We start from the raw sequence: 56,702 nt of genomic DNA, 5'->3' as shown, positions 1-56,702 counted from the left end.
CGGCGACGTCCTGAAGCGCGCCAATGGCCGACCACTCGGTGATACGGCCGACATGTCGCTCGTGTACAGTCAGTTCAGTCAAACCAGCCAGGTCACGCTCGAAGTCATGCGCAACGGTGGCCTGGTCGTCCTGCAATATCAAATCCAACCATGAACGGTACGCCATGATCCGCCTGCGCCCGCTCGTGCTCGCCCTAGCTTTGTTCGCCGCTGGCCCCGTGCTGGCTGCGGATGACGAGGTGACGCTCAATTTCGTCAACGCCGATCTCGAATCGACCATCAAGGCCGTCGGGATGATCACCGGCCGCAATTTCGTGCTGGACCCGCGCGTGAAAGGAACGGTGAACATCGTTTCCACGCTGCCGGTAAAGAAAAGCCAGGTCTATCCCATCCTGCTCTCGGCGTTGCGCCAGCAGGGCTTCGCCACGGTGGAGGCCGGCGGCGTGGTGAAGGTGGTGCCCGAGGCCGACGCCAAGCAGAACTACAGCGTCACCACCAAACCGGGGTCCAAGGTGGCGGGCGACCGCATCGTGACGCAGGTCTATCCACTGAAGTACGAGTCGGCCAGCCAACTGGTGCCGATCCTGCGTCCGTTGATCACACCGAATAACGCGATTGCGGCATATCCGGCCGGCAATACGCTGGTGATCACCGACTATGCCGACAATATCCAGCGCCTGAACCGGGTGATCGAAAGCATCGACCAAGCCCCCAGCCTGGATGTGTTCCCGGTGACGCTGAAGTATGCGTCCGCCGTGGATGTGGCGCAGACGCTGGCGCGATTGCTGCCGGAGGTCAACGTACAGGGCGTCACCCCGCCGGTGGCCGTGCCCGAAGGGGTACGGCGTAGCGCGGTGGTGCCGGACGTGCGCAGCAATGCCTTGCTGATCCGAGCCGAAACAGCCGTGCACGCGCAGCAGATCCGCCGCCTGGTGGAAACGCTGGATCAGCCGGGCGCGGCGGGCGGCAATATCCACGTGATCTACCTGCGCAATGCCGAGGCGGTGAAGCTGGCCGGTACGCTCAAGGGCATTCTCACCGGCCAGGACAGCGGTAACAACGCATCGAGCGGCGGTTTGTCGGCGAACACTTCTTCTTCGATGAGTTCGTCGCTCAGCGGCACCACCACCGGCAGTACCGGCAGCGCCTCGATGAACACCGGCGGTGGCGGTACCAGCGGCGGCACGCCGCAGGCGGCAGCCACCAGCGTGCAGATGGGTGGCACCACGGTGATGATCCAGGCCGACCCGATGACCAACTCGCTGATCATCACCGCGCCGGACAATATCTATAACAATCTGCGGTCGGTGGTGGACAAGCTCGACGTACGCCGCGCGCAGGTCTACATCGAGGCGATGATCGCCGAGGTGAATGTATCGAAGACCGGCGATTTCGGTATCCAGTGGGTACTGGGCGCCGGGGGCAATATCGTCGGGGTCGGCATGTCGGCGCTGGCGCCGGCCTCCGCGGCCAACAACCTGGCCAACATCGCCAACAGCATCATTGCCGGAACGCCCAGTGTTCCGTCCGGCTTCAACATCGGCGTGCTGAACGCCAACCCGCTGAAGGGCGAAACGCCCAGCCTGGGCGTACTGGCCACCGCGTTGCAGCGCAGCGGCAACGCCAACATCCTGTCCACGCCCAACCTGATCACGCTGGACAACGAAGAAGCCAGAATCATGGTGGGGCAGAACATCCCCATCATCACCGGCACGCAGTCCTCGACCGGCAGCAACCCCAACCCCTTCACCACGGTGGAGCGGGAGGACATCGGCATCACGCTGAAGGTGAAACCGCAGGTGTCCGAGGGCGGCAGCATTACGTTGAGCGTTTATCAGGAAGTCTCGAATATCGACAACGACATACAGACCGACGGCGCCGGTATCGCCACCAGCAAGCGTTCCATCGAATCGCGCGTGCTGGTCGATGACGGGCAGGTCCTGGTACTGGGCGGGCTGATCGAGGATCGCCTTTCCAACGGGCAATCCCGCGTGCCGGGCCTGGGCGATATTCCCGGCTTCGGACAACTGTTCCGCTATGAATCCCGCGAGTGGCGCAAGACCAACCTGATGATTTTCCTGCGCCCCTATATCCTGCGCGATGGCAAGGCCAGCGAGGCGTTGTCCAATTCGCGCTACCAGTACCTGAAGAGCCAGCAGGAAAGCTTCGATATCCCGAATCACCTGTTGCTGCCTGATCTGCCCAAGGTGCGTCTGCCCGATACACTGCCGTCACCGGCGCCGTTCCCGGTCGATCCGGACGCGCCCAAGCCTCATGTGCCCGGTGAGAACGTCCCGGAGGGGGCGCCCGCGAAATGAGGCGCCTGGTTCCCTACCATTTCGCCCGCGACCGGGGCGTGGTGGACCTTGCGATCGGCGAGGGCGCGGTCGATGTGCTGATGAAGCGCGGCGGTGACCTAGCCGCGTTGTCGGAACTGCGCCGCGCGGCTGGCTTGCCACTGAATGTGGTCGTGCTGGAGCCGGCCGAGTACGACGCGCGGGTCATGTCGCTGTTCAGCGATGGCGAGCGTGGTAGCGCCACCGTGGTGGATGACCTCGAAGGCGATCTCGATCTTTCGCGGCTGGCGCAGGATATTCCGGAGGTGGAAGACCTGATGGAGGCGGCCGACGACGCCCCCATCATCCGCCTGATCAACGCGCTGTTGACCGAGGCATTGCGCGAAAACGCGTCGGACTTGCATATCGAGCCGTTCGAAACGCGCTCGGTGGTGCGTTTTCGGGTGGATGGGCAACTGCGCGACGTGATCGAGCCCAAGCGCGCGCTGCACGCGGCGCTGGTGTCGCGGATCAAGGTCATGGCCGGCCTGGACATCGCCGAAAAGCGCTTGCCGCAGGATGGCCGCATCACCTTGCGCGTTGCCGGCCGCCCGGTGGACGTGCGGGTCTCCACCTTGCCCACCGGGCACGGCGAACGGGCGGTGCTACGCCTGCTCGACAAATCGGCAGGTCGGTTGAATCTGGAAAAGCTGGGGATGCCGGCTGACACGCTGGTCCGGCTGGAGGAACTGCTGGCTCAGCCACACGGCATCATCCTCGTCACCGGCCCGACCGGCTCGGGCAAGACCACCACGCTCTACGCGGCCCTGTCGCGGATGGATGCCACCACCAGCAACATCATGACGGTGGAAGACCCGATCGAGTACGACCTCGACGGCGTCGGGCAGACCCAGGTCAATCCGCGGATCGACATGAGCTTTTCCCGTGCGCTGCGGGCCATTTTGCGGCAGGACCCGGACATCATCATGATCGGTGAAATCCGCGACCTGGAAACCGCGCAGATCGCGGTGCAGGCATCGTTGACCGGCCACCTGGTGCTGGCCACGCTGCACACCAACGACGCGGCCAGCGCGGTAACGCGCCTGACCGACATGGGCATCGAGCCGTTCTTGCTGGCATCGTCGCTGCTGGGCGTGCTGGCGCAGCGCCTTGGGCGGCAACTGTGCTTCGATTGTCGCGCGCCGTACCCGGCCGATGCCTCGGAGCGCGAGGCCATGGGGGTTGCGCAACCGGCCACCCTTTATCGTGCGGTGGGGTGCCCCGTCTGTCATGGCAACGGCTATCGCGGCAGAACCGGCGTTTACGAGTTGTTGATGGTCGACGAAACGCTGCGCGGCATGATCCATAATCAGGCGGCGGAGCAGGATATCAAGCGCTACGCCCTGGCGCACGGCATGCTCAGCCTGCGGCAGGATGGCGTACGCCGGGTACTGGCCGGCGATACCACGCTCGAGGAAATCTGGCGCGTAACGCGCGATGCGTAGCCGTCATCGGCTGGTGTAGGGGTTGGTCCCCACGTGCATCCCGTGTCGATCGGTGCGATGATCGACGCAGTCGTGCGTTGTGCCCGCGCGTCCAGGCCGACTTGATCCAGTCGCAATGGCGTGGCAGCGGCCAGCGCTAGACTATGTCCCTTTCACTTGGTCGGTTGGCTCCATGGCCCTTCCTTCTTCACGCGAACAACGCAGCGCGCATCGTGTACCGATGAATTGCAAGGTCAAGATCCGCACGCTCGATTTCAGCCCGCCCTATTACGGCGAATGTACTGATCTGAGCGTGACCGGCATGACGATACGCACGTCCTTCGTGCCGCGTCCCGACGAGGAATTCGAAGTATTCGTGATGCCGCCGGTAAGCGGAATCGGGCCGCGCGATCCGCTTTCCGCCCGGGTGCGCGTGGTGCGTTGCCACGAAGTGGAGCGCGGCAAGCTCTATGAGCTGGGTCTGGCCATCGTGCAGATCCTCGCCTGAAAACGAAAAAGGCCGTCCTCTGGACGGCCTTTTGTCGCGGTACGAACCGGTTACTTGGGTTGCTGCCGGATCACGGATGTCGCGGTGGCGACCAGCGTCGCGATATCGGCGGCATTGGTCGGCAGCAACATCGTATTGCCTTCCTTGGCCAGATTGCTGAAAGCCGCGACGTATTGCTCGGCGATCTTCAGGTTCACCGCCTCGATCCCCCCGTCGTGCTCGATGGCCTGGCCGACCGCGGCAATCGCCTCGGCGTTGGCGCGCGCGACGAGCCGCAGCGCTTCGGCCTCGCCGGTGGCGCGGTTGATGGCGGCCTGCTTCTGGCCTTCCGATTCGTTGATGGCGGCCTGCATCTCGCCTTGCGAGCGCTGGATGGAGGCTTCGCGATCGCCGCTGGCGATGTTGATCTGTTCCTGGCGCAGGCCTTCGGATTGGGCAATCCGGGCACGCTTTTCCCGTTCGGCGGTGATCTGGGCCTGCATTGCACGCAGGATTTCCGCCGGCGGCGTCAGATCCTTGATTTCGTAGCGCAGCACCTTCACGCCCCAGCTTGCCGCGGCGTCATCCAGTGCGGAAACCACCGCACGGTTGATTTCCTCCCGTTCCTCGAAGGTCTTGTCCAGCTCCAGCTTGCCGACGACCGAGCGCAGCGTGGTCTGGGCCAGTTGGGTGATGGCGAGCACGTAGTCGCTGGAACCGTACGATGCCAGCTTCGGATCGACGACCTGGAAGTAAAGGATGCCGTCCACCTGCAATTGCGTGTTGTCGCGCGTGATGCAGACCTGGCTCGGGACGTCGAGCGGGATTTCCTTCAGGTTGTGCCGGTAGGCCACGCGGTCGACGAAGGGCACCACCACGCGCAGGCCGGGCTCCAGTACGTCGTGGAAGCGGCCGAGGCGTTCGCGAACCCAGGCATTCTGCTGCGGAACGATCTTCAAGGTCTTGGCGATGAAGATCACGACGATGATGAAGAGAACGATGGGGAAACCGAGGCTCATGGTGCGGGCGACTCCTGTTGTTGGGATTCGGAACGGGGGTAGGCAAGATCCAGGATCAGAGTGGCGCCGCGTTGCGCCACGATGCGCAGCTCGGCATCGACGGGGCCGGTCAGCGGCGGGCGCAGTTCGGCATCCCACTGCGTGCCACGGTGCCGTACCCGCGCGCGCGTGGCATCGAGCCAGTTTTCCACGAGGACGATATGACCGATATCGAGCGACTGCTCCGGCGGTAGCGTGGCCGCGGTCTTGCGTTTCCAGTGCTTCAATCCCCCCAGCGCGATCAGGCTGAACAGGGCGGCGATGGCGATCTGGCCAGCGGGTGGAATACCGGTCAGCGCGGCCAGCGCGCCGAAGGCCGCACCCGCGGCAATGGCCAGCAGATAGAAGGTGCCGGTCAGCATTTCCATGCCGGCAAGAGCGAGAGCGGCGATCAGCCACCAGGTTACCGCGGACATACGGCGAGGACCTCACTGGATGGGAATGCTTTGATATACCTGATCGGGGATGACAAGCCAATAAAAAACGCGCCCGCTGAGGGCGCGCTTTTCCGTGGGGCTGATCCAGATCAGGCTTGCAGAAGTTTGACGCCGCCCATGTACGGTACCAGGACATCGGGGACGGTCACGCTGCCGTCGGCGTTCTGATAGTTCTCCAGTACCGCCACCAGCGTGCGGCCCACCGCGAGCCCGGATCCGTTCAAGGTGTGGACCAGTTCGTTCTTGCCGGCCTCGTTCTTGAAGCGGGCCTGCATGCGGCGTGACTGGAAGGATTCGCAGTTCGAACAACTGGAAATCTCGCGATAGGTATCCTGGGCGGGCAGCCAGACTTCCAGGTCGTAGGTCCTGGCGGCGGAAAACCCCATGTCGCCGGTGCACAGCGATACCACCCGGTAGGGCAGGCCGAGCTTTTGCAGAATGGCTTCGGCATGGCCGACCATCTCTTCCAGCGCGGCATACGATTGCTCGGGATGCGTGATCTGCACCATTTCGACTTTGTCGAACTGGTGCTGGCGGATCATGCCGCGCACGTCGCGCCCATAGGACCCGGCTTCGGAACGGAAGCAGGGCGAATGCGCGGTCAGCTTCACCGGCAATTCGTCGGCCTTGAGAATCGAATCGCGTACCGTATTGGTCAGCGAGATTTCCGAAGTCGAAATCAGGTATTGGGTATTGCCGTCTTCGCCGCCGCGTTCCACCCGGAACATATCCTCGGCGAATTTGGGCAACTGGCCCGTGCCATACAGCACTTCGGGATTGACGATATATGGCGTATAGGTCTCGCTATAGCCGTGTTCGTCGGTCTGGGTGTTGATCATGAATTGCGCCAGTGCGCGATGCAGCCGCGCAATCTGGCCGCGCAACAGCGTAAAACGTGCGCCGGACAGTTTGGCGCCCGTTTCGAAATCGAGCCCCAGCGGCGTGCCGACATCGACATGATCGCGAACCGCGAAGTCGAACGCGCGGGGCGTACCCCAGCGCCGCACTTCGACGTTATCGCGCTCGTCGGCCCCGGTGGGCACGCTTTCGTGCGGCAGGTTGGGCACGCGTAGCAGCAGGTCGTTGAGTTTGTCCTGGAGAAGACCGAGCGCGGCTTCGTTGGCGGACAGCTCGCCCTTCAGGTTTTCCACTTCCGCCAGGATGGGCGCCACATCCTCGCCGCGCGCCTTGGCCTGGCCGATCTGCTTGGACACGCTGTTGCGTTTGGCCTGGAGGTCCTGCGTGGCGGTCTGGAGCGTTTTGCGCTCGGCTTCGAGGGCCTTGAAATCGTCGGCAGGGAAGGCAAACCCGCGTGTGGCCAGGCGGGCGACGACGCCATCTAGATCATTGCGAAGCTGGTTGATATCGAGCATGGGCGGAATCGGTGCGTTGGGATCGTCGGATTTTACACGGGGTGCAAAAGTGGCGCGAACCGAGATGCGCGCCTGTTCTGCGCGCGGAGTCAGTCTTTCTTGCGTTGTGCGTGCCAGGCGGCGTCGAGTTCGCGCAAGTGGCGCAGTTTCTCCGCGATCTTTCCTTCCAGGCCGCGCGGCGTGGGTTGGTAGAAGACCGTATCCTCCAGCCCTTCCGGCAGATAGCTTTCCCCTGCGGCGTAGGCTTCCGGTTCGTCATGCGCGTAGCGGTAGGCGTGGCCATAACCCAGCTCCTTCATGAGCTTGGTGGGCGCGTTGCGCAGATGGATCGGCACTTCGCGGCTTTTATCGCGGCCGATGAAGGCGCGGGCGGCATTGTAGGCCATGTACCCGGCGTTGGATTTGGGGGCGATGGCAAGGTAGATCACAGCCTGGGCCAGTGCGAGTTCGCCTTCCGGGCTGCCCAGTCGTTCGTAGGTTTCGGCGGCATCGTTGCAAATCTGCATGGCACGGGGGTCGGCCAGTCCGATGTCCTCCCAGGCCATGCGGACGATGCGCCGCGCGAGGTAGCGGGCGTCGGCGCCACCGTCGAGCATGCGGGTCAGCCAGTACAGCGCGCCATCGGGGCTGGAGCCGCGTACCGACTTGTGCAATGCGGAGATCTGGTCGTAAAACGCGTCGCCGCCCTTGTCGAAGCGGCGGCTGTTCAAGGTAAGCGCCGTTTCGAGAAAGGCGGAGTCCAGTGTCGTACGCGCCTCGGCCTGCGCGGCGTTGGCGGCCTGTTCCACCAGATTGAGCAGGCGGCGCGCATCGCCATCGGCGTAGCCGATCAGGACATCGATGGCGCTGGATTCGAAGGTCAGCGCGGGATAACAGCGTTCGTGTGCGCGGGTCACCAACACGCCGAGGTCTTCGGCCGACAATGGTTTGAGTACATAGACCTGCGCACGCGAGAGCAGGGCGGCGTTCACTTCGAACGAAGGGTTCTCGGTGGTGGCGCCAATGAAGGTGACGAGGCCCGATTCCACGAACGGCAGGAAGGCATCCTGCTGGCTTTTGTTGAAACGATGGACTTCGTCGACAAAGAGGATGGTGCGCCGACCCATGCCACGGGTGGCCTGGGCTTGCTCCATGGCCGCGCGGATGTCTTTCACGCCGGAAAAAACAGCCGAGAGCGCGATGAAGTCGGCCTCGAAAGCGCCGGTGAGCAATCGCGCCAGTGTGGTCTTGCCCACACCGGGCGGCCCCCACAGGATCATCGAGTGCGGCTGGCCGGAGGCGATGGCGAGCGTGAGCGGCTTGGCCGGCCCCAGAAGATGCTGTTGCCCGACAACCTCGGCGACGGTTTTCGGGCGAAGGCGCTCCGCCAGCGGCTCGTGCTGCTCGGTGCTGAACAGGTCATTCCCGGACGACATCTACATCCTTTGGCGGGGTGAAACGGAACAGGGTGGGGTCCAGCCTGGTATTGCGCTTCACGTTGTCGAAACGGATGCGCGTGAGTTGCTCGAAGCGGTCAATCAGCTCCATTTCGACGATCTGACCATTCTTGAGGCCAAGGCGAATACTGGAGAAGCCGGCATCTTCCTGGCGGGGCCTGGCATCGAACCAGTCGATCCCGTTCCGGGAGGCCAGCGGCTTGAGCTGATAGTTCTTCTCCAGCGCATTATCGCCGGCCAGCAAGGCGGCGGGGCTGGATTCCAGGGCATTGCCCATCGATTTGACGGTGGCCTGTCGCAGATCGGGATCGTACAACCACACCTCGGCCCCATCACCCACGATCAGTTGCTCGTAAGGCGCGCTGTACGACCAGCGGAATTTGCCGGGCCGCTGGATCGCGAAGTCGCCCGCGCTCTGCTGCGGCTTGCCATTCTGCTGGACTACGGTCTGGGTGAAACGACCCTGCAACGTGGTCGTGCCGGACAGGGAGGATTTCAACGTGGCCAAGGCATCCGCTTGCGCGGGAATGGCGTGGAGCAACAGCGGCAGTGCGAGGGTAAAAGCCATCGATTTCAAGAGCGGTGTCCTCCAGAAAGTAAAAAGCCCCGCCTGGGCGGGGCTTTCAGACCCAAAACCGATTACTTGGTTTCGGTGACTTCGCGGGTGCCGCGCACTTCGATTTCAACGCGACGATCCGGAGCCAGGCATTCGATCAGCTTGGCGCGCGGCTTCACCTTGTCGCAAGTGTCGCCGGTCACCGGTTCGCTCTTGCCGCGGGTTTCAGCGGAGATGCGATCGGCCGGTGCGCCCTTGGAGATCAGGTAGTCCTGAACAGCCTTGGCACGGCGATAGCCCAGTTCCTCATTGTACTTTTCGGAACCGATGCGGTCGGTGTGACCCACGACAACGGCGGCGCCTTCCTTCGGATCCAGGTTGGCGACTTCGTTGTACAGCTGATCCAGCGCATCCTTGCCGGACGGCTTCAGCACGGACTTGTTGAAGTCGAACAGCACTTCGGCTTGCAGGGTGAACTTCTTGGTGCTGACGGCCGGTGCCGGAACGACAGCAGCCGGGGCCGGTGCGGGGGCCGGAGCGGCCGCAGCAACGGGTTCAACATAGCCCGGGCAACCCTTGACGGCCTTGTCCTTGGACCAGCTGCTGGTCTGCCAGCATTCGCCGATGCTGTTCTTCACCACGCCTTCAGGATTGGCGGGGCTGACGGTGGTGGAGTTGGTCAGGTAAGCATCGGTTGCAGCGAAAGCGGGGGCTGCTGCACCAAGGGTGGCGGCTACGGCCAGAGACGTCAGAGTTTGTTTGAGCGACAGCATAGTTTTTTCTCCTAGTAGGTTTCGTTGTGAGCCCGGGAAACAGCAACCCATTACTTCGTGAATTGATTGTGTGGTTGGATAGTAAGTTCCATCCAATCAATCAGTAACGTTGCATATTCTAGTGTCTTAACTTTCGCGTATGCAAATGAAGCCACCGTGAATTTTCCGACGCCCCCACGCAAAATTGGAGTGGTACAGGGTGCGTGTTAAACTCATTACCTTATTAGCAGATAGTCCTCCTTGTTGCACGTTCCTGTGCCGAGGTGCCGTCCCAGCTTCTCCGAACGAGCTTCCGCTCGTTCTCAATGGTCCTGGAAGATGTCCGAACAAAGCAGCTTCGCCAAAGAAACGATCCCAGTCAGCCTCGAAGAGGAAATGCGCCGTTCCTATCTCGACTACGCCATGAGCGTTATCGTAGGACGGGCGTTGCCGGATGTACGTGACGGCTTGAAACCGGTTCATCGTCGCATCCTTTTTGCCATGCACGAGAGTAACAACGTCTGGAACCGGCCGTATGTGAAATGTGCCCGGGTCATCGGCGATGTGTTGGGTAAATACCACCCCCACGGGGATGCTGCGGCCTACGAGGCGCTGGTACGGATGGCACAGGATTTTTCGCTGCGCTACACCCTGATCGACGGGCAGGGCAACTTCGGCTCCATCGATGGCGACTCTCCGGCGGCCTACCGTTATACGGAATGCCGCCTGGCGCGGGTATCGAGCGAACTGCTTGCCGACATCGACAAGGAAACCGTCGATTTCTCGCCGAACTACGACGAGAAGGAACTCGAGCCCACCGTCCTGCCCACGCGGATTCCCAATCTGCTGATCAATGGGTCGTCCGGCATCGCGGTCGGCATGGCCACCAATATCCCCCCGCACAACCTGTCCGAGGTCATCGACGGCAGCCTGGCGCTGCTGGCGAACCCCGACATGGGTGTGGACGAGCTGATCGATCTGATCCCCGCGCCGGACTTCCCCACCGCCGGCATCATCTATGGCATCCATGGTGTGCGGGAGGGCTACCGGACCGGGCGTGGGCGCGTGGTGATGCGCGCGCGTTGCCATTTCGAAGACATTCCCAAGAGCAACGACCGCCAGATGATCGTGGTCGATGAGCTGCCGTATCAGGTCAACAAGGCGAAGTTGCTGGAGCGCATCGGCGAGCTGGTGCGCGAAAAGATCCTGGAAGGCGTTTCGGAGATCCGCGATGAATCCGACCGTTCCGGGATGCGCGTCGTCATCGAGTTGAAGCGCGGCGAAATGCCGGACGTGGTGCTGAACAATCTATATAAGCACACGCAGATGCAGGACAGCTTCGGCATCAACATGGTGGCGCTGGTCGATGGCCAGCCGCGCCTGCTCAATCTGAAGCAGGTGCTGGAGTGCTTCCTGCGCCATCGTCGCGAAGTCATCAACCGCCGTACCGTGTTCGAACTGCGCAAGGCGCGCGAGCGGGGCCATATCCTGGAAGGCCTGGCCGTCGCGCTATCCAACGTCGACGAGATCATCGCCCTGATCAAGGCCGCGGCAACGCCGCCGGAAGCCAAGGCCGGGCTGATGGGCCGGACCTGGCGCTCGGCGCTGGTCGAAGACATGCTGGCCCGTATCGACCTTTCCGCGTCGCGCCCCGATGGGGTGGGCGAGGACTTCGGCCTGACCGGCGACGGCTATCGGCTTTCCGAGGCGCAGGCACAGGCGATCCTCGAATTGCGCCTGCAACGCCTGACCGGCCTCGAGCAGGACAAGATCGTCGCGGAATACCGCGAGATCATGGAGAAAATCCTCGACTTGCTCGATATCCTGGCCAAGCCGGAGCGTGTCACCCAGTTGATCGTCGATGAACTGAACCAGGTGAAGGAGCAGTACGGCGACGTGCGTCGTTCCGAGATCATCGCCCACGGCGAGGACCTGTGCATCGAAGACCTGATCACGCCGCAGGACATGGTCGTGACGCTGACCCACGGCGGCTACATGAAGACCACGCCGGTGGACGAATACGGGGCGCAGCGTCGTGGCGGGCGTGGCAAGCAGGCGGCGGCCACCAAGGACGATGACTTCATCGACCAGTTGTTCGTGGCCAATACGCATAACTACATCCTGTGTTTCTCCTCGTTCGGCCGGGTGTACTGGCTGAAGGTGTATGAACTGCCGCAGGGTGGACGCACCAGCCGTGGCAAACCCATCGTCAACCTGCTGCCATTGCAGGAGGGCGAAAAGATCAGCGCCGTGCTGCCGGTGAAGGAGTTCCGCGAGGACCAGTGCGTGTTCATGGCCACAGCGCGCGGCACCGTCAAGAAAACGTCGCTGGTCGATTATTCGCGCCCGATGAAGAAGGGCATCATCGCCATCAATATCGAGGATGGCGATGACCTGATCGGCGTGGCGCTGACGCAGCAGGGCGACCAGGTGATGTTGTTCTCCAACGCAGGCAAGTCGGTCCGCTTCATCGAAACCGATGTGCGCGCCATGGGGCGTGCCGCGACCGGCGTGCGCGGCATGCAATTGCAGGAAGGCCAGCGTGTCATCTCCTTGCTGGTGGCGGCGGACGAGCAACAGCAGGTCCTGACCGCGACCGAGAACGGCTATGGCAAGCGTACGCCGATCAGCGACTATCGCCTGACCAGCCGTGGCACGCAGGGTGTGATCGCGATCGATACCGGCGAGCGCAACGGTCCGTTGGTGGCGGCCACGCTGGTGGAGGAAAGCGACCATCTGATGCTGATCACCACGGGTGGCGTGCTGATCCGCACCCGCGTATCCGAAATCCGGGAAACCGGCCGCGCCGCCCAAGGGGTGCGCCTGATCAACCTGGATGATGGCGAAAAGCTTTCCGGGCTGGAGAAGGTGGCCGAGAGCGACGAGGACGAAGATGCCTCCACCGCCGGTATCGAAGACGAGCAGGGCGGCGGTACGGCGGCGGACGACACGCCGGCAGAATGATTCACCCAGGGACCTGACATGGCTGTCATCAATCCGAAGATGTTCGAACCATTGTGGCGCTGGTTCATGGACTTGCCGCACTGCAAGGTCCTGGGTATCGAGTATGTCGGCGCCGAAGAGGGCGTGGTGGAGTTGCGACTGCCGTATTCCGAGGCCATCGTCGGCAATCCGGAAACGGGCGTGGTGCACGGCGGCGCGGTGACCACGCTGATCGATACCGCCAGCGGCACCTGCATCTATACCTTGCTGGAAGAAACCGAGGCGGTTGCCACGCTGGATCTGCGTATCGACTACCTGCGTCCGGCATTGCCGGGTGAGGCCATCATCTGCCGCGCCGAGTGCTATCGGTTGACGGAGCAGATCGCCTTCACCCGCGCCGTGGCCTATCAGAGCGAACGTGAAATCGCGCATGGCGTCGGTACCTTCATGCGGACCCGGGTCGGGAGCGGAGCATGACACATGCTGAAATGAAGCGCTGCTGGGAAGAAGCGCGCGCCAGCGGCGACTACCACGCGCTGATGCGGGCGATTCCCTACGCCCGCACCATTGGCATGGTGATGAGCGAGACCGATGGCGAATTGCGGTTCACCCTGCCGTTCCGGCAATCGAACATCGGCAACGTGTTGCTGCCGGCATTGCATGGCGGCGTGATCGGCGGCTTCCTGGAAAACGTGGCGATCTTTACGCTGCTGGCGTCCACCGAGACCCGTAGCGTGCCCAAGGTGGTCGATTTCTCGATCGATTACCTGCGTAGCGGCCGGGCGCTGGATCTGTACGGCCGTTGCGACATCGTGCGCCAGGGCAAACGGGTGGCGAACGTGCAATTGGTGGCCTGGCAGGACGATGCCGCCAAGCCCGTCGCCTCCGCCCGCGCCCACTTCCTGCTGGGGTGATGGCCGCTCCGGTGAAGGCCGGCGATGCCGGAGTTTCAAGGATTCAGCCCGCTACCGTGGGTGGCGAGGCAAGACGAAAGGACAGACGATGACCCAGGTATACAACTTCAGTTCAGGCCCCGCGGTGCTGCCGCGTGAAGTGATGCTGGCCGCACAGGCCGAGTTCACCGACTGGCATGGGTCTGGCATGAGCGTGATGGAAATGAGCCATCGCGGTCGCGAGTTCACCCAGATCATCACCGAGGCCGAGGCCGATCTGCGCAAGCTCCTGGGCGTACCGTCCGGCTACAAGATCCTGTTCATGCAAGGGGGCGCGCATTTCCAGTTCGCCATGTTGCCGCTGAACCTCACGCAGCCGGACGATACGATCGATTTCGTCGATACCGGGCACTGGTCCAGGATCGCGATCAAGGAAGCCAGACGCTACGCCAAGGTTCATCTCGCCGCCGTGGGCGATGGCTCGGGCATTCCGGCGGAGGCCGACTGGCAGCGCAGCAAGGGCGCGGCCTACCTGCACTATTGCTCGAACGAAACCATCGGCGGCGTCGAGTTTCCGTTCATTCCGCAATCGGATGTGCCGCTGGTTTGCGACATGTCGTCGAATATCCTGTCGCGCCCGCTGGACGTATCCAGATTTGGCCTGATCTATGGTGGCGCACAGAAGAACATTGGCCCTTCGGGACTGACGCTGGTGATCGTGCGCGATGATCTGCTGGGTCACGCCCGCTCCGAAACGCCGACCATGCTCGACTACCAGATCCATGCCGCGGCGGATTCGCTCTACAACACGCCGCCCACCTACGCGATCTATATCGCCGGGCTGGTGTTCAAGTGGCTGCTGGATCGGGGCGGCCTGGTCGCGATGGAGCAGCAGAATATCGAGAAGGCATCGATGCTGTACGAAACGCTGGATGCATCGGGCTTTTATTCGTGCCCGGTGGAGCGGCCGTATCGCTCGCGCATGAACGTGCCCTTCCGCCTGGCCGACGAGCGCCTGGACGATGCCTTCCTGGAAGGTGCCAAGGCGCGGGGCCTGTTGCAATTGAAAGGACATCGCTCGGTGGGGGGCATGCGTGCCTCGATCTATAACGCGATGCCGGTCGAGGGCGTGAAAGCCCTGTGTGACTACCTGCGCGATTTCGTCAGGACGCACGGCTGAGCACTCCCACGGTTGCCGCCGCTGGCGGCGGCAATGAACGGATTCCAAGGAGCAAGGCATGGCAGGACGGGGTTCGGGCGGCAATGTACTCGCCGCGCTGGCGAGTTTTTCCACCCCGGGGCCGGGGCAATTGCTGCAAGGTCGGCCGCTGATCGTGCTTGCCGCCGTGCTGTGGCTTATCCTGCTGGGCTGGGCCATCCATCTGTGGTCGATCATCGACGCCGCGCGTTTCGCGCCCAACAAATAGAGCAACATGTCAGAAGAACAACTCAAACAGCACCGCGATGCCATCGACAGCATCGACGCCCGCGTGCTCGAACTGCTGAACGACCGCGCCCGTCATGCGCGCACCATCGGTGAAATCAAGGGCGGGGGCGTGGTTTATCGCCCGGAGCGCGAAGCGCAGGTGCTGGCGCGTATCAAATCGCTGAACGCCGGCCCCTTGTCCGATGAAACGGTCGCCAAGCTGTTCCGCGAAATCATGTCGGCTTGCCTGGCGCTGGAACGTCCGTTGACGATTGCGTTCCTCGGGCCGGAAGGCACGTTCAGCCAGGCCGCCGCCACCAAGCATTTCGGCCATGCCGCCGCAACGCAGGCCTGTATTTCCATCGACGAGGCATTTCGCTGTGTCGAAGCGGGCGCCGCGGACTACGTGGTCGCGCCGGTGGAGAACTCCACCGAGGGCGCCGTCGGCCGCACGCTGGATTTGATGGTCAATACCCCGCTGCATATCTGTGGCGAAGTGGTGCTGCGCATTCATCATCATCTGCTACGCAAGGGCGAGCACAAGGACGGCATCAAGCGCGTGTATTCCCACGCGCAAAGCCTGGGCCAGTGCCATGAGTGGCTGAACCGCAACCTGCCCGCCGAGGTGGAGCGCGTATCCGTCGCCAGCAACGCCGAAGCCGCGCGGCTGGCCAGCCTCGACCCCAGCGCCGCCGCCATTGCCGGCGATGCCGCCGCCGAGAAGTTCGGCCTGACCAAGCTGGCACAGAATATCGAGGACGAGCCCAACAACACCACGCGTTTCCTGGTGCTGGGACGCGAGGAAACCGCCGCGTCGGGGCACGACCGTACTTCGCTGGTGATCTCCGCGCCCAATCGCCCCGGTGCCCTGCATGCGCTGGTGGAGCCGCTGGCACGCCATCATGTGTCGATGACCAAGTTCGAGTCGCGCCCCAGTCGCACCGGCCTCTGGGAATACCTGTTCTTCGTGGATGTCGAGGGCCATGCCAGCGAGCCCAGGCTGCAAGGCGCGCTGGATGAACTGAGACGCGATGCCGCCTTCGTCAAAGTGCTGGGCAGCTACCCGCAGGCGGTTCTCTAGTCGATCCGCCCCTGGGTCATCGCCGTGAATACGGCGACAATGCGGCAATGATCGGTGGGCAGCGCAGGCTGCCCACATCTTTTGGGAGTTCGCAACGATGCAGAAAGTAGTGGTGTTCTGCGGTGCCCGCCACGGCACCGACCCCATCCATACCCATGCGGCACGCGCCATGGGCGCCGCGCTGGCGGCCAGCGGCAGGGCGCTGGTCTACGGTGGTGGCCACGTGGGCCTGATGGGCGAGCTGGCCGACGGTGTTCTGGATGCCGGCGGCCAGGCCATCGGCGTGATCCCCCACTTCATGGTCGAGCGTGAACTGGCGCATGGCGGGCTGACGGAATTGGTGGTGGTCGATTCCATGCATACGCGCAAGGCGCGCATGGCCGAGCTGGGCGATGCGTTCATCGCCATGCCCGGTGGCTTCGGCACGCTGGACGAACTGTTCGAGATACTGACCTGGGCGCAGATTGGCTTGCACGGCAAACCGGTGGGGTTGCTCAATACCGCGGGCTATTTCGACACGCTGCTTGCCTTCATGCGCAACGCGGCGAACCTGGGCTTCGTCAACCCGGTGGAGGTGGAGCGACTGGTGCTGGCGAGCGACCCGGCCCGGTTGCTGGACGCGCTGGCGGCGATTCCTGTGTCCGACGCGCATTGGCGTCGTGGCGAGTTGTTCGAACGGGGTTGAGCGCGCGGCGACGGCATTGCTTTCCGCCGCGCCTTTCCTTACCGTTCGTTTCTTTGCTTTCCGCCTTTTACTGGAACACCGCCATGTCCCTGCAAGACCTTGCCCCGGCCTATGTCCGCGCCATTGCTCCCTACCAACCCGGCAAGCCGATTTCCGAGCTGGCCCGCGAGATGAAGCTGGACCCGGACCAGATCGTCAAACTGGCCTCCAACGAGAACCCGCTGGGCATGAGCCCGATGGCGCGTGCCGCCATCGAGCGTACCCTGCCTGAGCTGGCGCGCTACCCGGACGGCAACGGCTTCGAATTGAAGGCCAAGATCTCGCAGCGCTTCGGCGTGCAGGGCGACAGCATCGTGCTGGGCAATGGCTCCAACGATATCCTCGAACTGATCGCCCGCGCTTTTCTCACCCCGGCGGATTCGTCGGTGTTCTCTGAATACGCGTTCGCCGTCTACCCGCTGGCGATCCAGGCCTGTGGCGCGCAGGGCATACAGGTGCGGGCCGTGGATTACGGCCACGATCTGGAGGCCATGCGCGCGGCGATCCGCCCCGATACCAAGGTGGTCTGGATTGCCAATCCCAACAATCCCACGGGTACGCTGGCGCGTCCGGGCGATCTGATCGAGTTCCTGGAGCTTTGCCCGCCGCAGGTGCTGGTGGTGCTGGACGAGGCCTATACCGAGTTCCTTCCGCGCGAAAAGCGCAGCGACTCGATCCAGTGGCTGCAACGTTTTCCCAACCTGATCGTGGTGCGCACCTTTTCCAAGGCATATGGCCTGGCGGGGCTGCGCGTCGGCTTCGGCCTGGCCAGCCCGGAAGTGGCCGGCATCCTCAATCGCGTGCGCCAGCCGTTCAACGTCAACCTGCTGGCCCAGGCAGCCGCCTGCGCGGCCCTGGACGATACGATCTTCCTGGCGGATTCGCAGCGCGTGAACAACGAAGGCATGGCGCAACTGACCGATGCGTTCGTGCGCCTGGGCCTTGGCTTCATTCCCAGCCATGGCAACTTCATCACCTTCCATTGTGGCGACGCGGCGGCGCTGAACCTGTTCATGCTGCAACGAGGTGTGATCGTGCGGCCGCTGGCGGGCTACAACATGCCCGATTCGCTGCGCGTATCGATCGGCCTGCCGGAAGAGAACGCACGCTTCATCGCGGTGCTGGAAGAAGCGCTGGGCGAATGACTGCGCGGTGGGTGCAAAAGAAAAATGCCGGTGCATCGCACCGGCATTTTTTTGTTGAACGCACAGGGCTACTTCAGTGCCTCGATCCGCGACACCTCAATCAGCGGCAGCAGCGGCGGCTGGGCGGCGCGGACCAGCGTTCCGGTCACCGTCACCCGCTGCCGTTGCAGCGTATCGGCCTGTTCCGGTGTGACGCCGGACAGTTGGTATTGTGCGCTGGCGGTTTGCAGCACTTGCATGGTCTTGGGTGCGCTGCCCTTGAGCAATAGTGTGCCCTGTAGCGTAAGCGGCCTGGCAGCCTCAGGCTGCTGTGCGCAGGCGCCAAGCATGGCCAAGGCCAGCAAGCCGGCCGCTACCGGCTTCCAGAGCTGATTTCCCCTCATCGAACCACCACGGTCAGCGAAGTGTTGATCGGCACTGGTACCACCTCCTGGTACACGCCATTGCTGGCGGCCCGGCGCAGCGGGAACATCGCGTAGGGTGCGAGGGTGGTGGGCAGCGTTGTTGGCCATTTGACCGCGTAGCCATAATCGGGGCCATTGATCGCCGGCAACGTGAAGCCATATTCCACCCGTTGCGGCATGCCGAAGCCCTGCGGTACACCGGTGGCGGGCAGTAGCGCGACCATGGTGCCCCAGCGGCGCAGCGCCTCGGTGTAACCGGGGCCGCCAGCTTGGCGGATCGCATTGTCGAGCACATCCTGCGAGTTGGTGGAGCTCTTGTTGCGCAATAGTGCCTTGTAGAAGTCCACGCCGTACTGGCGCAACAGGTAACCGCCGAAGCTGGCTGCCAGGCTGTAGCTGAAGCAGGTGGTGTTGGGCTGGCCGTTCCAGTCGGGGTAGCTGCAATTGTTGAGGCCGCTGTACAGCCAGTCGCTGAAACTGTCGTCGCGCAGCGAGTTATAGCTCGGGTCGAGGTTTAGTCCGATGATGTCCTCGGTCATCAGCGCCGTTGTTTCCTCCAGATAGGTCTCGAAGTCGTAGTAGGTATTGCTGTTCAGGTCCGTCATCAGCACGCCGCGCTGGTAGAAATTGATCATGTGGGTCAACTCGTGGCCCAGCGTGCTCAACTGGACCTGCATGCCTTCCTCGCCCTGGGCGAGATAGACGGTTTCCGTATCCATGTAGAACGACAGCGATTCGTTGCTGCTGGCCAGGTAGGGATCGGCCGGATCGCGGAAGAAATTATTGTTCGACCAGAAGTAGCCGATCATCCCGTAGGGGCGCTGGTTGTTGTCGAAGTTGACGAACACGATGTCCAGTTCCTGATTGGGCCCGATCAGGCTATCGGGAAACGCGTGGGCTCCCCACGGCTGGCCAGCCAGGCCGGTGACCAGGGAATAGACCGACTGGCTGCCGATCGCGAAACGCTGGGCGAACTCCTCTACCTTGGCCGCGCTGAACCTGGCATTGCCATATTCGCTGTTCTCCACCCAGATATTGATCACCCGGCCATCGTCGGCGGTCACCTTGCGTTGCAAGGTGGCGGTACGGCTAGAAATGGTGTTGTCGCTTTCCGAAATGAACCAGTTACGTTGATCGTTCACCGCCGCCGGGCGTGGCGCGGCCAGCGCACGGCGTGCTGCGGGGGCGTGGGGCTGGGGGCTGCGCAGGCGTGCCCGGGCGTCGAAGTTGCGCACCATGCCTGGAATCTGGTTCAGGCGTTGTGCCGTGTCCGCCGTGGCCGTCATCGATCTGGCCGGCTGCGCCGCATTCGCCTGCAGCGCGACCCGGGGGAAGGCAACCGAGGTGCCACTTTGATTGGTGTAGATCAATGTGATCGAGGATTGGTCGGTCAATCCCGAGATCGAGATCGGCACGTTGGCCTGTGCCCGGGTGGCGTTGGTATAGCGCCAGAGGCCGATCCCGCTGCCGGTATAGCTGTCGGCACCGCTGGCGCCACAGTCGGCGCCGCTGCAATCCACGGTGAGCGCGGCGCCGCTGGTGGGGGGCAGGCCAGGTTTGTCGTCACCTCCTCCGCCACCACCACACCCGATCAGCAGGGCGCTGAGCAGGGTGGCGAACAGAATGGTCTGGCTACGTGTCGACTGGCCTTGCTTCATGGTTTCCCCGTGTAGTGATTGTGGAGTCCAGCACTGGCATCGGAACGATCGACCACCGCTGAACCCTGTGTTCTGCTGAATGTAGCACCTGCGGGGTTTGTTTTTAACAGCAGCAAGGGAAAACGTGTACTTGGATGTATGGTTTGCCAAGCCCGACCGGATGCCTGGGCGGAACAGGGTTGCGGTATGTGGAAAGGCCGCCTGGCCTGGCACCCGGGGGGGGAGGGCCCCCCAGGATGGCCCCGGTCATCAGTGGACGATCACTGTCAACGAGGTGTGGTTGGGAACCGGCAGGATTTCCTGGTACATGCCGTCTCCCGTGGGGAGTCGCCGCATCGGAAAGTGCCCATAGCCGGTGAGATTGGCCGGATACGTAGGCCACTGGATGATGCTGGCGTAATCGGCGCCATCGAGGGCCGGCAGTGTAAAGCCCCCTTCGCTGCGTGCCGGCAGGCCGAAGCCGGTGGGGGAGGCGGCCGAGGGTAGCAGGCCGATGCCACTGACGCCCCAGCGACGCAACGCCTCGACGTACCCGGGGCCGCCGGCCTGGCGGATGGCGTGATCGAGCAGCGCGATCGAATTGGCATAGGTGGTGTCGCGCAGCAGGCTCCGGTAGAAATCGATGCCGTGCTGGCGCAACAGATAGGCGCCGAAGCTGCCCGCGATGTTGTAGCTGAAGCAGGACGGGCTCGAGCCATCTTTCCAGACCGGATAGCTGCAATTGAAATCGCCGTTGCGCAACCAGTTGCGGAAACGGAGATCGCGGATCGAATGGAATTCGGGGTCGATCGTCGTGCCGACGATGTCCTCGGTCATCATCGCCGTGGTTTCTTCCAGGAAAGTATCGAAGCTATGGTCCATATCGGACGAAAGCACGATGCCGCGCTGGTAATGATTGATCATGTGGGTCAGCTCGTGCGCCAGCGTCGACAACTGGAATTCCACACCGTTTTCCGGCATCAGGTAGATGGCTTCGGTATCGATGTAGAACGACAGCGACTGGTTGCTGTATCGCAGCAGTGGGTCGCCGGACTGTTGCCGGAAGTTGTTGAGCGCCCAGAAGTAACCGACCCATCCGATGTGGGGATTGCGGTCCGGCGTGAAGTTGGCGAGGACGATGTCCAGTTCCTGGTCGGGCGACAGCAGCGATGGATAGGCATGGACGCCCCAGGGCTGGCCGATCAGGCCGGTCACCCGCGCATAGATCGATTGCGATCCGTCGGCGAACTGCCTGGCGAAGCGATCGAGCATCGCGCTGCTCAGGCGATCGTGGGCCAACTCGCCCTGTTGTACCCAGAAATTGATGATCCGCCCATCCGGTGCGGTCAATTGCCGCTGCAAGGTGGCGGTACGGGAGACCAGTTCATCGTTGGCGTTCAGCACATACCACGCCCGGCTGTTCCCCACGCTGCTGCCACGTACCGGACCCGCCTGCTGGCTGGCCATGGGCATGGCGCGGGAGGGCTGGCCCAGATAGCGTGCAGGATCGAACTCGCGTAGACGGGGCGGAACGGTCTGCCTGCCGGCATCCGCCATGGCGTCGGAAAGACCGCTACCGATGGGAGCTGTTGCGTGACGTTGCGCCAGCAATGGCAGATTCGGCAGCAGTACGGGGCTGGCGGTCTGATTGCTGTACAGCAGCGTGACCGACTTGCCGGCGAGCCCGGAGATGGACACTGGTACGTTGATCGTCGTCATCCCGACGTTGTCGTAACGCCACAAGCCCACACCTTTGCCGGCGTAGCGATCTGGCGCCTCCGCGCCGCAGTGTTCGCCACTGCAATCGACACTGAGCGCCGCGCCGGGCGTGACCACCGGTGGTGGCGTCGGCGTTGCTTCTTCGTCTGGAATGGTGATCGGGCCGCCCGAGCCGCTGTTCTCGTCGCCACCCCCTCCGCCACCACAGGCCGCCAACACCATGCCGAGTCCCACCGCGCCGATCCGGATCCACCGCATCCAACTATGACTCATTGATTCCCCCCGCTTTTGTTGTTGTGGCGCCGGCATGCCTGGGCATGAGGTGCTGGCCGCCGACTTTCGCTGTAACGACCCGTGCGTAGGAATGCAGTAAAGGGCCGTTTGCGGTGGAAAGAGTATTGTAAACAGATGTTGGTTGGTGTTTTGATCCGCACAAAACATGACCTGGCTCAACTCAGTCATCCTGACAGTTGTCAAGCATGAATTTGCCGCCTGTTTTACAAATTGCCGATCTTCATCTGGATTTGCTTTCAAAAATAAAACATCGATTGGATTTGATCTTCTTTTGTGGATTACGATTTGTGCCAGCCATGCCCTCCGATTATGCTCGACGCAAAACCCCGATCCGGTATCCGCAGTGCTTCAGAAATTCTTCCGCCGTGCCAAGGAGTTTTATCGCGAGAACCGCCTTGCCTGGCGCATGGTGGCCGCGGTCATTGCGATCAGTCTGTTGGTCACTGCGTCGCTGACTGTCATCCTGGTCCGCATCGAGTACCAGCGCAGCATCGCGCGCATCGAGGCCGACCTGGATACCCTGTCCAGCAGCGTTCGCCCGCAACTGGCGGTCAATCTGTGGCTGGTGAACACCGAGGCTGTGCGCACCCAGCTTCATTCCCTGTTGCAGACCAAGGTGGTGGGCTGGGCACGCCTGGTGGAGCCGGACGGCACGCGCTACGAGGTGGGGGAACTGCCCGACAAGCATGAACTCACCATCCGCAAGCGCTACGTCGTCGAATACGAACATCCGCTCACGCACCGCAATGTCCCACTGGGCGAGCTGGAGCTGGTCAACACGCTGGATGGATTACAGACCCAGTTGCTGGCCCAGTTGGGTCGTATCCTGCTGTTGCTGGGCCTGGGGATGATGAGCGCCGCACTGTGCTTTCTCTGGCTTTACCACCGCCTGATCGCCCGGCATCTGTCTCACATTGCCGAATACACCCGCCGTTTCGACTACGAACGGATGATGGCGCCGCTGGTGCTGGCGCGGCAGAAGCGTGGCACGGACGAGTTGCAGACGCTGACCGACGCCATCAACACCATGCGGCGTAACCTGCTGATCGGCAATGCGCAGCGCGACGAGGCGCAGCAGGCAATGCTGCGCGAGAAGGAACTGGCCGAGGTGACGCTGCGTTCGGTGGCCGATGCCATCGTGACCACCACCGGGGACGGCCGCGTCAAATTGCTCAATACCGCGGCGGAGAAACTGATCGGCTGGACTTTCGCCGAGGCGCGCGGCCGGCCGATCACCGAGATCGTCGTCACGCTGGACGATACCGGCGAGGCGGATTTTGCCTCGCTACTGCATCTGGCGCGCGTGGGCGCGCTGCCGCCCGGCGCGGTCAAGACCACCATCACCAATCGCCATGGCGAGCACTACCGGGTGGAAATGGCCATCGTGCAGATCGGCGATGCCGAAGGCGGCACCGGCTATGTGGTGGCGTTGCACGATATCAGCGCCGCCGAAGCGCTGACCGCGCGGCTGGCCTATCAGGCCATGCACGATGAGCTGACCGGCCTGACCAATCGCCGGGGCTTCATGACCGCGCTGGCCACGGCTCGCGATCTGGTGCAGGAGTACGACGAGGCCCGCGTCGTGATGCAGTTGGATCTGGACCAATTCAAACTGGTCAACGATACCTGCGGACACCAGGCGGGTGACGAACTGCTGCGGCAACTGGCCCAGCAGTTCCAGGACGTGATGTCCGAGAACGTGCTGGTTGGCCGGCTGGGGGGCGACGAATTCGGTTTCCTGCTCGATACGGCGAACGAAGCCCAGGCGCAGCAGGCGGCGCGCAGCGTGCTGCTGGCGCTGGAGCAGTACCGCTTTGTCTGGGGCGACCGCCCCTTCGTGGTCACCGGCAGCATGGGGCTGGTGCGCATGGACCGCGAAGTCTGCAACCCGCAGGAAGTGATGAGCCGCGCCGACGTGGCCTGCTACGCGGCCAAGGAGGCGGGGCGCAACCGCTTTGCCTGGTATCGTGGCGCCGAGGAAAACCTGGAAGGCCGCCACAACGAACTGCAACTGCTGGCAACGCTGCGCCAGGCCGCTGAGCAGGACTGGTTCCGCCTTTACTTCCAGCCCATCGTGCCGGCACGCCCCGGACGAGGCACCCGACATCACGAAGTGTTGCTGCGACTGGTGGACGAGCAGGGCAAGGTGATCCCGCCGGGGGCATTCATTCCGGCGGCGGAGCGCTACGACCTGATGGCGACCATCGACCGCTGGGTGATCGCCCACACGCTCAATGTCCTGCGCGACGGCGGGCCACAGGTGAGCCTGTCGGTCAATCTGTCCGGCAAATCGCTCAATCGGCAGACACTGGCCTTTGTGCTGGAGCGGCTGGAGGAAACCCGGATCGAACCGTCGCAGGTGTGCTTCGAGATCACCGAGACCAGCGCCATCGCCAACATCCAGGAGTCCACCCAGTTCATCGAGGCACTGCGCGAGCGCGGCTGTCGCTTCGCGCTGGACGATTTCGGCAGCGGGTTTTCGTCGTTCACCTATCTAAAGACGCTGCCGGTGGATTACCTGAAGATCGACGGCAGCCTGATCCGCGACGTGGTGCACGACGATGTGAGCCGGCAGATGGTGATCGCCGTGAATCGCATCGCTCATGCGATGGGCCGGCAGACCATCGCTGAATATGTGGAAAGCGAAGAGATCGCCAGCGCATTGCGCGAGATCGGCGTCGATTTCCTCCAGGGCTACCATATCGGCATGCCGGAGCCGTTCCTGGACGACGCGCCCACGCCGGGCAACGGCACCACCGGCTTCCAATAAGCCGACGGCGCCATCCGGGCCCGCTCAGTTCAGGCGCTTCCAGTACTTGGTGCGGGTGTTGAAAAAGCCCGACTCGATATAGGCGCGCTCGATCAGGCCGCGCTCGCGCAGGATTGCCAAGCCTTTTTCCAGCGCCTCGGCGGTTTGCGCACCATGGGGCGCCATCCGGCTGACGAACAGATGGCGGCTGCCCTGTAGGCCCACCTTCACATTCGGTATCGGCAGGAATTGCTGGCTGCCCACCTGGAGCGCCATGTCGGGCGTGGCCTGGAACGGTGCCAGCAGCACATCGGCGCGTTGCTTGGCCACCATGCCCACCATCGAATCCCAGCTTTGCGTCATCAGCACGTTGGCCATGCCGAGCCCTTGCAGCGTCGCCACATCGGGTCGCCAGCTATCCGCCACCACGGCGGTCAGCTTCTGTACCTTGGCCAGACTGTCGGCGGCCAATGCCTTCTGGTTGCCGCTGGCGGTGTACAGCCCTGCCTCGAATTCGCCCTGGCGAATCAGGGGCGGGCTGATATAGATCTTGTCCTTGATCTCTTGCAGGTCGATCAGCCAGGCCGTATTGCCGCCCAGCGTGGCGGTGCCCGACAGGATTTCGCGCAGGAAGCGGCTGTAGGAATCGCTGCTGTGGTCCACCTTCACCAGCTTTACCGGCTGGCGCAGTCCGCCCAGGTGCAGGGCCTGCTGGGTCAAGACCAGTTCCACCACGTCACGTCGCGAGCCCGGGCCGCTGAAATGGGTCAGCATCAATGGGTTGCGCTTGCCGATGAAGCGCATGTAGTCGTTGTAGACATCCTGCTGGGTGAGGATGGTGATGCTCTGTTCGGCGCGCGCGCCCGGCAGCCAGGCGAGGGCGAGGGCCGCCAGCACGCCGAGACAGAAGCGCCGCCGCAGTGGGTTGAGGGGGGTCGGCTTCATTGTTTTATCGTCCTCCGTATCCAACATCGCGATGATCGCGCTTCCTTGGGGGGGAGACAATGGCTGTCGCTGCGATAGGGTGTGACTATCATCAACATCAACTTTCCTTATTTGACTGGTCAGGTGCGAGCGACTATCGTTGCTGCGCCTACCTATCTCTGCGCGCCTGCTGTGTCCTTGCTGGCCAGGCGCTGCCGCGGAGCGATCCGCCTCTTGCATTTACCCCTTCATCAGAACAGGAGATCACCATGGCTGTCCTCGTTGGCAAACAAGCTCCCGCATTCACCGCCGCCGCCGTACTCGGCAACGGCCAGATCGTCGATCAATACCACCTGCACGACAACATCAAGGGCAAGTACGCCGTCGTGTTCTTCTATCCGCTGGACTTCACCTTCGTCTGCCCGTCGGAACTGATCGCATTCGACCACCGCCTGGAAGAATTCAAGAAGCGCAACGTGGAAGTGATCGGTGTATCCATCGACAGCCAGTTCACCCATAGCGCATGGCGCAACACCCCGGTGGACAAGGGTGGCATCGGCCCGGTCGGCTACACCCTGGTCGCCGACGTGAAGCACGAAATCGCCAAGGCCTTCGATGTGGAGTCCGCCGACGGCGTGGCATTCCGCGGCACCTTCCTGATCGACAAGTCCGGCGTGGTGCGTCACCAACTGGTGAACGACCTGCCGCTGGGCCGCAACATCGACGAAACCCTGCGTACCGTCGATGCCCTCCAGTTCACCGAAGAGCACGGCGAAGTGTGCCCGGCCGGTTGGAACAAGGGTAAGAAAGGCATGAAGGCCGACGCCAAGGGCGTGGCCGAATACCTGGCTTCGGAAGCCTCCTCGCTGTAATGGCGACGACCTGCCGACGCAGGGACCAGAAAGCCCCGGGATCCCGGGGCTTTTTTTCGTTTAGCCGGCCGGCACGCCAACCTGGCGGCCACGCTCCGGCATAATGCGCCTTTGCCCCCTGAAAACCGCCGTATGTCGCAACACGTGATCGCCCCTCCCGCCGCCGGCGTCAGCCCGCGTACCTGGTATGACGGCCTTGCCGGCAACCCCGGCTTCATCTTCGACCCCGCCCAGGCGGAGGCCATCGATCGGCTGGAGATGCTGTGGCAGGCGCTGGTGGAGTTCAAGCGCAAGCGCAATCGGCTATTCGGCAAGAGCCTGTTGCCGCAGCCGGATTTGCCGCGCGGGTTGTATTTCTGGGGTGGAGTAGGGCGTGGCAAGAGCTTCCTGATGGATGCCTTCTATGCCGGCCTGCCTTATCGGCGCAAACGTCGCCTGCACTTCCATCACTTCATGCAGGAAGTGCATGCCGAGCTGAAGAAGCAGCAGGGCAGCGACGATCCGCTGGCGCGGCTGGCCGAAAAGTGGGCGCGCGCCGTCCGGGTGCTGTGTTTCGACGAATTCCATGTGTCCGACATTGCCGACGCCATGATTTTGCGTCGCCTGCTCGAGCAGTTCTTCGCGCGCGGTGTGGTCCTGGTGGCCACCAGCAACTACGCGCCGGACAACCTTTATCCCAACGGCTTGCAGCGCGCCAATTTCCTGCCCGCGATCGAGCTGATCAAAACGCACATGGAAGTGCTGAACGTCGATGGCGGCCAGGACTACCGGATGCGCACGCTGTCGCGCGCCCGCACCTATCTGACCCCGGCGGACGCGGCCGCCGATGCCGAGCTGGATACGCTGTTTTCGGCGATCAGCACTGGCCGCGACGTGTCCGGCACGCTGACCATCGAAGGGCGACGCATCGTGGCACGCCGGCACGCCCCGGGCGTGGTCTGGTTCGACTTCGCCACCCTGTGCGGCGATGGCCGGGCCCAGGCCGATTACCTGCAACTGGCGCGCGAGTACCACACCGTGCTGTTATCGGGCATCCCGCGCCTGGGGCCGGCCAGCGCCAATGCGGCGCGCCGCTTTACCTGGCTGGTGGACGTGTTCTACGACCACCGGGTCAAGCTCATCATTTCCGCCGAGACCGACGCCGACACGCTGTATACCGAAGGCGTACAGGCCAGCGAGTTCTTCCGCACCGCCAGCCGCCTGACCGAGATGCAATCACAGGAGTACCTGGCCTTGCCGCACCAGTTCGAAACGGAGCGGCTGGCCGGCATTTCCGAAACCTGAGGACCTGCCCATGCGTGCCATCCTGCCGCCCCTGCCGGGCCAGCCATTGACCCTGGGAGAGATCGAGCGCCCGGTGCCTGGCCCCGGTCAGTTGCTGGTGCGCGTGCGCGCGGCGGGCGTGAACCGCGCCGATCTGGCGCAGGCGGCCGGTAGCTATCCGCCTCCGCGTGGCGAATCGCCGGTGCTCGGCCTGGAGATCGCCGGCGAAGTGGTCGAGGTGGGCACAGCGGTCACGCAGTTTGTCATGGGTGACCCGGTGCTGGGACTGGTGGCTGGCGGCGGTTACGCCGAATACTGCCTGCTCGATGCCAGCCTGGCGGTGGCCAAACCATCCACCCTCGGTTTCGAACAGGCGGCCAGCCTGCCGGAAGTGTGGCTGACGGCCTGGCTCAACCTGGTGGAACTGGGTGGCTTGCACGCCGGCACGCGGGTGCTGGTTCATGCCGGCGCCAGCGGAGTGGGCAGCGCGGCGATCCAGTTGGCGCACTGCCATGGTGCCTGGGTGGCAGCGACCGCCGGGGGCGATGCAAAGTGCGCGTGGTGTCGCGAACTGGGCGCTGATCTGGTCGTCGATCATCGAACCGGCGACTTTGCCGCCGAGGTCAAGGCGATGGGGGAAGTGGGGCTGATCCTGGATACGGTGGGTGGCGATTACCTGGCGCGCAATCAGGCCTGTCTGGGCATGGATGGCCGCATCGTACTGATCGGCCTGCTCCGCGGTGTTCAGGCGCAGGCCAACCTGGGCCTGCTGCTGGTGAAGCGGCAGCAATTGATCGGCAGCACCTTGCGCGCGCTGCCGGTGGCGCGCAAGGCGGAGATCGGCGCTGCGCTCTGGCCATGGCTGTTGCCGCGGCTGGGCGATGGCCAGGTCCGGCTGACGCTGGACCGGGTGTTCCCGCTGGCGGATGCCGCTGCCGCGCATGCCCATGTCGCAGCCAACCACAATCTGGGCAAGGTGGTGCTGCGCCTCGATGATTGAGCGACTGCGTCAGTTGCTGGACTTCGCGTAGCTTTCGCGCTCGATTTCGATCACTTCCGCGCAGCATTGCAGGTGCGTGCCGGCCGGAGCCTCGATCCGATCCTGCAAGACCGCCAGCAAACGCTGCCCCAGCTTGATGCGTTCCGATTCGGGCCGGCCGGCGAGCACGGCGAGCCGGGCATGGACGAAGGCGCGCTCGCCGCCGGCGGTACCGACTACGTAGGCATCGAGCACCCGGGCGCGGGACTTGATGTCGATTTCGTTGAACAGCCCGGTTGCCGCCAGGGTATGGTTCAGCGCCTGCAACAAAGGCAGCGGCGTCAGCGTGGGCAGGTTGTCGGTGTATTCGACGGTCAGGTGGGGCATGGAGGCCGATCCGGGGGAAGGAGATTGCTACCCTATCAGCTTGCGTCGCGCTGGCCCGGCTTTTTTGCTGGTGCCAGATACCAATTGGCGGGTGGCACTACCTTGGGCGAATCCGGATCGGCCTCGTAATTCGGGCTCATGATCTGGACGCCGAACTCGTTGAAGACATCCTGGAGATGCCCGTGCAGCTCATCGAGGATCTCGATCCGGCGGCGCGGTTCGTCCAGCGCGACGCGCAGGTTGTACTCCACGTAGAAGTCGGACAGCGACGTTTGCAGCACCATCGGCTCCGGGATGCTGCGGATGCCCTCGGTGCGGCGCGCGCCTTCCAGCATCATCGCCTCTACCTGGCGCCAGGGTGTGTCGTAGCCGATGGTCATCACCACCGAGACGATGACCCCACCGCCGCCGGCCAGCCGACTGAAGTTCTTGACGTTCTGGCTGACCAGCACCGAGTTGGGAATGGCCACTTCCTCGCGCAGATTGGTGTGGATCTTGGTGGCGAACAATCCGATCTCGGCGACCGTCCCTTCGTGCTCGCCGATCTGCACATACTCGCCCAGCTTCAGCGAGCGGCTGTAGATCAGGATCAGGCCGCTGGCGAACTGGCTGACCACGCTGGAAGCACCTAGTGAAACCATCAGGCCGACCATCACCGACAGGCCCTTGAAGGCGTCGGTATTGGCGCCGGGCAGGTAGGGGTAGATCATCGCCAGCGCAATGAGCCAGATCAGGCAGATCAGCAGGCGCCGGCTGGTGGAGGCGGTGTCGGCATCCAGCAGATCCCAGCGCAGACTGCCGGTTTCCACCCGCTGGAACAGTGCATTGACCACCCGGGTCACCCAGCGGGTGATGAAGATGATGAATACGGCGATGGCCAGCCCCGGCAGCGCATCCAGTACCGCCGAAATCGCATCGCCCAGAAACCCCAGCACATAGTGATCCAGTTGTTCCGCCCAGATACGGGTGTGCGGGAACTGGGCGAGCACGATGGACAGCCAGCTATAGCCGAGCACCAGCACCATCGGCCACACCACCATCAGTCCCAGATAGTGCACCAGGCGCCGCGCGGTGCCCGGCGTGACGGTGAGGATGCCCGCCGGGGCGCGCCGGGCCGTCATCATCACCAGTTGGGTGGCGCGCCGGTTGGACCAGCGGCCCACGCGCATCAGCACCCCGCCCACCAGCAGCGTCAGCAGGGTGGCGAGCGCCACCTTGCCGAAAGCCCAGGCGTACTGGGCAGGCGTGCGGAACGACTGGCTGTCCGCGATGATTTCGGTCAGGCCACTCTGGGCCTGTTGCACCGTACCTTCCAGGGTGTCTCCCCCCAGCACGTCGACATCGCCGTGCATGATCGAGAACAGCGGTATCCCGTCATACGAGATGACCGCGCCCGATGGGCCCGTCACCGCGTCCACCAGCCGGGGCTGGGCGTTTCCCAGCAGGCGCTGGATGTGCTTTTCCGTGGCGACGGCGCGTTGCTGCGGGGTATAGCCCAGCAGCGGTACGCGGAAGGTGACGATGTCGCGATTGAGGAGACGCACCGTGGCGGGAGCGTCGGCTATCGGGGTGGGCGTGGGATCGGTGGCGAGTGCAAGGCCGGAGATGCAGATCAGGAGCAGCAGGGCGAGATAGGCGCGGATCATGGCGTTCGCTGACGGACGGATGCCTTAGCTTTGGCGGCTCCGCTGGCGAAAGTCAACCGCGCGATGGCGTTACGATCAAAAACGCCGCCCGGGTAGGGCGGCGTCGTTGTGGCCTGTCCGGATCACTGCTTGCCGGATCGGACAGGCCGGCATGCCACGACCCGGATCAGATCGCGTGTAGCATTTCTTCGACCACCTTCTTGGCGTCGCCAAACACCATCATGGTCTTGTCCATGTAGAACAGATCGTTGTCCAGGCCGGCATAGCCCACGCTCATCGAACGCTTGACCACCAGCACCGTGCGCGCCTTGTAGGCATCCAGGATCGGCATGCCGTAGATCGGGCTGGTGGTATCGCTCTTGGCGGCGGGATTCACCACGTCGTTGGCGCCGATCACCAGTACCACGTCGGTGGTGGGGAACTCGCTGTTGATTTCTTCCATTTCCAGCACCTTGTCGTAAGGCACTTCGGCTTCGGCCAGCAGCACGTTCATGTGGCCCGGCATCCGGCCGGCCACCGGGTGGATGGCATAGCGGACCTTCACGCCATGCTCTTCCAGCATCGTGGTCAGTTCCTGCAGGGCATGCTGGGCGCGCGATACGGCCAGGCCATAGCCGGGAACGATCACCACGCTTTCGGCGTTGGACATCAGGAAGGCGGCGTCCTCGGGGCTGCCGGACTTGTAGTTCCGCGCAGCGCCGTCACCGGATGCGGCGGTGCCTTCGGCGGCGCCAAAGCCACCCAGCAGCACCGAAACCAGCGAGCGGTTCATCGCACGGCACATGATGTAGCTGAGGATGGCGCCGCTGGAGCCCACGCAGGCACCGGCGATGATCAGCACCGAGTTGTCCAGCGTGAAGCCGATGCCGGCCGCGGCCCAGCCCGAGTACGAGTTCAGCATCGACACCACCACCGGCATGTCGGCGCCGCCGATGGGCACGATCACCATCACGCCCAGCAACAGGGCCAGGACCAGCATCATCAGGAAGGCGCTATGGCTGTCCGTGACGAAGTAGGCGACACCGAAGCCCACCATGGCGAGGAACACCACCAGGTTGAACACGTGCTGGCCGGCAAAGCGCACCGGCTTGGACGCGAAGCGGCCCGACAGCTTGCCCCAGGCGACGATGGACGCGGTAAAGGTGATCGCGCCGATGAAGGCACCGAGGAACAGTTCGATCTTCTGCACCTGGGTGTGGCTCTGGCCAGTGTGGTAAATCGCGGCGACCGCGATCAGCACGGCAGCCAGACCGACCAGCGAGTGCATGGCGGCGACCAGTTCGGGCATTGCGGTCATGGCGACGGTCTTGGCTTTCCAGGCGCCGACCAGGGCACCCGCGACCACGGCGATGGCGATCAGCCACAGCACCGGGCCCTGTGCCACGAACAGCGTGGTGACGCCGGCCAGGCCCATGCCGATCATGCCGTAGACATTGCCGCGCCGGGCGGATACCGGCGACGACAGGCCGCGCAGCGAGAGGATGAACAGGATGGCCGAAATCACATAGGAGATCGCGTAGAGGTTCTGCATCTCAGCGCTCCTTCTTCTTGAACATTTCCAGCATCCGGCGCGTGACCAGGAAGCCGCCGAAGATGTTGATGCTGGCAATGAAGACTGCGATGGCGCCGAGCACGCTGGTCAGCGTGATGACTTCACCCTGGATATCGACCACCTGCAACATGGCGCCGACCACGATGATGCCGGAAATGGCGTTGGTCACGGCCATCAGCGGGGTGTGCAATGCCGGCGTGACGTTCCACACCACGTGGTAGCCGACGAAGATGGCTAGGACGAAAACGGTCAGGCTGGCGACGACAGGATCGACGCCACCGGCCTGCGCAATGGCGGAGGCCGCCTGGGCAATCGGTTCGTTCATGATTGGTTCCCGGATCAGAGATTCTTCAATTCGCCCTGGTGGGCGATGCAGGTGGCTTCGACGATGTCGTCCTCGAAGTTGAGCGCGAGCCTGGCTTCCTTGTCGAACAGCAGCGTGCCGAAGGTCAGCACGTTGCGCGCGAACATTGCGGAAGCGTCGGCGGCCAGTTCCGAAGGCAGGTTGCCGGAGCCCAGCACGGTGACGCCGTTGGGGGTGTTCACCACCTGATCCAGCCGCGACAGCGGGCAGTTGCCGCCGCTTTCCACCGCTAGGTCGACGATCACGCTGCCGTGCTTCATGGTTTCGACGGTTTCTGGCGTGAGCAGCACCGGTGCCGGCTTGCCGGGAATCTGCGCGGTGGTGATCACGATGTCGGCTTCGCGCGCACGTTCGGCGATCAATGCCGCCTGGCGAGCCTTGTAGTCCGCCGACATTTCGCGGGCGTAGCCGCCGCTGGTCTCGGCCGATTGCTCGTCGTCAGCGGGGACCTCGACAAAGCGGGCGCCCAGCGATTCCACCTGTTCGCGCGCGACGGGGCGCACGTCGAAGGCTTCGACCACGGCACCCAGACGCTTGGCGGTGGCGATGGCCTGCAGGCCGGCCACGCCGGTGCCCAGGATCAGCACGCGCGCGGGCTTCACGGTGCCGGCTGCGGTCATCATCATCGGCATGAAACGTGGGTAGTACTGGCAGGCTTTGAGCACGGCGCGATAGCCCGCCACGTTGGCTTGCGACGACAGCACGTCCATCGACTGCGCGCGCGAGGTACGCGGCATGCGCTCCAGCGCGAAGGCGGTCAGGCGCTTGTCCGCCAGCCAGCGCTTGTGCGGATAGCGTTGCGCATCGAACAGGGCGATGATGGCCGCCCCATCCGGAATGTTGGCCAGATCGGCCTCGCTGGGCGCGCGGACTCTCAGTACCAGTTCGGCACCGGCATAGACACCGCCATCGCTGGCGATGGTTGCGCCTGCCGCGATATAGGCCTCGTCGGGAATGGCGGCTCCCCGGCCCGCGCCGGCGGCGACCCGGACCGTGTGGCCCTGTGCCACGTATTTCTTCACCGTCTCCGGTGTCGCCGCCACCCGGAACTCGCCCGGATGCGTTTCGGCGGCAATCGCGATCAACATTGGTTTAATCCTCCCTGCATTGATGGTGGCGCCAGCCTCTGGAGGAGGGTGGCATCGGACATCTGCTCTGCCTGCCGGCTGCCTACAGCCAGCCTGTTGTGATCCGACCGCCAATTAGGCGTGTTCCAGCTTGCGCGCGGTTTGACCGGAAGCAAGCGGGGGCGCCTTCCTTGAAAGTGGACACATTTATCCTGTCGATTTTAAATACATCAGCATTAAATGAAACAACTGTTTAACACACAACTGCGAACACCAGGTTGTCGTGCGCCTTTCATCGGATTGGCACTTGCCAAAACTTCTTCTATAAATGAGAATTAGTCTCATTTGAAAAGGCCGCGCAATCCGTGCGGTTATTCCATGACAAGGAACTCCGGAATGAACGCATACCTGGTTGGCGCCGACGTGCTGGGAAACATCCCTGACCTGCTCACCCAATATGGCATCTCGATCTACAAACATGTATCGGGGCGTCACGCCGCCCATCAGCGCAAGCCGGCCAGCCTCAAGGGGGTGGACCTCATCATCCTGTTCACCGATTTCCTTGGCCATAACGTGATGCGGCACTACCGGGAGCTGGCAAACGAAGAGAACATCCGCTTCGTCGCCTGCCGCCGTTCGGTCTGTTCCCTTTCGCAATCATTGGACAAGGTTTGTCCGCGCGATGGTTGCGCGGCCTGCCCTCGCAAAAACGGGCGTTGATCCACGGCGCCGGGCACGCAGCCCGGCCCGGCCGCCCAAGCGAGGCGGGCGCCGCGCATGACGGCGGCAGAAGGCTCCTGATCGTTCCCCATCCTGTTCCGCCCCTCGGCCGCCTTGTGCGGCCGATGCCGTTCCTGGCCGGCAATCCTTGCCGCCTTCCGCGTCGGTGCCGCCGCACTTCACCCGCCAAACCCGCAATTCTGGCCGATTGAGCCTGTGGCACGCTTTCTGCTTACCCGATGGGCAGACTCAACGGGAAAGCCCATCATGCTCGGTCGTATCGACGCTTATTTTCACCCGCAGGAAACCGCGCTCAAGCTGAGAAGCCAGCGCCAGGAAGTACTGGCCGCGAACATCGCCAATGGCGATACCCCGCAGTACAAGGCGCGCGACTTCGATTTCAAGGCCGCCTTTGTCGCCGCCACGGCCAAGCACACCGGCGGTGCGCTGGCCACGACCGATGCGCGCCACCTGCAACCGAAGAATACGGTCGATCCGCTGTCCCCTGAGTTGCTGTACCGCAACCCCTATCAGGCCTCCATCGACGGCAATACCGTCGAGATGGATACCGAAATGCGCGAGTTCTCCGATAACGCCGTGCGTTATCAGGCCGCGATCACGTTCATGCAGCGCCGCGTCGAAGGGCTGCGTGGCGCGATGCAGACCCAATAAGGAGCCGGGCGATGTCACTGTTCCGAACTTTCGATGTGGCTTCCTCGGCGATGCGTGCGCAGTCGATGCGCCTCAATACCGTGGCCAGCAACCTGGCCAATGCCGAATCGGTCACCAGTTCCAACGGCCAGCCGTATCGCGCCAAGCAGGTGGTGTTCGAAGCCGCTTCGCTGGGCAACGGTTCCCGTCTGCCGGGCGTGCGCGTGGCCGCGGTGGTCGAGGATCAGGCGCCGCCCAAGCTGGTGTACGACCCGAAGAACCCGCTGGCCGATGCCAATGGCTATATCGCCATGCCCAATGTGAACGTGGTCGAAGAAATGACCAACATGCTTTCCGCGTCGCGCGCCTACCAGACCAACGCCGACGTGATGAACACCGCCAAAACACTGATGCTGCGCACCTTGCAGCTCGGCCAGTCCTGATAGGAGCGAATCACCATGGCAACCACCAACTCCGTAGGCAATACCGCTTTCGATTACTCGGCACTGAACAAGAAGGCCGAGACCAATACCAGCGCCATGGCCGGGCAGCAGGAAACCTTCCTCAAGCTGCTGGTCAAGCAGTTGCAGAGCCAGGATCCGATGAACCCGATGGACAACGCGCAGATGACCAGCCAGATCGCGCAGATCAATACCGTCACGGGCATCGAAAAACTGAACGTCGCCATGACCAACCTGCTGGGTGCCTACGGCGCCTCGCAGAGCATCCAGGCCGCGGCACTGGTCGGCAAGCAGGTGATGGCGCCGCAAAGCGAGTTCGACTTCGATCCGGCCAAGAAGCTGGAGGCCGGCATCACCGTGCCCGAGGACGTCTCGCAGATGGCACTGGTCATCCTGGACAAGGACGGCAAGGTGGTCGACCAGATGTCGGGCACCGTCAAGCCGGGCGAATTCCTGCCCTTCGAATGGGACGGCACCCTGGCCGACGGCACCAAGGCCGAGGCGGGCAAGTACTACATCGTGGCCAAGGGCCTCAATAGCGCGGGCGACGAAGTCAAGCTGGCAGTCAATGGCTGGCAGCAGGTAAAGAGCGTGGAATTCGGCAAGAGCGGTGTCCAGGTCAACCTGGCCAGCGGCGAAAAGGTCGGCTTCGACACCATTCAGCAAGTGATGTAACGGTTCGCGATCATCGCGATGGCTGGGCGCGGCGGTTGCCGCACCGGCAAGATTTGCCAGGAGAAACAAAATGGGTTTCCAACAGGGGCTGAGCGGGCTCAACGCTTCGTCGAAGAATCTCGACGTGATCGGCAACAACATTGCCAATGCCAACACCGTGGGTTTCAAGGGATCGCGCGCCGAATTCGCCGATGTCTTCGCCTCCACCTTTGCCTCTTCCAGCAACATCGCGGGTATCGGCGTGCGGGTGAAGGGCATTGCCCAGCAGTTCGGCCAGGGCAACACCACGACCACCAGCAACCCGCTGGACATCGCCATCACCGGTAATGGCTTCTTCCGCCTGCAAGGCTCGGGCGGCACGATCAGCTACAGCCGCAACGGCCAGTTCCAGCTCGACAACGAGGGCTATATCGTCAATGACGGCCAGAACCTGACCGGCTGGATGGCCGACCCGGTGACCGGCGCCATGATCAAGGGCGGCCAGCCGGTGCCACTGCAAGTGACCGTCAGCAATGTCGGCGCACGCGCCACCGGCGCATCGGGCCTGCCCAATTCGGGCGTACAGCTTGCCGCCAACCTGGATGCCTCCAAGCCCATCATCGACCGCACCGCGCCGCCCACCGGCGTCGGCCCGCTGAGCATCTCGGATCCGACCACCTATACCCACTCCACCTCGGCCACCGTGTACGACGCCCAGGGCGTATCGCACACGGTGCAATACTTCTTCACCAAGATCGACGTGAACAAGTGGGAAGTGCAGACCTCGTTCGACGGCGCAAACCCTGTGCCCGCCAGCCCGACCGCGGCGCCGGGTACCCAGGGCTATTTATACTTCGACGGCAACGGGCGCCTGGACGGCACGCCGGCCGACAGCGTGGGCGCCTTTACCTTCTCCACCACGCTGGTGGCACCGAACGGCGCGACCAGCCCGTTCACCTTCAACGTGAACTTCGCCAATTCCACGCAGTTCGGCAGCGACTTCGGCGTGAACACCCTGCACCAGGATGGCTACGCCGACGGCGTGTTGACCGGGATGTCGATTGCCAAGGACGGCACCATCGTCGCCCAGTTCTCCAACAACCAGACCAAGGCCGTCGGCCAGATCGTGCTGGCCAACTTTGCCAACGTCCAGGGGCTGGCGCCGCTGGGCGACAACCGCTGGGCAGAGACGTTCGAATCCGGCCAGCCCCGTGTGGGCGACCCTGGCACCACCGACCTGGGCCGCCTGCAATCGGCCGCGCTGGAGGATGCCAACGTCGATCTGACCGCCGAGCTGGTGAACCTGATCGTCGCGCAGCGCAGCTATCAGGCCAACACGCAGACCATCAAGGCGCAGGACACCATCCTGCAGACCATCGTCAACCTGTAACGAACGGCCGGCCTAGACCATGGATCGTCTGATCTACACCGCGATGACGGGCGCCAAGAACAGCGCCTACCGCCAGGAAGCCATTGCGCACAACCTGGCCAATGTCGGCACGCCTGGCTTTCGCGCGCAGCTCGAAAGCTTTCGCGCGGTGCCGGTGATCGGCGGCGGCGGTACCTTGCCGACCCGCGCCTTCGTGGTAGAGCAGACGACTGGTTCCGATTTCGCCGCTGGCACGCTCCAGCAAACGGGACGCGAGCTGGACGTGGCCGTCAATGGCAGTGGCTGGTTCGCGGTGCAAACCGACACTGGCGAGGCCTACACGCGCAACGGCGGCTTCGAGATCGATGCCAACGGCCTGCTGAAAACCCGCAATGGCCTGACGGTGCTGGGCGAGAACGGCCCGATCACCGTGCCGGAAAACACCATCGTCACCTTCGGTACCGATGGCACCATCAGCGGCGCCGACCGCAATAATCCGGCGCAGGTCAACGAACTGGGGCGGCTGAAGCTGGTGAACCCCAATCTGGCGACGCTCGATCGCGGCAACGATGGCCTGTTCCGCCAGCGTGACGGCACCCCGGCGCCGGCCGATGGCGCGGTCACCGTCTCCGGTGGCTTCATGGAAACCAGCAACGTCAACGCCGTCGATTCGCTGGTCGGCATGATCGCCGCGCAGCGCCATTACGACATGCAGGTCAAGCTGATCCAGACCGCCGATACCAACGCGCGCTCCGCCGCACAACTGATCACGATGACGGGCTGACCGTCGCTCCAGGGATAAGGAAACACCGCCATGATGCGCTCGCTGTGGATCGCCAAGACGGGCATGGACGCCCAGCAGATGAACGTGGACGTCATCTCGAACAACCTGGCCAATGTCAGCACCAACGGTTACAAGCGGCAACGGCTGATCTTCGAGGATCTGCTGTACCAGAACATGCGCCAGCCGGGCGCCTCCACCAGTCAGCAGACCCAGTTGCCCACCGGGCTGGCGCTGGGCACCGGCGTCAAGCCGGTGGCGACCGCGCGCGTCTTCCTGCAGGGCAACCTGCAATTGACCGATGGCCCGCTGGACATGGCCATCAACGGCGAAGGCTTCTTCCAGATTTCCCTGCCGGACGGGACGACCGCCTATACCCGCGATGGCGGCTTCCAGGTGGATAGCCAGGGCAACGTCGTCACCATGAGCGGCTACCAGATCCAGCCGGCGTTGCAGGTGCCGCAGGGGACGACCAAGCTGAGCATCGGCAAGGATGGCACGGTGACGGCCATCATCAACAACGACTCGGCCGCGCCGGTGCAACTGGGCAATATCCAGCTCGCCACCTTCATCAACCCGCCGGGTCTGCAATCGATCGGCGAGAACCTGTTCCTGGAAACCGCTGCCTCCGGCGCGCCGGTGGTGGGTCAGCCGGGCACCAATGGCCTGGGCGCCATCAACCAGAATTATGTGGAAACCTCGAACGTCAACGTGACCGAGGAACTGGTCAACATGATCCAGGCGCAACGCGCCTACGAAATCAACTCGCGCGCGGTACGCACCTCGGATGAAATGCTGCAACGGCTGACTCAGCTGTAACATGGCGCCATGAAAAGATTCGTCCTCCTCCTCGCTGCGCTGCTGCTGACCGCTTGCGCGCTCGAACCGCGCAGCATCGTCACGCAGCCCACCACCGCGCGCCCGACCGAGCCGCTACTGCCCAGCCAGAACCAGGGGGCCATCTTCCAGGCCGCCAACTCGCGCATGCTGTTCGAAGAGCGGGTGGCGCGGCATATCGGCGACCTGCTGACCATCGCGGTGCAGGAAAACCTGTCCGCGACCAACAAGTCGGACAGCAGCGCCACGCGCACCGGCAACCTGGATTACTCCGTGACCGGCAACCTGCCGATGGTGCCGGGCAGCATCGAGAAATTCATCAGCAGCCCGGGTGTGACGGCCGACGGTTCCAATACCTTCGCCGGCAAGGGCGCCACCACCAATTCCAATACCTTCACCGGCACCATCGCCGTCACCGTGGTCGAGGTCATGCCCAACGGCAACCTGGTGGTTGGTGGCGATCGCCAGATCGCGGTGAACGGGCAGGTCAACACGCTGCGTTTCACCGGCGTGGTGAACCCCATGGATATCCAGGCGGGGAATACGATTTCCTCGACCAAGGTGGCCGATGCCCGTATCGAGCAGGTCGGCAAGGGGTACGTGGCCGATGCCCAGACCATGGGCTGGTTGCAGCGATTCTTCCTGAACGTCCTGCCGTTCTGAGGGGGTAGACATGTTGCGGATGATCGTCGTGCTGTGCGCCACCTGCCTGACCATGATGGCGGCCCATGCCGAGAAGGTGCGCGACCTGGCCAGCTTTGCCGGCGTGCGGGCCAACCAACTGGTCGGTTATGGCCTGGTGGTCGGCCTGGATGGCAGCGGCGACCAGACCACGCAGACCCCCTTCACCGTGCAGTCGGTCATCAACATGCTGGGCAACCTGGGTATCCAGGTACCCAGTGGCGGCAACCTGCAATTGAAGAATGTCGCGGCCGTCACCGTCACCACCTCGCTGCCGGCCTTTGCCCGCCCGGGCCAGCCGCTGGACGTGACGGTGTCGTCCATCGGCAATGCCAAAAGCCTGCGTGGCGGTACGTTGATCCTCACGCCGCTCAAAGGCGCGGATGGCCAGATCTACGCCATGGCGCAGGGCAACCTGATCGTGGCCGGTGCCGGCGCGCAGGCGGCCGGGTCCAGCACGCAGATCAACCAGTTGGCCACGGGGCGCGTGCCGGCTGGTGCCACGGTGGAACGTGTGGTGCCCAACGCGCTGGGGCAGGGCGAGTTCGTGCAGCTCGAACTGCTGGAAACCGACTTCACCACCGCCAGCCGCATGGTCAATGCCATCAATGGCTCGCTGGGGCCGGTGGCCGCCGCGCTTGATGGCCGGGTGATCCAGGTGCGCGCGCCCATGGACAACAACCAGCGCGTGGCTTTCCTGTCGCGGCTGGAGAATGTGGAAGTCGGCACGCCCGAAGCTGCGCCCAAGGTGATCATCAACGCGCGGACCGGCTCGGTGGTGATGAACCAGTCGGTCACGGTGGACCCGTGTGCCATTTCGCACGGCAACCTCACCGTCACCATCAATGCCACCAATACCGTGTCCCAGCCCAACCCGCTGGCGGCGGGCCGGACGACCACCACGCAAAATGCCGATATCCAGATCGAAGCGGATTCCGGTGGCGTGGTGCGGCTGCCCAAGGCGGCCAACCTGCGCGATGTGGTGCGCGCGCTCAATGCCGTGGGCGCCACGCCGCAGGACCTGCTGGCGATCCTGCAGGCAATGAAGGCAGCGGGCAGCTTGCGTGCCCAGCTCGAAGTGATCTGATCCGCGCATTCCCAGCGTGACACAGGGCGCCCCGGCCGGGCGCCCTGTGTGTTTTGGGTCGTGCCTGGGTGTTCGGATTTTTCCTGGCACGGCAATTGCTGGAATAGGGGCGAGAACCCAGCCGAGTGCCAGATCATGTTGACCCCAAAGGCTAGCCAACCCATCCGAGATTTCGCCGCCGACGTACGCAGCGCGGATGGGATGCGCCTCCTCAACAAGCAGGACCCGAAAGCCGCCAGCCGCGAAGTGGCGCGGCAGTTCGAGGCACTGCTGGTCCAGCAGATGATGAAGTCGATGCGTGAAGCCACGCCGCAGTACGACGAATTCAACAACTCCGCGACCGATATGTTCCGCGGCATGTACGACCAACAGCTCTCGCAGACCTGGACTCGCGCCGGGGGAACGGGCCTGGCCGATTCGATCGTGCGCCAGATCGAGATCCAGACCAACCCGGCGTTGCTCAACCAGGCCTACGGCAAGAAAGCCGATCCCTTTGTCATGCCATTCCAGACCCAGGTCCAGGCACAGGTCCAGGCCTCGCTGGCGGCGGCGAAATCTGCCGCCGAAGCCCGCGCCGGGTCGGCAAAAAATGCCGGTGGGGCCTCTGGTTTTCTGGATCGGATCGGCGCAGCCGCCGATACCGCGGCCGGCGTGCTGGGAGTTTCCCCGGCTTTGCTGGTGGCACACGCGGCACTGGAAACCGGCTGGGGCAAGAAGCCCATCACCGACGCGGCGGGCCAGGACAGCCACAACCTGTTCGGCATCAAGGCCACGCCGGACTGGAAGGGCAGGACGGTGGACATCACCACCACCGAATACGTGGGGGGCGTGCCGCAGAAGCGGGTGGAAACCTTCCGCGCCTACGACAGCTACACCGAGGCGTTTGCCGATTACGCGGGCCTGATCCAGCGTCGTTACAAATCCGCCATGTCGCAGGGCGACAACGCCTCGGCCTATGGCGCCGCATTGCAGGCCGGTGGCTATGCCACCGATCCGAACTACGCCAACAAACTGGCCCGGGTTGCCAATGTGGTGGCGCGGTTCCAAGACACCTCAAGAATCGGCTGAAGCGGCCGATGGCTTTGAACTGGGAGTAACAGCATGGCATCCAGCGTATTCAATATCGGCGTTTCCGGTCTCAACGCGGCCAATCTCGGCCTGGTGACGACGGGTCACAACATCGCCAACACCAACACGCCGGGGTTTTCGCGCCAGTACCTGAAGCAGAGCGCCCCGTACCCCCAACTGACCGGTAGCGGCTTCACCGGCCTGGGCGTGAAGGTGGACAGCATCCAGCGGGTGTACGACCAGTTCCTGACTCGCCAGGTGCAGACTGCGCAGAGTGCCGCCAGCTATCTCCAGACCTATCTGTCGCACCTCGAGGATATCGACAACATCGTGGCCGATCCGACCACGGGCGTCTCGCCGGCGCTCCAGAACTTCTTCGCCGCGGTACAGAACGTCGCCACCAAGCCGGCGGATACGGCCGCGCGCTCGGCGCTGCTGGCTTCAGCGCAGTCGCTGGTCACCCGCTTCCAGACCGTCGATAACCAGTTGAACGAGAGCTACACCAACCTCAACGGCGAACTGAACAACACGGTGGCCAGCATCAACGCACTGGGCAAGCAGATCGCGATGCTGAACAAGGAAATCTCGGTGCAATCCTCATCGGGCCAGCCGCCCAATGACCTGCTCGACCAGCGCGACCAGATGCTCAAGGAGCTGAACAGCTACGTCAAAGCCACCACGGTGATGCAAACCGACGGCACGATGAACGTGTTCATCGGCAGTGGCCAGAACCTGGTGGTGGGCGGCAACAGCTTCGAGCTGGCCACCGAGCCGTCGCAGGCCGATCCGTCGCGGCTGGCGGTGGTTTATCGGCAACAGGGCAACACCATCTACCTGCCGGAATCGCAACTGGTCGGCGGGGCATTGCAGGGCCTGTTGCAGTTCCGCTCGCAATCGCTCGACCTGGCCAAGAGCAATCTGGCGCAGGTGGCGCTCGGCTTTGCCCAGACCTTCAATGCGCAGCACCGCGCCGGCCAGGACCTGAACGGCAATATCGGCGGCAACATGTTCGATTTTCCGCGCTCCAATAGCGTCACCGCCAATCTGGGCGGGGCGAGCGTCAGCGTGACCTCGCCGCTGAACGGGATTCCGCTGTCCGATTATTCGCTGGCCTATGACGGTACCAACTACACCCTGCGGCGCCTGACCGACAACCAGACCGCGACGATCACGCCGGCACAGATGGCCGCAGGCTATACCGCGCTGGGCACCACGCTGCAACTGACCGGCGCGCCACCCGCGGCTCCGGCTTCCACCACGTGGTCGTTCCCGCCGGCGCTGGGTGACATCGACAGCAATACGCTCAACACCGGCAATGCCCAGATCGGCGGCTACATCAACGATGTGACCAAGCTGACCACCAGCAACTACGAACTGGGCTACGACGGCACCAACTATTTCCTCACCCGCAAGTCGGATGGCACCAAGACCGTGTTCACGGCGGCCGAGATGGCTGCGGGCATCGATCAGGATGGCCTGACCCTGCGGATCGACAGCGGCACGATGAATGCGGGCGACCGTTTCACCATCAAGCCGCTGGACGGTCTGGTGCGAGGCATGTCGGTCACGATGACCGACCCGCGTCTGGTTGCCGCCGCCGCGCCGGTCATCGCCACGCCGGATAGCCAGAACACCGGCAAGCTGACCATCACCCAGCCGACCGTGAACCCGCCGCCCACCGACACGACGGCTGGTGCGCTGAACCCGGCATTGAAGAACCCGGTCACCATCCAGTTCACCTCGGCGACCACCTACACCATCACCGATACGGTCACCGGCGTGACCAGCGCGCCTCAAACCTACACGGCGGGTGCCGATATCACCTTCAATGGCTGGACGATGAAGATGGATGGCGTGGCCGCGGTGGGCGACAAGATATCGATCGCTCCCAATGTCGCGGGCAGCGCCGACGGCCGGAACGCGTTGGCATTGGCTGCATTGCAGACCACGCGTACGCTGAATGGTGGAACTTCCACCTACCAGGAAGCCTACGGGCAGATGGTGGCCACCATCGGTATCCAGACCAACGAGGCCAGCGTCATGTCCAAAGCGCAGGACACCATCCTGGCGCAGGCGGAAACGGCCCGCGATTCCGTTTCCGGCGTGAATATCGACGAAGAGGCCGCCAACCTGCTGCGTTATCAGCAGGCCTATGTCGCGGCGAGCAAAGTGATCCAGATCGCGAAAGAAACGTTCGATCAGATCGCCAACATCGCATAAGGAGCAAGCAGCCATGCGCGTCGCAACGAACACTATCTACAACTCGGGCTCCCAGGGCATTTCCCGGCTCATGGCGCAGCAGTCCCGCTTGCAGAACCAGCTCGCGACCGGGCGCCGGGTGCTGTCGCCGTCGGACGACCCGATCGCGTCGTCGCGCGCATTGCAGATTACCCAGGCGCAGTCGATCAATACCCAGTATTCGACCAACAGCGACAGCGCCGATACATCGCTGGCGATGACCGAAAAAACCTTGAACCAGCTCGTCACGCTGATCCAGAACGTGCAGCAGCTGGCGATCGCCGCCGGCAACCCGACGCAGACCGCCGACCAGAAGAAGATGCTGGATTCCGAGTTGCAGGGTCGCTACCAGGAACTGCTGGCCCTGGCGAACGCCACCGACGGCAACGGCGAGTACCTGTTCTCGGGGTTTCGCGGCGACACCAAGCCGTTCACCGAGGCGGGCTTCGGCAATGTGACCTACAACGGCGACGACGGTCAGCGTGGCATCCAGATTTCGGCGTCGCGCACCATTCCGGTATCGGAGGCGGGCAGCAAGCTGTTCCAGCGCGTACCGACCGGCAATGGTTCGTTCACCTCGGCGGCCAACATGGCCAACACTGGCACCGGCATCATTTCCACCGGCGAAGTGCTCGACCCGAGCAAGTGGGCCAACGCGGCCAACGTGCAGGATTTCCGCATCGAGTTCAACTCGATTCCCGATCCGCAGAACCCCACCGGCGATCCGATCACCAACTACGACATCATCGACAGCCGCGCCACGTTGCCCGATGGGAGCACCAACCCCAACTACAACATGTCGATGATCGATGGCTACGACTACAACGGCGGTGCGCGCCCGAGCGTGGCCGGCGTGAACAGTTACCCGCGTACCTACAAGACCGGGGCCGATATCGAGTTCAAGCAGTTGGCGGGCGAAGCCACGCCGCTGGTGGCCAACTGGGATTTCGGCGTGAAGGTCAGCGTCAGTGGCGCGCCCAAGACTGGTGACACCTTCACCCTCGCGGCCAGCAAGAACACCAATCTCTTCGGTGTGCTGGCGGATTTTTCGTCGGCGTTGAATAGCTACAACACCGCGGGGGACGGCAAGGGCCAGGCGGATTTCCAGAACCAGCTCAATAGCGTCATCAAGAATCTGTCCAATTCGCTCGATACGGTACTGGCCACGCAGGCCAGCATCGGCGCGCGCATGCTGGAAACCGATTCGGTCCGCAGCACCAACGAGGACATCAATCTCCAGTACACGGCCACCTTGTCCAAGTTGCAGGATCTGGACTGGCCCAAGGCACTCAGTGATTTTGCGCAGAACCAGATGCTGCTCGACGCCGCGCGTGGCAGCTTCTCCAAGGTGCAGAACCTGAGCCTGTTCCAGTACATCTGATCCGTTTCGTTCAAGCAGAAAAAACCCGGCGAAAGCCGGGTTTTTTCTGCTCGGGCCGATCCTAGGGCGTGTCGTGAAACATGTGACGATACGCCCTAGATCGATTCGAAGATCAGGAACTGCAACACCCGCTCCTGCGGCCAGAACCGCGGGCTGGGGCACTCATCGGCCGTGTGATACGACGAATAGATCAGCTTGCCACCCTGGCTACCCTCGGGGCGGATGAAGGTGAGCGGGCGATCGACCAGCCCGTCGAAATCGAGGCCGGCGCCGGACGACACCACCAGCGAACCGGCCGTATCGTGGAAGCCCGCGATATGGACCCAGCCGCCCAGGAAATCGCCCACCGGCAGTGTGCCGTCGGCGTTCAGCGCGCCATTGACGGTGCTGGTGCTGGCGCAGTCGGATTCCGGATTGCCCGGTGCGGTGCCCGCGAGATTGCTCACCACCGGAACGGCCTTCAGCCAGGTGGCCAGCGCCGGCAGGTTGATCGTCGCATTCAGATGCAGGCCACCGGTACCGTTCTTGGCGGTATCGGGCAAGCCGGGAAGGGTTGCATCGTCGGAATCCCCTTCGAACTTGGCGGCCTGGGGGAACACTTGCTCGATGAAGTTGTACGACCAGTCGGTCACGTACAGGCGGCCACCGGCATCGACATAAGCCTTGAGGCGCGCACGGACCGCCGGATCGCTCAGCAGGCCATCGGCGTCATTGCCGCAATCGATGAAGATGACCGAGAACACGGGCTTGCCCGCCGCATCGAGCAGGGGGCGCGTACCGTCGAGGAAGGATTCCCAGGTGGGATAGCTGCCGATTTCGGCGGCATGTTCGGTCAGCAACGGGGTACCGCCGCCATTGATGATGGTGAGCTTGCCGCCGTACTCCGAGCCATACACGAAACGCCCGGTCGCATCGACGCGGCCATAGACGCCGGCCACCTCATCGCCCAGGTTGGCGTCGCCCAGCTTGGCCAGCACGTTTTCGATCTGATCGTAATTGCCGGTGACCACCGCGACTGCCGGATAGGCGCTGCTGTCGCCGGCGCCGATGGTGGTGCTGCCGGCTGGCAACGCGCAGATGGCCTCCTGGCCGCAATCGACCGCTTTGACGGCCTTGAGTGAGCCTTTCTGGATCACCAGTTGCGAGGGCGGTGTGGAGGAGGCGGGGAGCGTCAGGCTGAAACTGCCGTCGGGACCGCTACACGTGCCAGCCAGCACATTGGTGGGAATGCTGGCTTTGCACGCGGTTTCGGGATCGGCTTCCGCACGGCTGGGCGGACGGACGCTGGCCAGCTTGCCGCTGCCGTTACCTGCCACATAGACCGCCGCATACGGAATGGGGTCGCCATTGGCGGCGCGTACGGTTCCGGTGAGGGTGCGGCTGACCGGCTCGCCGGGCGTGGGGGTTGGCGTCGGCGTCGGCACCGTGTTGCCATCCCCATCGCCGCCGCAGGCGGTCAGCAGGGCGGCAAGCAGGGAAGCAGAGATCAGCTTTACGCTGCTGTTGCTCATTTTTGTCTCCAGTTATGGTCAATATTGATTGTTTTTGTAATTATTAACAAATGTTAATTGAAAGCTATTGATGTGTCATCCATCAGCTTTTGTCAGTATTTCCATGGTGGCAAGGCGCTTGGTCTGCGCAGCCCGGGCACGTATCATTGCCCGCCATGAGCAAAGCCAAGACCCTCTACGCCTGCCAGTCGTGCGGCGCCACATCCCCCAAATGGCAAGGTCAATGCCCCGGCTGCGGCGAATGGAATACGCTGGTGGAGGCGATCGCCGAGCCCAAGAGCAGCGGCCGATTCCAGTCGCTGGCCGCCGATGGCGAAATCCAGCAGTTGTCCGATGTGGACGCGGCGGAGCTGCCGCGTACGCCTACCGGGCTGGACGAACTGGATCGCGTGCTGGGCGGTGGGTTGGTGCCGGGGGGCGTGGTCTTGATCGGTGGCGATCCGGGCATCGGCAAATCGACGCTGCTGCTTCAGGCGCTGACGCGGCTGGCGAACCAGCGCAAGGTGTTGTACGTCTCGGGCGAGGAGTCGCCGCAACAGATCGCCCTGCGCGCACGGCGGCTACAGCTGGAGAACGCCCCGGTCGCGCTGATGGCCGAGATCGGGCTGGAGAAAATCCTGGCGGGTCTGTCGCGGGTGAAGCCGGAGGTCGCGGTGATCGACTCGATCCAGACCGTCTACACCGAGGCGCTGACCAGCGCGCCCGGCAGCGTTGCCCAGGTTCGCGAATGCGCGGCTCAGTTGACGCGCTACGCCAAGCGCACCGGTACCACCATTCTGCTGGTGGGGCACGTGACCAAGGAAGGCTCGCTGGCCGGGCCGCGCGTGCTGGAGCATATCGTGGACGCGGTGCTGTATTTCGAAGGCGACACGCATTCGAGCTTTCGCCTGATCCGCGCGATCAAGAACCGTTTCGGCGCGGTGAACGAGCTGGGCGTGTTCGCCATGACCGACAAAGGGCTGCGCGAAGTCTCCAATCCCTCCGCGCTGTTCCTGTCCCAGCATCGCGAGCCGGTGCCCGGTTCCTGCGTGCTGGTGACCCAGGAAGGATCGCGCCCGATGCTGGTCGAGGTCCAGGCGCTGGTGGACGACGCCCATTCGCCCCAGGCGAGACGCTTGGCGGTGGGTATGGAACAGAACCGGCTGGCGCTGCTGCTGGCCGTGCTGCATCGCCACGCCGGCATCGCCGCCTTCGACCAGGATGTCTTCATCAACGCGGTGGGCGGGGTCCGGATCGCGGAGCCTGCCGCCGACCTGGCGGTCTTGCTGGCCATTGTTTCCAGCCTGAAGAATCGCCCCTTGCAGGACAAACTGATCGTCTTCGGCGAAGTGGGGCTGGCCGGCGAGGTACGCCCGGTGCAGCGCGGCCTGGAACGGCTGCGCGAAGCGGCCAAGCTGGGCTTCACCCACGCTATCGTGCCCAAGGCCAATCGGCCCAAGAGCGGCATCGAAGGCATGACCATTACCGCTGTCGAGCGCCTGGAAGACGCGGTGGGGACGGCGCTGTAACGGCGGCAATGATTACCAGGGGTTGTCCAGACCAGCCTTGATTGCCGCCCGGGCTCAAGGCTGGAAGGCTTTACGCGCCTGGCATACGCACTGGCTATCGGGTCGATTGAATCGTTTTTTCCGGGGCTGCATTGAAAGCCGATAGAATGCCCCCATTCCAATCGTAACGACCGCCAGAGCCAATTGGCGGTCCATCACACCTAACCGGAGAATCCGATGAGCGACCAGATTGTTTACGTGACCGACGCCAGCTTCGAAGACCAGGTGCTGAAGGCGCAAGGCCCGGTTCTGGTCGATTACTGGGCCGAATGGTGCGGCCCCTGCAAGATGATTGCCCCGATCCTCGACGAAGTGGCAACCGAATACGCCGGCAAGCTGACCATCGCCAAGCTGAACATCGACGAGAACCAGGGTACGCCGCCGAAGTACGGCATCCGTGGCATCCCGACCCTGATGCTGTTCGCCAATGGTGAAGTCAAGGCCACCAAGGTGGGCGCGCTGTCCAAATCGCAACTGACTGCGTTCCTCGACAGCAACATCTGATCGAATGCCCGGGCGCCCGCCCGGGTGTCGCTTTCCTGCACGACCTTGGCCGCTGCGTTGACAGCGGCTTTCCCGGTTGTATACCCTTACGGGAAATTCTCCACTTGGAACGGGTTCTCCGTTCGATCCAGCCCCCTCGCCCTTCCTCCCTCATCCGCAGCAGCATCTACGGCAGATTCGCATGCATTTGTCCGACCTAAAACATTACCACGTCACTCAACTCGTCGAGATGGCCACCGACATCGACGGTGCCAACCGCATGCGCAAGCAGGATCTGATCTTTGCGCTGCTGAAGAACCAGGCGAAGAAGGGCGAAAGCATATTCGGCGATGGCACGCTGGAAGTCCTGCCGGATGGCTTTGGCTTCCTGCGCAGCCCCGACACCAGCTACCTGGCCGGCCCGGACGACATCTACGTCAGCCCCAGCCAGATTCGCCGCTTCAACCTGCACACCGGTGACACGGTCGAAGGCGAAATCCGCACGCCCAAGGATGGCGAACGCTATTTCGCGCTGGTGAAGGTGGACAAGGTGAACGGCGAACCGCCGGAAAACACCAAGAACAAGATTCTGTTCGAAAACCTGACGCCGTTGTTTCCCACCGAGCGCATGCAGCTCGAACGCGATATCAAGGGCGTGGAAAACATCACCGGCCGCATCATCGATCTGATCGCGCCGATCGGCAAAGGCCAGCGCGGCCTGCTGGTGGCGCCACCGAAGTCGGGCAAGACGGTGATGCTGCAAAACATCGCTCACGCGATCACCGCCAATCACCCCGATGTGGTGCTGATCGTGCTGATGATCGACGAACGCCCCGAGGAAGTGACCGAAATGCAGCGCTCGGTGCGCGGCGAGGTCGTCAGCTCGACGTTCGACGAACCGGCCACCCGGCACGTGCAGGTCGCCGAGATGGTCATCGAAAAGGCCAAGCGGCTGGTCGAACACAAGAAAGACGTGGTGATCCTGCTCGATTCGATCACCCGTCTGGCCCGCGCCTACAACACCGTGGTACCGGCCTCCGGCAAGGTGCTGACCGGTGGCGTGGATGCCAATGCGCTGCAACGCCCGAAGCGCTTCTTCGGCGCGGCACGCAACATCGAGGAAGGCGGCTCGCTGACCATCATCGGCACGGCGCTGATCGATACCGGCAGCCGCATGGACGATGTGATCTACGAAGAATTCAAGGGTACCGGCAATTCGGAAATCCATCTGGATCGCCGCATGGCCGAAAAGCGCATCTTCCCCGCGATCAACATCAACCGCTCCGGCACCCGCCGCGAGGAACTGCTGTTGCCGCAGGATCAGCTCCAGAAAATCTGGGTGTTGCGCAAGCTGCTGTACCCGATGGATGACCTGGAAGCGATGGAATTCCTCCAGGAAAAGATCAAAGCCACCAAGAGCAACCTGGATTTCTTCGATTCCATGCGGCGATAGGTGGCCGGCCGCCTTGCGGCCAACGGCGGGTTCTGAAATAATCCCGCCTTTGCGTCGGCACAACCCCGACGCGCTCGTAAACAAGGACAAGACAATGAAAGACGGCATTCATCCCGAATACAAAGAAGTGATCTTCTTCGACGCCAGCGTCGACTTCAAATTCCTGACCCGTTCGACCATCCAGGCCAAGGGCAGCGAAACCATGAAGTGGACCGATGGCAAGGACTACCCGGTCGTGCGTCTGGACGTTTCCAGCGAATCGCACCCGTTCTACACCGGCAAGCAAAAGATCGTCGATACGGCTGGCCGGATCGAGAAGTTCCGCAGCAAGTACTCGATGTACACCAGCAAGAGCGAAAGCTAAGACTGGTTGGTTCATCGGAAAAAGGCAGCTTAGGCTGCCTTTTTTTGTTGCCATGTGACGCCGTGCCGTCGCTGCTTTGCGATAATTCCGGCAGCCGCATTCCAGGAAAACCTTGCCCATGCTGACCTACGTGCCGCCCACCGAGCGCGAAGTTCCCACCATTCCCAACCAGAAACCCTGGCTATTGCTGCTGCTGTGCCTGGTCTGGTTGCTGCCCGGGCTGGTGGGGCACGATCCATGGAAGCCGGCCGAGCTGGAAACCGCGGCCATCGTGAAGCGATTCGTACAGGAAGGTTATTGGGTGCTGCCCCGGTTCGCCGATGTGGCCTACCTGGAGTTCGCACCGCTCTATTATTGGTCGGCGGCCATACTGGCCTGGCCGCTGTCGCGACTCGGCATGGATATCCACGATGCCGGCCGGCTTGCGACCGGGCTGTGGATGGCGCTGTCGCTGTGGGGAATCGGTCTGGCGGGGCGCGAACTGTATGGGCGCCGGCAGGGGCGGGTTGCCGTGATGGCGCTGATCGGCTGCGTAGGACTGATCATCTGGGGGCATCAACTCGCCCCCCAGGTACTGCTGGTCGCTGCGTTTTCCTGGCATGCCTTTGCCCTGGCGCACTCCACGCGTCGGCCGCTGATTGCCGGGGCCGTGCTGGGGATGGCGTGGCTGGTACTGCTGCTTGGCGCGACCTGGGGCGAGTTCCTGCTGGCCCTGGCATCGGCGGTGTTACTGTTGCTGTTCCGCCCCTGGCGGCGCGCGGTCTACGTGACCGCCCTGGTCACGGCGCTGGTGATATCGCTGCCGTTGTCCGCTGTGTGGGCGCTGTGGTTGCATCAGTTCAGCCCGGCGGCATTTGCCGCCTGGTGGCGATTCGATGCGTTGGGGCCATTCGGTGGGCTGGGTTCGTTGCAGTGGTTCCATAGCTTCGGTTTTTTCATTTCGACGGTGACCTGGTTTGCCTGGCCGGTGCTGCCGCTGGCGGTGTGGGGTGTGTGGAGCAACCGCAAGCAGTGGGCCAGCCCGGCGATCGCATTGCCGGGATCGATGGCGGCGTTGACCGCGCTATGGCTGGCTTGTGCCGGCGAGGTCCGCGATTATTCGTTGTTGCCATTGCTGGTCCCGCTGGCACTGCTGGCCACCGCGGGCATCGATGGGCTGCGGCGCGGCGCCGCGGCGGCGCTCAATTGGTTTGGCCTGATGACGTTCGGGGTGGGTACGCTGGCATTGTGGGCCTGCTGGTTCGCGCTGCATGTCGGCATGCCGCGGCGCCTGCATGCCTGGGTGGACGGCATGAACCCGGAGCACGTACCGACGATGGCGCTGCCGGGGGTGCTGTTTGCGCTGGCGCTGAGCGTGGCGTGGTGGTGTGTGATTTCGCGCAAGCGCCCATTGGGCCGGCTGGCGGTGACCAACTGGGCGTGCGGTGTCACCTTGCTCTGGGGCGTACTGATCGGGCTGTGGGAGCCCTGGCTGGATGAAACCAAGAGCTACCGGGAGGTCAGCGTTTCGCTGGCGGACGCCATGACGGCGCTGCCGGCCAGTTGCATCGACGTCAGCACGGCGCCGGATGCCATGGTGGTGTCGGTGGACTACTTCACCGCATTGCCCTTGCGGCGGGTGGCGATGACCGGATGTCGCTGGCAGATACGCCAGGGTACGCCGAGCGACGGGGATACGGTGGTCTGGCATGGCGGGCGCCGGGGCGATCAGGCCAGCGAGATGTTCTATCTACTGGACAAGAGCATCTCCAGCCCAAGGCCCTGACCCCGATCCTTTCCGGCGGAAGGATCGGGTGCCTGGATCAGGAATGCTCGGGATGCTCGTCCTGCTGGTGGGCGAGGGTATCGCGGCGGATGGCCCGGCGGACATAGACGCCGATAAAGACGGCCATGGCGATGATGAAGCCGATGGTAAACAGGCTGAGCAGGCCGATATCGGACATGAACAGGGTTTCGAACGGCGTGTTTTCCACGGTGCATCTCCTCTTGGAATGATGCCAAGAAGCATGCGGGTGCATATGTCGCCCAGCGTTGATCCATATCAATAGCGTTGTATGGCGGGTGATAACCGTTGCTTTGCTGAGACCCACCTGCGGGAAAGGTGGGGGTAGGCAGGCTGGCCCTGTTGGTCAAACCTGGCGTACGTGGGGCTTCTTTGGAAATGCGGCGCGTAGCAGGGCTGCGGCCAGGTTCAGGAAGGATGAGGGATGGCGTCGTAGACCACGGCCTGGTTCCGGCCATGGTGCTTGGCGTGATAGAGCGCCACGTCGGCGCGCTTGAGCAGATCGTCGATCAACTGGTCTTCCGGACGCAGGGCGCTGATGCCGATACTGCCGGTGAACTGGACGACCGTGCCGTCGCCCAGCACGATCCGGTGCGCTTCGATCTGGGTACGTACCCGTTCCGCTGCTGCCTGCGCCAGCTCCGGCGAGGTTTCGGGCAGCAGGGCGGTGAATTCCTCGCCTCCCATCCGCGCGACGATATCCACGTCGCGCAGGGCGCCGCCCAGTACCTTGGCCACGGCCTTGATCGCCATGTCGCCGACGTCATGCCCATAGCTGTCGTTGATGCGCTTGAAGTGATCGATATCCAGCATCAGCAGCGCCAGCGGCCGCTTGTAACGGCTGGCGCGCGCCAGCTCCTGGTTGGCCACTTCCATGAAGTAGGCGCGATTCGTCAGGCCCGACAGGCCATCGGTGGTGGCGCGGCGTTTCAGCTCGCCTTCCAGACGCTTGCGCTCGGTGATGTCGGAAATCCCGATCATCAGCGTGATTTCCTCGCCCACCGCCACGCTGGACATCGACAGGCTGGCCCAGAACGATTCGCCGCTCCACCGACGCATGCGCACTTCGATATTGCGAATGCCCTGCGCCTGCCCCACGGCTTGTAGCTGCTCGCGGAAATCTTCGCTGTTCAGGTAGAAATCCGCCGCGCGGAGCGAAAGGGCGCCCGCTTGCGGGATATCGAAGGTACGGGCGGCCTGCTGGTTGATGTAAGTGATGAAGCACTCGGGCAGTCGGGCCAGCACCAGCGCGACCGGAATGGTCTCGATCATCTGCCGGAAGCGCGATTCGCTGACGTTGAGGCGGCTTTCCTTCTGTTGCAGGTTGCGTGCCAGCCGGTGCGAGCGCCAGAAGAAATAAATCATCATCAAGGCCATCGCCAGCAACAGGCTGCCCCCGGTGAGGTAATACAGTGTGTTGTCGCGCCAGGTGGCCAGATAGTCGAGTGACGACATCCCCACGATGATGAAGAAGGGCGAACCGGTGATCTGACGATAGCTGACCAGGCGCGTGGCGCCGTTGGCGTGGCGGATCACGGTGAGTCCACCGGACAAGGCTCCGCTCTTGAGCTGTTGCAGCACGTCGGCTTCGGCCTTGAACGGCTCGTCGCCCTTGCCGGAGGCGCGCTGGGTGATGACGCTACCGCCTTCATCCACCAGCATCACGAAGCCGTGCCGGCCGAGGTCGAGGTTTTCCAGGACCTGATTGAAGTAAGCGGAGGGCACGCTGGCCGCCACCAGCCCGCCAAACGCGCCCTGGGGTGTTTCGTAACGTCTTGCCAGTAGCAAGCCGTCCTGGGTCTTGCCCGCTGTGCGGGCATAAAGGCGTTCGCGGTAGGGATCGTCGCGGACCTGATCCAGGTAGGCTCGGTCGAACGGCTGCATTGCGGTACCGATATCCAGTGCGCGATGCGACAGCACCCCGTCGGGGCCGATCAGCAGGATATTGTCGGCCTGCCGTACCAGCGTCAGCTTATCGAGCAGCAGGCTTTGCAGCGTTTTGTTGTGGGCTTCGCCCAGGCTCTCGCTGGCGACTTCCTCGGGGGTGATCCGGTCTTCGAGATCGCGCAGCACCAGATCGACTTCGCGCAGGGCGCTGCGCATCTGGGCTTCCAGAATCTGCGACAGATTGTCGGTACGCGCGCGCGCCTGCGCCACTTCCGCCTGATAGGAACTGCTCACCTGATAGCCCAGGATGGAAATCATCCCCAGGCCGAACAGCATGGCAAAGACGGTGATGGTGGTGGATTGGCGCGCGGACCAGATCATGAGCGGCTTTAGATTATCGTCGGGCTAATCGCGGAAGTTCTGGTATTGCAGGGGGAAGTCGTCGACCGACTTCTTCACCAGCGCGATCGTTTCCTGAAGGGTATCGCGTTTTGCCCCGGTTATGCGTACCGCATCGCCCTGGATGGCGGCCTGGACCTTGAGTTTCGAATCCTTGACCACGCGCACGATGCGCTTGGCCAGATCGCCCTCGATGCCGGTTTTCACGGTCAACGCCTGCTTGACCTTGTTGCCGGACACCTTTTCCACCTTGCCTTCATCCAGGCAGCGAATGTCCACGCCACGCTTGGTCAGCTTGTTGACCAGCACGTCCTTCACCTGATCGAGCTGGAAATCGCTGTCGGCAAAGGCGGTGAGTACCTTGTCCGCCTGTTCCACGCGCGCGTCCGAGCCCTTGAAGTCATAGCGGGTGCCGACTTCCTTGTTGGTCTGCTCGACCGCGTTGCGCACTTCGACTTCATCGATTTCGGAAACGATATCGAACGATGGCATGGCTTTGCTCCTTGGTTCTCACCACCTCTGGCGGCTGGCGTCGTTCAGTTCCGGCAGCGCTGGCAGGTCGGTCACGCCGAAATCGACGCCCAACTGGGCGAGCAGCGTGGTGAGCTGGCCGCGGTGGTGAATCTGATGGTTGAAGAAATGGATGACCAGCGCCCAGCCCGGCTGGGTCCGCTCGACACCGGTCATCACGCTTCTGAAGGTGAACGGCGCGGCCAGCCAGGATTCCGACAGGCCGTCGGTCCATGTTTCGATTCGGGCATCGAGGGCCTGGCGCTCGGCGCAAAGGGCGGGCCAGTCATCGATCTGTATGCTGGTACCCTCGGGGAGGGGGGCGGCGGTAAAGCGGGCCAGCCACATGGTATCGGCCCAGATCAGATGCTCCAGCGTGCCATGCACGGATTTGAAGAATGCCCCCAGGTCCGAGCGACGGGTGGTGTCGTCGAGCGCACCGCAAACGTCAAACAACCGCTGGTTCATCCAGCGGTTGTAGCAAGCCTGAAGCCGCGCGGCCGAGGGGTTCATCGCGCCCGCGTATCAGCCGAAATGGCAGACGTAGTGCAGCGTTTCCGTCACTTCGATCTCGAAGCTGGAATTGCCGGGCACATCGAACGATTGTCCGCCGCCGTAGGTCTTGCTTTCCGTTTCGCCGGCCAGCGTGACGCGGCATTGCCCGGCCAGCAGTTCCATGATTTCGGGCGCGCCGGTGTTGAACACCAGCTTGGCCGGCAGGATCACGCCGACGCTCTTGCGGGTGCCGTCGGCCTGGATCACGGTGTGGCTGACGCATTTGCCGTCGAAATAGACGTTGGCTTCCTTGATGACGGAAACGTTATCGAATTGGGACATGTGTTTTTCCAGTGAAAGGTGCTGTCGATCGCGTCGGCGTATTGTGCCGCGTTGTCTATTTTTGCAGCACTT

General features: G+C 63.2%; 55 protein-coding genes (2 of these 55 only partly in view). 33 read left to right on the top strand and 22 right to left on the bottom strand.

The window, feature by feature from the left end:
* From FAZ21_RS09590 to FAZ21_RS09575, 4 genes are all read left to right on the top strand, one after another.
* On the top strand, positions 1-154 hold the 3' end of the coding sequence (locus FAZ21_RS09590) for a type II secretion system protein N (RefSeq protein ID WP_169307328.1). The gene continues 620 nt to the left of window position 1, outside the view; 154 of the gene's 774 nt are visible here — the last part of the coding sequence; the start codon falls outside the window, past its left edge; its stop codon occupies positions 152-154.
* A 10-nt stretch (positions 155-164) separates the two neighbouring features.
* On the top strand, positions 165-2,318 hold the full coding sequence (gene gspD, locus FAZ21_RS09585; RefSeq protein ID WP_136773223.1) for a type II secretion system secretin GspD: 2,154 nt from the start codon (positions 165-167) through the stop codon (positions 2,316-2,318).
* Positions 2,315-3,781, top strand: a complete 1,467-nt coding sequence (gspE, locus tag FAZ21_RS09580; RefSeq protein WP_136773222.1) for a type II secretion system ATPase GspE — start codon at positions 2,315-2,317, stop codon at positions 3,779-3,781. The genes gspD and gspE overlap by 4 nt, the downstream gene beginning before the upstream one ends.
* Positions 3,782-3,896: 115 nt before the next feature.
* Positions 3,897-4,268, top strand: a complete 372-nt coding sequence (locus FAZ21_RS09575; protein ID WP_136773221.1) for a PilZ domain-containing protein — start codon at positions 3,897-3,899, stop codon at positions 4,266-4,268.
* A gap of 50 nt (positions 4,269-4,318) precedes the next feature.
* Here FAZ21_RS09575 and FAZ21_RS09570 read toward each other — a convergent pair whose 3' ends face one another.
* From FAZ21_RS09570 to FAZ21_RS09545, 6 genes are all read right to left on the bottom strand, one after another.
* Positions 4,319-5,266, bottom strand: a complete 948-nt coding sequence (locus tag FAZ21_RS09570) for an SPFH domain-containing protein (RefSeq protein ID WP_136773220.1) — start codon at positions 5,264-5,266, stop codon at positions 4,319-4,321.
* The gene (locus FAZ21_RS09565) at positions 5,263-5,721 is read right to left on the bottom strand and encodes an NfeD family protein (RefSeq protein WP_136773219.1); all 459 of its coding nucleotides are present in this window, start codon (positions 5,719-5,721) and stop codon (positions 5,263-5,265) included. Before FAZ21_RS09565 ends, FAZ21_RS09570 begins: the two co-directional genes overlap by 4 nt.
* Before the next feature lie 110 nt (positions 5,722-5,831).
* Positions 5,832-7,115 carry a serine--tRNA ligase gene (gene serS, locus FAZ21_RS09560; RefSeq protein ID WP_136773218.1) on the bottom strand — a complete coding sequence of 428 codons (1,284 nt, stop codon included), beginning with the start codon at positions 7,113-7,115 and terminating at the stop codon, positions 5,832-5,834.
* Positions 7,116-7,204: 89 nt separating this feature from the next.
* Positions 7,205-8,530, bottom strand: a complete 1,326-nt coding sequence (locus FAZ21_RS09555; protein ID WP_136773217.1) for a replication-associated recombination protein A — start codon at positions 8,528-8,530, stop codon at positions 7,205-7,207.
* Entirely contained in the window at positions 8,514-9,119 is a 606-nt protein-coding gene (lolA, locus tag FAZ21_RS09550; RefSeq protein WP_136773216.1) for an outer membrane lipoprotein periplasmic chaperone LolA, read from the bottom strand. The genes FAZ21_RS09555 and lolA overlap by 17 nt, the downstream gene beginning before the upstream one ends.
* Before the next feature lie 71 nt (positions 9,120-9,190).
* Positions 9,191-9,880, bottom strand: coding sequence for an OmpA family protein (locus FAZ21_RS09545; protein ID WP_136773215.1), 690 nt, complete (start codon positions 9,878-9,880; stop codon positions 9,191-9,193).
* 318 nt (positions 9,881-10,198) lie between these two features.
* Between FAZ21_RS09545 and gyrA the strand changes: the two genes are divergently transcribed.
* From gyrA to hisC, 8 genes are all read left to right on the top strand, one after another.
* The gene (gene gyrA / locus FAZ21_RS09540) at positions 10,199-12,823 is read left to right on the top strand and encodes a DNA gyrase subunit A (protein ID WP_136773214.1); all 2,625 of its coding nucleotides are present in this window, start codon (positions 10,199-10,201) and stop codon (positions 12,821-12,823) included.
* An 18-nt stretch (positions 12,824-12,841) separates the two neighbouring features.
* Complete coding sequence (locus FAZ21_RS09535) at positions 12,842-13,279, top strand: PaaI family thioesterase (RefSeq protein WP_136773213.1); 438 nt, start codon at positions 12,842-12,844, stop codon at positions 13,277-13,279.
* Complete coding sequence (locus FAZ21_RS09530) at positions 13,276-13,716, top strand: PaaI family thioesterase (protein WP_136773212.1); 441 nt, start codon at positions 13,276-13,278, stop codon at positions 13,714-13,716. Before FAZ21_RS09535 ends, FAZ21_RS09530 begins: the two co-directional genes overlap by 4 nt.
* A gap of 88 nt (positions 13,717-13,804) precedes the next feature.
* Positions 13,805-14,875 (top strand): 3-phosphoserine/phosphohydroxythreonine transaminase, encoded by a 1,071-nt coding sequence (gene serC, locus FAZ21_RS09525; RefSeq protein WP_136773211.1) that lies wholly within the window; start codon positions 13,805-13,807, stop codon positions 14,873-14,875.
* A 58-nt stretch (positions 14,876-14,933) separates the two neighbouring features.
* The gene (locus FAZ21_RS09520; RefSeq protein ID WP_136773210.1) at positions 14,934-15,122 is read left to right on the top strand and encodes a hypothetical protein; all 189 of its coding nucleotides are present in this window, start codon (positions 14,934-14,936) and stop codon (positions 15,120-15,122) included.
* Positions 15,123-15,128: 6 nt separating this feature from the next.
* Positions 15,129-16,202, top strand: a complete 1,074-nt coding sequence (pheA, locus tag FAZ21_RS09515) for a prephenate dehydratase (protein ID WP_136773209.1) — start codon at positions 15,129-15,131, stop codon at positions 16,200-16,202.
* Positions 16,203-16,299: 97 nt separating this feature from the next.
* Complete coding sequence (locus FAZ21_RS09510; RefSeq protein ID WP_136773208.1) at positions 16,300-16,887, top strand: LOG family protein; 588 nt, start codon at positions 16,300-16,302, stop codon at positions 16,885-16,887.
* Positions 16,888-16,970: 83 nt separating this feature from the next.
* Entirely contained in the window at positions 16,971-18,071 is a 1,101-nt protein-coding gene (gene hisC / locus FAZ21_RS09505) for a histidinol-phosphate transaminase (RefSeq protein WP_136773207.1), read from the top strand.
* Positions 18,072-18,139: 68 nt separating this feature from the next.
* Here the strand turns inward: hisC and FAZ21_RS09500 are convergent, their stop codons facing one another.
* From FAZ21_RS09500 to FAZ21_RS09490, 3 genes are all read right to left on the bottom strand, one after another.
* Positions 18,140-18,454: a hypothetical protein gene (locus tag FAZ21_RS09500; RefSeq protein ID WP_136773206.1), complete on the bottom strand. Its 315-nt coding sequence runs from the start codon at positions 18,452-18,454 to the stop codon at positions 18,140-18,142.
* Positions 18,451-20,133 (bottom strand): M30 family zinc metallopeptidase, encoded by a 1,683-nt coding sequence (locus FAZ21_RS09495; RefSeq protein WP_136773205.1) that lies wholly within the window; start codon positions 20,131-20,133, stop codon positions 18,451-18,453. Before FAZ21_RS09495 ends, FAZ21_RS09500 begins: the two co-directional genes overlap by 4 nt.
* Before the next feature lie 249 nt (positions 20,134-20,382).
* Complete coding sequence (locus FAZ21_RS09490; protein WP_169307326.1) at positions 20,383-22,089, bottom strand: M30 family zinc metallopeptidase; 1,707 nt, start codon at positions 22,087-22,089, stop codon at positions 20,383-20,385.
* A 379-nt stretch (positions 22,090-22,468) separates the two neighbouring features.
* Between FAZ21_RS09490 and FAZ21_RS09485 the strand changes: the two genes are divergently transcribed.
* On the top strand, positions 22,469-24,895 hold the full coding sequence (locus FAZ21_RS09485; RefSeq protein WP_169307325.1) for an EAL domain-containing protein: 2,427 nt from the start codon (positions 22,469-22,471) through the stop codon (positions 24,893-24,895).
* 24 nt (positions 24,896-24,919) lie between these two features.
* On the opposite strand, the gene FAZ21_RS09480 is transcribed toward FAZ21_RS09485, so the two are convergent.
* Complete coding sequence (locus tag FAZ21_RS09480) at positions 24,920-25,819, bottom strand: hypothetical protein (protein ID WP_136773202.1); 900 nt, start codon at positions 25,817-25,819, stop codon at positions 24,920-24,922.
* 248 nt (positions 25,820-26,067) lie between these two features.
* On the opposite strand from FAZ21_RS09480, the gene FAZ21_RS09475 reads away from it, so the two are divergent.
* From FAZ21_RS09475 to FAZ21_RS09465, 3 genes are all read left to right on the top strand, one after another.
* Positions 26,068-26,670: a peroxiredoxin gene (locus FAZ21_RS09475; RefSeq protein ID WP_136773201.1), complete on the top strand. Its 603-nt coding sequence runs from the start codon at positions 26,068-26,070 to the stop codon at positions 26,668-26,670.
* A gap of 132 nt (positions 26,671-26,802) precedes the next feature.
* Positions 26,803-27,954 carry a cell division protein ZapE gene (gene zapE / locus FAZ21_RS09470; protein WP_136773200.1) on the top strand — a complete coding sequence of 384 codons (1,152 nt, stop codon included), beginning with the start codon at positions 26,803-26,805 and terminating at the stop codon, positions 27,952-27,954.
* 10 nt (positions 27,955-27,964) lie between these two features.
* A complete protein-coding gene (locus tag FAZ21_RS09465) occupies positions 27,965-28,933 on the top strand; it encodes an NAD(P)H-quinone oxidoreductase (protein ID WP_211243422.1) in 969 nt (322 codons plus the stop codon).
* Positions 28,934-28,942: 9 nt separating this feature from the next.
* Here the strand turns inward: FAZ21_RS09465 and FAZ21_RS09460 are convergent, their stop codons facing one another.
* The 5 genes from FAZ21_RS09460 to FAZ21_RS09440 form a co-directional block, all read right to left on the bottom strand.
* Positions 28,943-29,299: a 5-carboxymethyl-2-hydroxymuconate Delta-isomerase gene (locus tag FAZ21_RS09460; protein WP_136773198.1), complete on the bottom strand. Its 357-nt coding sequence runs from the start codon at positions 29,297-29,299 to the stop codon at positions 28,943-28,945.
* A gap of 35 nt (positions 29,300-29,334) precedes the next feature.
* On the bottom strand, positions 29,335-30,945 hold the full coding sequence (locus FAZ21_RS09455) for a mechanosensitive ion channel family protein (protein ID WP_136773197.1): 1,611 nt from the start codon (positions 30,943-30,945) through the stop codon (positions 29,335-29,337).
* A 166-nt stretch (positions 30,946-31,111) separates the two neighbouring features.
* Positions 31,112-32,476, bottom strand: a complete 1,365-nt coding sequence (locus FAZ21_RS09450) for an NAD(P)(+) transhydrogenase (Re/Si-specific) subunit beta (protein ID WP_136773196.1) — start codon at positions 32,474-32,476, stop codon at positions 31,112-31,114.
* A gap of 1 nt (position 32,477) precedes the next feature.
* Entirely contained in the window at positions 32,478-32,822 is a 345-nt protein-coding gene (locus FAZ21_RS09445; RefSeq protein ID WP_211243421.1) for a proton-translocating transhydrogenase family protein, read from the bottom strand.
* Between the two features lie 14 nt (positions 32,823-32,836).
* Positions 32,837-33,949 (bottom strand): Re/Si-specific NAD(P)(+) transhydrogenase subunit alpha, encoded by a 1,113-nt coding sequence (locus FAZ21_RS09440; RefSeq protein WP_136773195.1) that lies wholly within the window; start codon positions 33,947-33,949, stop codon positions 32,837-32,839.
* Positions 33,950-34,324: 375 nt separating this feature from the next.
* Between FAZ21_RS09440 and FAZ21_RS09435 the strand changes: the two genes are divergently transcribed.
* The 12 genes from FAZ21_RS09435 to flgL all read left to right on the top strand — a co-directional run bounded on the left by FAZ21_RS09435 (position 34,325) and on the right by flgL (position 45,856).
* On the top strand, positions 34,325-34,648 hold the full coding sequence (locus FAZ21_RS09435) for a DUF2325 domain-containing protein (RefSeq protein WP_136773194.1): 324 nt from the start codon (positions 34,325-34,327) through the stop codon (positions 34,646-34,648).
* Positions 34,649-34,915: 267 nt separating this feature from the next.
* Positions 34,916-35,320 carry a flagellar basal body rod protein FlgB gene (gene flgB, locus FAZ21_RS09430; protein ID WP_136773193.1) on the top strand — a complete coding sequence of 135 codons (405 nt, stop codon included), beginning with the start codon at positions 34,916-34,918 and terminating at the stop codon, positions 35,318-35,320.
* 11 nt (positions 35,321-35,331) lie between these two features.
* Positions 35,332-35,742, top strand: a complete 411-nt coding sequence (flgC, locus tag FAZ21_RS09425) for a flagellar basal body rod protein FlgC (RefSeq protein WP_136773192.1) — start codon at positions 35,332-35,334, stop codon at positions 35,740-35,742.
* 15 nt (positions 35,743-35,757) lie between these two features.
* Positions 35,758-36,435 carry a flagellar hook assembly protein FlgD gene (locus tag FAZ21_RS09420; protein ID WP_136773191.1) on the top strand — a complete coding sequence of 226 codons (678 nt, stop codon included), beginning with the start codon at positions 35,758-35,760 and terminating at the stop codon, positions 36,433-36,435.
* 70 nt (positions 36,436-36,505) lie between these two features.
* Entirely contained in the window at positions 36,506-37,804 is a 1,299-nt protein-coding gene (flgE, locus tag FAZ21_RS09415) for a flagellar hook protein FlgE (RefSeq protein ID WP_136773190.1), read from the top strand.
* Between the two features lie 19 nt (positions 37,805-37,823).
* Complete coding sequence (gene flgF, locus FAZ21_RS09410) at positions 37,824-38,567, top strand: flagellar basal-body rod protein FlgF (RefSeq protein WP_136773189.1); 744 nt, start codon at positions 37,824-37,826, stop codon at positions 38,565-38,567.
* 30 nt (positions 38,568-38,597) lie between these two features.
* Positions 38,598-39,383 (top strand): flagellar basal-body rod protein FlgG, encoded by a 786-nt coding sequence (flgG, locus tag FAZ21_RS09405; RefSeq protein ID WP_136773188.1) that lies wholly within the window; start codon positions 38,598-38,600, stop codon positions 39,381-39,383.
* Between the two features lie 9 nt (positions 39,384-39,392).
* Positions 39,393-40,064: a flagellar basal body L-ring protein FlgH gene (locus FAZ21_RS09400; protein ID WP_136773187.1), complete on the top strand. Its 672-nt coding sequence runs from the start codon at positions 39,393-39,395 to the stop codon at positions 40,062-40,064.
* Positions 40,065-40,074: 10 nt separating this feature from the next.
* Positions 40,075-41,169, top strand: coding sequence for a flagellar basal body P-ring protein FlgI (locus tag FAZ21_RS09395; RefSeq protein WP_136773186.1), 1,095 nt, complete (start codon positions 40,075-40,077; stop codon positions 41,167-41,169).
* A gap of 135 nt (positions 41,170-41,304) precedes the next feature.
* Positions 41,305-42,237 carry a flagellar assembly peptidoglycan hydrolase FlgJ gene (gene flgJ, locus FAZ21_RS09390; RefSeq protein ID WP_136773185.1) on the top strand — a complete coding sequence of 311 codons (933 nt, stop codon included), beginning with the start codon at positions 41,305-41,307 and terminating at the stop codon, positions 42,235-42,237.
* 33 nt (positions 42,238-42,270) lie between these two features.
* The gene (gene flgK, locus FAZ21_RS09385; protein ID WP_136773184.1) at positions 42,271-44,457 is read left to right on the top strand and encodes a flagellar hook-associated protein FlgK; all 2,187 of its coding nucleotides are present in this window, start codon (positions 42,271-42,273) and stop codon (positions 44,455-44,457) included.
* 13 nt (positions 44,458-44,470) lie between these two features.
* Positions 44,471-45,856 carry a flagellar hook-associated protein FlgL gene (gene flgL, locus FAZ21_RS09380; protein WP_136773183.1) on the top strand — a complete coding sequence of 462 codons (1,386 nt, stop codon included), beginning with the start codon at positions 44,471-44,473 and terminating at the stop codon, positions 45,854-45,856.
* A gap of 95 nt (positions 45,857-45,951) precedes the next feature.
* Here the strand turns inward: flgL and FAZ21_RS09375 are convergent, their stop codons facing one another.
* Entirely contained in the window at positions 45,952-47,367 is a 1,416-nt protein-coding gene (locus FAZ21_RS09375; RefSeq protein WP_136773182.1) for a hypothetical protein, read from the bottom strand.
* Between the two features lie 155 nt (positions 47,368-47,522).
* Here FAZ21_RS09375 and radA point away from each other — a divergent pair, with 155 nt between their 5' ends.
* The 5 genes from radA (at position 47,523) to FAZ21_RS09350 (ending at position 52,979) form a co-directional block, all read left to right on the top strand.
* Positions 47,523-48,875, top strand: coding sequence for a DNA repair protein RadA (radA, locus tag FAZ21_RS09370; RefSeq protein WP_136773181.1), 1,353 nt, complete (start codon positions 47,523-47,525; stop codon positions 48,873-48,875).
* A gap of 216 nt (positions 48,876-49,091) precedes the next feature.
* The gene (gene trxA, locus FAZ21_RS09365; RefSeq protein WP_136773180.1) at positions 49,092-49,418 is read left to right on the top strand and encodes a thioredoxin TrxA; all 327 of its coding nucleotides are present in this window, start codon (positions 49,092-49,094) and stop codon (positions 49,416-49,418) included.
* 181 nt (positions 49,419-49,599) lie between these two features.
* On the top strand, positions 49,600-50,850 hold the full coding sequence (gene rho / locus FAZ21_RS09360; protein WP_026262895.1) for a transcription termination factor Rho: 1,251 nt from the start codon (positions 49,600-49,602) through the stop codon (positions 50,848-50,850).
* Positions 50,851-50,944: 94 nt separating this feature from the next.
* Positions 50,945-51,214, top strand: coding sequence for a type B 50S ribosomal protein L31 (locus FAZ21_RS09355; protein ID WP_136773179.1), 270 nt, complete (start codon positions 50,945-50,947; stop codon positions 51,212-51,214).
* 118 nt (positions 51,215-51,332) lie between these two features.
* The gene (locus FAZ21_RS09350) at positions 51,333-52,979 is read left to right on the top strand and encodes an ArnT family glycosyltransferase (protein WP_136773178.1); all 1,647 of its coding nucleotides are present in this window, start codon (positions 51,333-51,335) and stop codon (positions 52,977-52,979) included.
* A gap of 37 nt (positions 52,980-53,016) precedes the next feature.
* Here the strand turns inward: FAZ21_RS09350 and FAZ21_RS09345 are convergent, their stop codons facing one another.
* The 6 genes from FAZ21_RS09345 to FAZ21_RS09320 all read right to left on the bottom strand — a co-directional run.
* Positions 53,017-53,187 (bottom strand): DUF3149 domain-containing protein, encoded by a 171-nt coding sequence (locus FAZ21_RS09345; protein ID WP_246038572.1) that lies wholly within the window; start codon positions 53,185-53,187, stop codon positions 53,017-53,019.
* Positions 53,188-53,405: 218 nt separating this feature from the next.
* Positions 53,406-55,265: a sensor domain-containing diguanylate cyclase gene (locus FAZ21_RS09340; RefSeq protein WP_136773176.1), complete on the bottom strand. Its 1,860-nt coding sequence runs from the start codon at positions 55,263-55,265 to the stop codon at positions 53,406-53,408.
* A gap of 24 nt (positions 55,266-55,289) precedes the next feature.
* On the bottom strand, positions 55,290-55,775 hold the full coding sequence (locus FAZ21_RS09335; RefSeq protein WP_136773175.1) for a YajQ family cyclic di-GMP-binding protein: 486 nt from the start codon (positions 55,773-55,775) through the stop codon (positions 55,290-55,292).
* Positions 55,776-55,793: 18 nt separating this feature from the next.
* Positions 55,794-56,306: a DinB family protein gene (locus tag FAZ21_RS09330; protein ID WP_136773174.1), complete on the bottom strand. Its 513-nt coding sequence runs from the start codon at positions 56,304-56,306 to the stop codon at positions 55,794-55,796.
* A 12-nt stretch (positions 56,307-56,318) separates the two neighbouring features.
* Complete coding sequence (gene ppnP, locus FAZ21_RS09325) at positions 56,319-56,630, bottom strand: pyrimidine/purine nucleoside phosphorylase (protein ID WP_136773173.1); 312 nt, start codon at positions 56,628-56,630, stop codon at positions 56,319-56,321.
* A 55-nt stretch (positions 56,631-56,685) separates the two neighbouring features.
* Positions 56,686-56,702: the final stretch of a DUF2788 domain-containing protein gene (locus tag FAZ21_RS09320; RefSeq protein ID WP_211243420.1), read on the bottom strand. It continues 190 nt past the right edge of the window; 17 of the gene's 207 nt are visible here — the last part of the coding sequence; its start codon lies off the right edge, out of view; its stop codon occupies positions 56,686-56,688.

It is taken from the genome of Chitiniphilus eburneus (genome assembly GCF_005048205.1).
Taxonomy (GTDB): domain Bacteria; phylum Pseudomonadota; class Gammaproteobacteria; order Burkholderiales; family Chitinibacteraceae; genus Chitiniphilus; species Chitiniphilus eburneus.
The sequence above is the reverse complement of the archived record's forward strand: the minus strand, read 5'-3'. Positions and strand labels throughout refer to the sequence as shown.

Bases quoted from the DNA above. Each gene is read 5' to 3' on its own strand.
- FAZ21_RS09355 (WP_136773179.1), top strand. From the start codon at position 50,945: ATGAAAGACGGCATTCATCCCGAATACAAAGAAGTGATCTTCTTCGAC.
- pheA (WP_136773209.1), top strand. From the start codon at position 15,129: ATGTCAGAAGAACAACTCAAACAGCACCGCGATGCCATCGACAGCATC.
- flgF (WP_136773189.1), top strand. From the start codon at position 37,824: ATGGATCGTCTGATCTACACCGCGATGACGGGCGCCAAGAACAGCGCC.
- flgK (WP_136773184.1), top strand. From the start codon at position 42,271: ATGGCATCCAGCGTATTCAATATCGGCGTTTCCGGTCTCAACGCGGCC.
- zapE (WP_136773200.1), top strand. From the start codon at position 26,803: ATGTCGCAACACGTGATCGCCCCTCCCGCCGCCGGCGTCAGCCCGCGT.
- ppnP (WP_136773173.1), bottom strand. From the start codon at position 56,630: ATGTCCCAATTCGATAACGTTTCCGTCATCAAGGAAGCCAACGTCTAT.
- serC (WP_136773211.1), top strand. From the start codon at position 13,805: ATGACCCAGGTATACAACTTCAGTTCAGGCCCCGCGGTGCTGCCGCGT.
- FAZ21_RS09335 (WP_136773175.1), bottom strand. From the start codon at position 55,775: ATGCCATCGTTCGATATCGTTTCCGAAATCGATGAAGTCGAAGTGCGC.
- FAZ21_RS09455 (WP_136773197.1), bottom strand. From the start codon at position 30,945: ATGATCCGCGCCTATCTCGCCCTGCTGCTCCTGATCTGCATCTCCGGC.
- FAZ21_RS09480 (WP_136773202.1), bottom strand. From the start codon at position 25,819: ATGAAGCCGACCCCCCTCAACCCACTGCGGCGGCGCTTCTGTCTCGGC.
- gyrA (WP_136773214.1), top strand. From the start codon at position 10,199: ATGTCCGAACAAAGCAGCTTCGCCAAAGAAACGATCCCAGTCAGCCTC.
- gspD (WP_136773223.1), top strand. From the start codon at position 165: ATGATCCGCCTGCGCCCGCTCGTGCTCGCCCTAGCTTTGTTCGCCGCT.
- FAZ21_RS09445 (WP_211243421.1), bottom strand. From the start codon at position 32,822: ATGAACGAACCGATTGCCCAGGCGGCCTCCGCCATTGCGCAGGCCGGT.
- FAZ21_RS09450 (WP_136773196.1), bottom strand. From the start codon at position 32,476: ATGCAGAACCTCTACGCGATCTCCTATGTGATTTCGGCCATCCTGTTC.
- FAZ21_RS09375 (WP_136773182.1), bottom strand. From the start codon at position 47,367: ATGAGCAACAGCAGCGTAAAGCTGATCTCTGCTTCCCTGCTTGCCGCC.
- FAZ21_RS09575 (WP_136773221.1), top strand. From the start codon at position 3,897: ATGGCGTGGCAGCGGCCAGCGCTAGACTATGTCCCTTTCACTTGGTCG.
- FAZ21_RS09465 (WP_211243422.1), top strand. From the start codon at position 27,965: ATGCGTGCCATCCTGCCGCCCCTGCCGGGCCAGCCATTGACCCTGGGA.
- serS (WP_136773218.1), bottom strand. From the start codon at position 7,115: ATGCTCGATATCAACCAGCTTCGCAATGATCTAGATGGCGTCGTCGCC.
- FAZ21_RS09535 (WP_136773213.1), top strand. From the start codon at position 12,842: ATGGCTGTCATCAATCCGAAGATGTTCGAACCATTGTGGCGCTGGTTC.
- trxA (WP_136773180.1), top strand. From the start codon at position 49,092: ATGAGCGACCAGATTGTTTACGTGACCGACGCCAGCTTCGAAGACCAG.
- FAZ21_RS09545 (WP_136773215.1), bottom strand. From the start codon at position 9,880: ATGCTGTCGCTCAAACAAACTCTGACGTCTCTGGCCGTAGCCGCCACC.
- flgJ (WP_136773185.1), top strand. From the start codon at position 41,305: ATGTTGACCCCAAAGGCTAGCCAACCCATCCGAGATTTCGCCGCCGAC.
- FAZ21_RS09435 (WP_136773194.1), top strand. From the start codon at position 34,325: ATGAACGCATACCTGGTTGGCGCCGACGTGCTGGGAAACATCCCTGAC.
- FAZ21_RS09555 (WP_136773217.1), bottom strand. From the start codon at position 8,530: ATGTCGTCCGGGAATGACCTGTTCAGCACCGAGCAGCACGAGCCGCTG.
- FAZ21_RS09565 (WP_136773219.1), bottom strand. From the start codon at position 5,721: ATGTCCGCGGTAACCTGGTGGCTGATCGCCGCTCTCGCTCTTGCCGGC.
- FAZ21_RS09330 (WP_136773174.1), bottom strand. From the start codon at position 56,306: ATGAACCCCTCGGCCGCGCGGCTTCAGGCTTGCTACAACCGCTGGATG.
- radA (WP_136773181.1), top strand. From the start codon at position 47,523: ATGAGCAAAGCCAAGACCCTCTACGCCTGCCAGTCGTGCGGCGCCACA.
- FAZ21_RS09440 (WP_136773195.1), bottom strand. From the start codon at position 33,949: ATGTTGATCGCGATTGCCGCCGAAACGCATCCGGGCGAGTTCCGGGTG.
- flgL (WP_136773183.1), top strand. From the start codon at position 44,471: ATGCGCGTCGCAACGAACACTATCTACAACTCGGGCTCCCAGGGCATT.
- flgB (WP_136773193.1), top strand. From the start codon at position 34,916: ATGCTCGGTCGTATCGACGCTTATTTTCACCCGCAGGAAACCGCGCTC.
- FAZ21_RS09530 (WP_136773212.1), top strand. From the start codon at position 13,276: ATGACACATGCTGAAATGAAGCGCTGCTGGGAAGAAGCGCGCGCCAGC.
- FAZ21_RS09400 (WP_136773187.1), top strand. From the start codon at position 39,393: ATGAAAAGATTCGTCCTCCTCCTCGCTGCGCTGCTGCTGACCGCTTGC.
- FAZ21_RS09490 (WP_169307326.1), bottom strand. From the start codon at position 22,089: ATGCGGTGGATCCGGATCGGCGCGGTGGGACTCGGCATGGTGTTGGCG.
- FAZ21_RS09460 (WP_136773198.1), bottom strand. From the start codon at position 29,299: ATGCCCCACCTGACCGTCGAATACACCGACAACCTGCCCACGCTGACG.
- FAZ21_RS09570 (WP_136773220.1), bottom strand. From the start codon at position 5,266: ATGAGCCTCGGTTTCCCCATCGTTCTCTTCATCATCGTCGTGATCTTC.
- FAZ21_RS09340 (WP_136773176.1), bottom strand. From the start codon at position 55,265: ATGATCTGGTCCGCGCGCCAATCCACCACCATCACCGTCTTTGCCATG.
- flgE (WP_136773190.1), top strand. From the start codon at position 36,506: ATGGGTTTCCAACAGGGGCTGAGCGGGCTCAACGCTTCGTCGAAGAAT.
- lolA (WP_136773216.1), bottom strand. From the start codon at position 9,119: ATGGCTTTTACCCTCGCACTGCCGCTGTTGCTCCACGCCATTCCCGCG.
- FAZ21_RS09520 (WP_136773210.1), top strand. From the start codon at position 14,934: ATGGCAGGACGGGGTTCGGGCGGCAATGTACTCGCCGCGCTGGCGAGT.
- rho (WP_026262895.1), top strand. From the start codon at position 49,600: ATGCATTTGTCCGACCTAAAACATTACCACGTCACTCAACTCGTCGAG.
- FAZ21_RS09510 (WP_136773208.1), top strand. From the start codon at position 16,300: ATGCAGAAAGTAGTGGTGTTCTGCGGTGCCCGCCACGGCACCGACCCC.
- flgG (WP_136773188.1), top strand. From the start codon at position 38,598: ATGATGCGCTCGCTGTGGATCGCCAAGACGGGCATGGACGCCCAGCAG.
- FAZ21_RS09350 (WP_136773178.1), top strand. From the start codon at position 51,333: ATGCTGACCTACGTGCCGCCCACCGAGCGCGAAGTTCCCACCATTCCC.
- FAZ21_RS09500 (WP_136773206.1), bottom strand. From the start codon at position 18,454: ATGAGGGGAAATCAGCTCTGGAAGCCGGTAGCGGCCGGCTTGCTGGCC.
- FAZ21_RS09420 (WP_136773191.1), top strand. From the start codon at position 35,758: ATGGCAACCACCAACTCCGTAGGCAATACCGCTTTCGATTACTCGGCA.
- gspE (WP_136773222.1), top strand. From the start codon at position 2,315: ATGAGGCGCCTGGTTCCCTACCATTTCGCCCGCGACCGGGGCGTGGTG.
- flgC (WP_136773192.1), top strand. From the start codon at position 35,332: ATGTCACTGTTCCGAACTTTCGATGTGGCTTCCTCGGCGATGCGTGCG.
- FAZ21_RS09495 (WP_136773205.1), bottom strand. From the start codon at position 20,133: ATGAAGCAAGGCCAGTCGACACGTAGCCAGACCATTCTGTTCGCCACC.
- hisC (WP_136773207.1), top strand. From the start codon at position 16,971: ATGTCCCTGCAAGACCTTGCCCCGGCCTATGTCCGCGCCATTGCTCCC.
- FAZ21_RS09475 (WP_136773201.1), top strand. From the start codon at position 26,068: ATGGCTGTCCTCGTTGGCAAACAAGCTCCCGCATTCACCGCCGCCGCC.
- FAZ21_RS09395 (WP_136773186.1), top strand. From the start codon at position 40,075: ATGTTGCGGATGATCGTCGTGCTGTGCGCCACCTGCCTGACCATGATG.